Genomic DNA, 57,671 nt, shown 5'->3' on the forward strand with positions numbered 1-57,671 from the left:
ACACATAATCGCAAGGATGATAATGATCCAATCCAGACGCAATAACAAAGTTGATGTTAGAACCAGCAGCTATTGATTCATCTATATATCCCTGGGTTGTTTCAACTGGAAACAAGGTGTCGTTTTCTCCATGAATAACATATAAAGGTATAGTGATAGGTGCAATACTACCATTGCTTTTAGCCGTATTGTATGAAGTAGCCATGGGTATGGCTGCCGAAAACATGTTTGGATAATACTGAGCATAAAACCAACTGCCATTGCCTCCATCGCTATATCCAGTTACAGCAATTTTGTCTGTATCAATCGGTAAATAAGAAGTTGCTAGATCATAAAGAGCCAATACCTGTATTTGATTGTTTGGTTCATACCATAGCTGTGCATTACTGTTTGGGCTAATAATAAAAGCATCAATAATACCATCAAGGCCAGGGCTTATCAAACAATCTGTTGATTTATGTGCATCTGGAATATTATTTTGTGCACCTCCATGCAAATTAAAGAATAATGGTTTTTTATTGGATTGACTTGCTCCATCAGGAACAATAACTCTAAAATTCCAAAAATACCCTTTGGTGGTCGATTCTAAAGTAATATCATTAATACCAGGTTGAAAATCAAAATTTTCAAAATCCTGTCTAACATCATCAGGTGTTCTGGTTGTTTCCATATCTGGTGAATCTATATCACTATTATTACAACTGATAACTAAAAAAAATAAAGAGGCTAATTTAAATACATGTTTCATTGTCTTTAATTTTAACTGTTCAAATACATAACTATTTAAAGTAAAATGATAGGTTTTTCCATACATAAAAACCTATCATTTTAAAAACTACATTAAACAATAACCTTAATTTACATCCCAAAATATTTTGGTTTGTTGAGAGTCTCCCCCAATAGCAGTAGATGCAGCTTCCCAATTGGTTTCATTTAGGTTCTGTTCGTCTATTGGATAAGTGTATCTGTATGGTAAAGGGTTCTTCTTGTCGACGGGAAGTTGAAAAGCAGGCCAATCAAACTTTCTCCAAACGGTAAATCCCTCAAATCCTCTGTTGAACATAGCCAACCAGAATTGAAGCCCTATTTTTTGTCTCCAAGTACCTGGAGCTGTAGTATATGCAACATCAGGGTTAGCCATGTAAGCTGCAAGCCCTGTTACTCCCCAAGAATCAAATGAAGCTGCAATACCATTGTTGTAAAATTGTTCAGCAGTTCCACCAACATTATATCCTCTTTCAGCCGCTTCAGCCAGCATAAAAGATACTTCGGCGTAATCCATTAATGAAGCTGGGTTTGTTGGGTCCATTAACAAATCACCCAAATGAGAAACTGTAGGATAACTAGCTAACGTGCCATAATTTCCTCCTTTATAAACACCCATCCCTAAATTATCATCAAAATAAACTTCCCTTCTGGGGTCATCAAGATTATTCATGATATCAATAATTGTATTAGAAGGAATATGGTCTAAACGACCAGATTGTACTAAATCAATCCACATAGGATTAGTGTTTGGTGTAGATCCTTCATACTGAATAGTTGCATTATCATCATTTGAAGTAAATACTCCTGCACTAACAGCAGACTCTACTGTTGATTGCGCCAAAGATGAATTCACATCCGCAAGACGAATACCTATTCTTAATTTTAAAGAATTAGCAAATTTAATCCAAGCAGCAGAATTACCACCATATATTTGGTCAGATGAACTATAACCCGAACCATTTAAATCTGGTATTGTATTATTGATGCGGGAAATTAAGTCATTATAAATAGTTGCTGCATCATCATATTTAGGCAAAGTAACATCACTAAGAGCTTCACTATAAGGAATATTCCCCCATGTATCTACCATTTGCTGAAATGTATAGATTATTAATACTTCAGCTTGGGCTACTCTTGCCTTTTTCTCACTTTCAGCTAGCATTTCATCAGCTAAAACAACCTCTTTTGATGTTTTTAAATCCAATAACACATCTCGGTACATTTCAGACCAGTGATAATCTGGAATTCCCCTAGTTGTTAAATCAAAATTCGGTTCATCAGTATAGGTAGTGGTTGAATTAGTTTGAGCAAAAAATCTGAATACATTAATATTTACATTTATTGATGTCATTTGATCTATTAAGCTCTTGGTAGCTCCATTGAATAGGAAATCAGCAGCCACTTTTGTCGGGCTTTTAGGATTTCGGTTAAAATCTTCATATTGATCATCAGTTTTACAAGAAACCAATACTAAAATTATAGAAAGAATTGTTGTTATAATTATTTTTTTCATTTTCATCTTTTTTAGAATTGTAACTTAAGACTTGCTCCTACCTCTTTGACTGAAGGATATGAACCCGATTGATATCCTTGAATATTTCCTGCACTTAAACCAGCCTCTGGGTCTGCATAAGGAATATTTTTATGTATAATCCATAAATTTCTACCAATTAGTGATAAAGTAGCATTGGTAAAAGGTGTTTTGTCTAAAATGGTCTTATCAAAACTGTATGCTAAAGACACCTCTCTAAGTTTAACATAACTTGCATCCCATACATGAGCTACACTTGGCAGACCGTAACCAAAACTTCCAGGATTAGTCATGCTTCTTCGTACATCATTTGGTGTACCATCAGCCTGAACACCTTTAAAAAGCCAACCACCACTATTTGCAGCATAATTTCCTGGAGTACCTACTATAGGATCTCTAAGAGGATTTCCTAAATCATTATTGCCTGCTGTAAAATCATACAAACCAGTACCAAAACCGTAATAAGTATCCAAAGAAAATACGTCACCTCCTTTTTGCATATCAATCAAGAAACTCAAGTTAAAGTTTTTGTAGGTGAAACTATTGTAAATACCGGCTTTCCAGTCAGGATTAACATCTCCAATATTTTCGTTACTTGTATCAGTTCTCCTGGGGAGACCTGTTGAGCTAATTACTCTATTATCTTCAAATCTTTCAGATTTATCAGTAACCCCATTGCCGTTTGTATCATAATACAACCAATCACGCCCTCGAATTATTCCATATGGCTGGCCAACTGCTGCATTTATAGAGATTCCTCCTTGTAAACCACCTGCTAATTCTAAGGTTTCAATGCCTGGTGCTAAAGACACAACTTTATTTCTGTTTCTATCCCAGTTTAAAGTCAAATCCCATTGAAAATTATTCATTTTTAAAGGCGTAGCATGAAATTGGACTTCCCAACCTTTATTTTCTATTGTACCGGCATTTAAAAGTACGGACGCATAACCAGTAGAACGTGTTACTGGCACCCTAGTTATTTGATTTTTATTTTGTGTATTGTAATAGGTTACATCAAACCCTAATCGTTTATCAACAAAAGACATCTCCAATCCAACCTCCCAGTTTTCTTGTTCCTCTGGAAGTAAATTAAGGTTTGCCCTACTAGATGGATTTGAAGCATTCCCTTCTCCTCCAAAAGGAGTTGAGATAGCAAAAGTGTTAAATACTTGATATGGAGTAGTGCCGTTGCCAACTGTACCATAATTTCCCCTTACCTTACCAAAACTCAACCAATCTGCATCTATTAATTGTGAGAATATTATACTTCCTGTAGCTGACCAATAATTATAAGTATTCTTTGCTTTTGGTAAACTAGAGTTTCTGTCCCTTCTGTACGTTCCCTCAACAAAATAAGTATTTTGATACCCTAAACTAACACGACCAAACAAACCATCAACCATTTGGATAGCTGCATATTCAGTAGGAGCATTGATGGGGCTTACACTGTTATTAAGAGAGTATAATCCTGCCAAATTCAAACCTCCGTTTGTAAGCGCATAAATATTATTCCATTCTTTTCTGCTTAAGTTAAAACCAAGATTTCCATCAAGATTTAAATCCTCCGTCAAATCTTTATTAAAACTTAAAATCGCATCGTAATTATATTCTGACACACTGTTATTAAACCTTGTATATCTTGGAACGTTTGAACTTCCTACATTGGTTCTTTCCTCCTGTAGTTCAGAATAAGTATCATATGTAAACCTAGCTAGGGCACTTAACCAATCATTTATCTTATAATCCAATACAACATTTCCAAAAAATCTAGAACGTGTATCCGTTTCGTAATTTTCATAGAAAGTCCAGTATGGATTATCAGAATATATAGGAGATAAATTATCATGTGCACTTGCATTCCAGGTAATGTTTTCCCTAGTAGCAAAATAGGCCTCTTTTTGTTCTTTAAAATCTATATTTGTTTGGTGCCACTGTCTGGCTTGTTGCATGACATTATTGGAATCATATCCAGTTCCATATCTTCCTTTACCATCTGTTTTAACAAAGTTAAATGACGTTGATACTTTAAGTTTATCCGTTAAATCAAGGCTTCCATTAAAGTTAATACTATTTCGCTTTATTAAACTATTAGGTAAATTCCCCTCATTATTTAAATTAGTTATCCCTAATCTGAAAGAACTATTATTTCCTCCACCATCAAGTGAAACGGAATTTACAGTATTGGTAGAAGTTTCCCATATATAATTAAAATCATGTGTTCCTGCTACCCAGGGAGTTGCCTGTTGATAACTGTCTAATTGAGGGAATATTGAATTCCATTGATAAACCAATAGATTTGGATCAAATTCCGCACCCCAAGAAGCATCTTCTGTAAAAGGCACAGAAATATCGTTTATACCATCTCCGTTAATATCAAACTGATCATTAAAATAGCCATCACCTGCAGCACCATATCCTGGACCGTAGCCAGCACCATATTTATGTTGGAATTTGGGTAAGGTTTCTTTATCTACCGTGCCAACTGTAATACTTGAATTAATCGTAACACCAATCCCTTTTCTTTTAGCACCCTTTTTTGTTGTAATCATGATAACTCCATTCGCCGCACGAGAGCCATAGAGAGCTGATGCCGCGGCACCTTTTAATACGTTGATCGACTCAATATCATCAGGGTTAATATCTGATGCTGCATTACCGTAATCATAGCCTCCGCGACCAGTTGTTTGGGAACGATTATCAGCTGTTACAGATGTTACAATTTGGTTATTCACGCCATTATCAATAGGAACACCATCGATTACAAATAGTGCTTGATTGTTTCCAGCAACAGAAGAATTCCCTCTTATGACAACTTGGGTTGAGCCTCCTAAAGTTCCAGAAGGCTTAATTTGTAAACCCGCTATTTTACCAGATAAAGAATTAACAAAGTTAGAGCTTTGTACTTTTGATACAGCCTCGCCTTTAACTTCCTGGGTAGCATAACCCAAACTTTTCTTTTCTCTTTTTATTCCAAGAGCAGTAACCACAACTTCCTCTAGCTCAGAGGCATCTTCTTGCATTGTTACATCAATCATACTAGATGGTCCTACAGTAACCTGTTGTGTTTTTAGCCCTAAAAAGGAAAAAACCAAAATGTCTCCAGTTTTAGCACGGATGGAATATTTTCCATCAAAATTAGTTTGGGTTCCTATACTAGTCCCCTCAACAATAATATTAACACCAGGTATTGGTAATCCAGAATTATCTGAAACGACACCTGAAATTGAATTTTCTTGAGCATTTACGTGAATTGTAAACAAACTAATAAGAAAAAGAATCTTGTAAATTTTGTCCATTGATATCAATTTTGAGTTAGTTGTGTAAATCTAAAATGATAAGAGTAAACTTAAGAGACACATGAAGTGAGTCATTTTAAATATGATGTGAGAACCTTTTTAATAGCTGTGTATACCTTATATTTTGATATTATTTATAAAGCAATGATTATCAAGTTATTTCAAAATGTTAATTTTACAGAAAACAATTATAGATCAATCGTTTTTATATGAAGATAAGCACCATTATTGTAGATGATGAACCTCTTGCAAGACAAAGAGTTATTAAGCTTTTGGAAAATGTTGAAGAAATAACCTTAATTGAAGAATGTTCTACAGGAAAAAAGGCCATTCAAGTAATTAATGAATTAACTCCTGCCTTAGTTTTTTTGGATATTAAATTGAAGGATATGACAGGTTTTAAGGTTCTTGAAAACATATCACCCGATATAAAACCTATTGTAATTTTCATAACAGCTTATGATGAGTTTGCCATAAAGGCTTTTGATTATTTTGCCTTGGACTATTTACAAAAACCTTTTAGGGAAGACCGTTTTATGAAATCAGTTAACAAAGCAATTGAGGTTATTAAAGAAAAACACCACCTCTTGTTTGACAACAAAATAAAGAATATTCTTGACTACTTAAATACCCAAGAAGAAAAGAAGAATTTCACTAAAAAAATTCCTATTAAAATAGGAAACAAAATCTTATTTATAGAAGTCCAAGACATCATATACATAACAGCTTCTGGATATTATGCAGAGATTTTTACAGAAAATAAAAAATATCTGTTAAGGGATTCTTTAAATAATTTAATTACACAATTGAATTCAAATAACTTTCTTAGAATTCATCGGTCAACCATTATCAACCTAAATTATATTAATGAGCTAATAAATTCTAACTATGGAGAAATTGACGTTAAGATGAACGACAACAAGCTGTTCAGAATAAGCAAAAGTTATAAAAAAGATTTTACTAATGCTATGGGACTTTAACATGAGAAACATATTTCCAAAAAAATTATTTAATCTCCTATTGTTATTTTGGGTCTTTTACAATCTACTTCACTTATCCAAAAACATAATTTTAAAATACAATGGGCTTGCATTCAATAACACGAACTGGACAAGTTTTCTATTCGATGGTCTTATAATAGAAAATCTTTATAGTATAGCTCTTTTCTTGTTCGTTATGTATACTGGAAAAAAGTTTCTAGATATTTATGATAGTTGGTTTTCAAGATTCGCCTTTCATTTTTTATTATCAATAATAACGATAATTATAATTTTCCTCACTTATGATTTTTATACTTACTATTTTAAAAATTCAACTGGTCCTAGAACGCTAAGATATTATGTGCTAAATATTATAGATTATTCAAACGTTCATTTTTTAATCTATTTCTCCAATGTATTTATCGTAAACACGTATTACCATTTAGATAAAATAAAGAACACAGAAGTCCAAAAAGCTAAGTTAAAGCAGCAACTATCTGATGTTAAAGTAAATATTTTGAAATACCAATTACATCCTCATTTTTTCTTTAATACCCTTAATAGTATATCTCAATTAATAGAAGTGGATAAAACACTAGCTCAAAACACATTAGCAGATTTTAGTGATTTATTAAGAGATATTGTTTATTTAAAGGATACTAATTTTTTGAATCTTGGAAAAGAACTTGACATTTTAAATAGGTACTTGGACATTATGAGTATTAGATTTTCAGATCATTTGGAAATTAAGTTAAACGTACAAGATGATATAGAGGATATTTTAATTCCTAGTTTAATAATACAGCCAATAATAGAAAACTCTTTTAATCATGGCTATTCGGATAAAAACACAAGTTTAAAAATTGAGATATCAATTAAACAGATAAAAGATAATTTAGAAATTAAAATTAAAAATAATGGCGCCCCATTAGCACAAAAGAATGTCATTTACGGAACTGGCTTAAAAAATACCATCGAACGCTTAGAAACATTGTACGAGGATGGCTATAAGTTCTCAATAAAAAACTTACCTAATGAGAACGGAGTGGTTACTAATTTGGTATTTCCTGTTAGATATAATTAAAAAAAACGGTTTGGCTCGATTTCGTTGCGAGTAAAATCCATAGGATTTTCGGAGTAGGAATCGAGCCAAGTTAAAGTTAACTATTTTCGGTTTAGCATCTGGCTAGCATTGGATTATAGCCGTCTTAATAGTAGTAGTAGTTTATTTTAATTAGGTTCAAAGCGTAATAAACTAAACTTCTTCAAAAATATTTACACCATATTCTCCAGGTCTAGATTTCCATTCAAAATGCTCGATCAATCTAATTTTTCCTTCGCTTGAAATAACCAATTCTGAACACGATATTCCGTTATCCAATATTCCATCCGTTTGTAATTGACAATAACTAAACTCAAATATGTTTTCTTTTATTAGACCTACAAGAAACCCATTCTTTATTTTCCCACCAAAATAGTTAGCTTCAACATAATTGTCTTTTTGAGTAAAGTCAAAAATAGTATCTTCATTAACAACTCCATTCTCCGCTGTTTCAATAACGGTCATTTTTATTTTGTTTAGATTTATCATTTTTTGGTATTAATAATTACTGCCAACATTAGTATAATAGCTATAACTTTATCTTTCTAATTAATCCATCGTTGTGCTCTAAAATGTAGAGTATACCATTATTAGCATCAATAGCACAACTATTAGGCATATTAAAGCCAGAAGTTAACAGTGATCCATCGACAATAGTATCTTCTCCAGTTCCCGCAAAAAGTTCTATATTCCCATTAGATAAATTAAATCTGAATATTTTCTTTAGGTTAGGGCTTGGCAAGTAAATATAATTATCAAGATAAGTTATCTGGTTGATTTTAGCATTGGGTATTGTAGCTACCTTTTCCGATTGATTATATGTATCTACTTTAATTAAATTTCCTCCTACAAAGTTTGTTGCATATATATTTTTATTGTCATCAAGTACAATACCTATAGCATCCTGTAAACCATTTTCCGAACTAATTTCTAAAAAGCTTCCATCTGGTTTAAATTTTAGTATTTTACCTCCAGTACCACTAAAACCAGCACCATATAAAGTGACAAATATTTCATTGTTATCATTAACTATAAGTCCAGCAGGACCATCAAGGTCTTGAGCAAAATTGATGATTTCTTTTTTAGGCGTAATTTTTACGATTGAGTTTCCTGTGTAGTTTGACACAAATAAATTTCCATTAGAATCAAACCCCATACCAACAGGTCCAGGCAAACTATCAATATATGTTGAAACCTTCCCCTCTCTTGTTATTTTTAAGATAGACGTTTTATTATATCCCCCAGAGACCAATATATCACCTTCTGGTGTAACTACCATACCATCTCCAAAATTAGGCTCTATTTTGGCCAATGTACTTACACTCTGAGAACGAACCGACATGCTTACGACCAAGAAAATAAAAATAATCACTATTCTTTTCATTTGATTCATTGCTTTAGGATAATCTCCATTTTATGGGAACAATTACTCCGATTTAATAATTTTAAAACTCTGCGTTCTTTCATCAGATGTCTTAATTTTAAGTAGATACATCCCCTTTTTCAAATTACCCAAATCAATTACCTGATTTGTATAATTAAAAGAATCTATTTTCTGGCCTAACAAATTGTAAATACTCATTGAGGAAATATTAGTCTTTTTAAAACTTACATGAAGATATTTATTTGTGGGGTTAGGAAATAAAACAGCATTATCAAAATCAGCTTTAGAAATCCCAAGGGTACTATCACCATACATTTGAATATAGATTTCTGTTTCGCCATCATTTGGAGACATATTATCATCTCCTTGCCAAGCAATTAAATATCCGTTTTGATGATTAGTAGCTATGGCAGGATAATCTCCATCATAATTAGCATCATTATCTGGTCCCATATCACTTAATAAAAATACTGAGCCATTTAAATCACCTAAATTAGAAAGTTTTTGACCATGTATTTCTTCTTCATTTAAAATATTGGCATCGCCTCTATAAGTTACAAAGTACTCATTATTCATTTTATTCCATACAACCTCAGGAGCCCAGGCGTCATAATTGGCATCCACATTGGTTATGCTGCTTATTCTAAAATCATTGGTTCCCGTCTCTGCTCCCGTGGCTAAAATCCTTTGTCCGTAAACCTCATAGGCACCCACAACCATATCGGAGCCATACCAAACAACTAAATACTCGCCATCTGTTTCATTATAGGCAACCCCAAAATTTTGACCAACTAAAAAACCGGTATCGCCATCAGGACCTATGTCGCTAATTCTAAAATTAGCCCCAACCAAGGTATTGGTATCAAAATTAAAAAGCTGTCCAAAAGCTTCTATTTCGCCATCCGTTGCTGTTTCCCCTTGCCATACTATCAAAAACTCATTGTCTGTTGGATTATAACTCAAATTAGGATACCTCGCATCAAAATTGGCATCATTAGCAGGAAGTTGAGCACTTATCTTAAAATCATTACTGCCAATTTCAACCCCAAGGTTTGAAATTTTCTGACCATAAATTTCAAACTTGTTGTTGATGGCATCATCCCCTTCCCAAACCACTAAATACTCATTATTTACCGTGCTATATTCCACTTTGGGAAGAAATGCACCGGTACTGGTATCACCTTCCGTTCCCATATCACTAATTCTCAAATTTGATCCCAATAAGATTCCCGTACTAGCGTCAATGCGTTGTCCAAAAATTTCATTTTCACCATCCACATACGTCTCCCCTCTCCATACTACAAAAAACTCATTATCAGTGGCGTTGTAGGCAACATCAGGATCTTCAGCCCTAAATGCTGTGTCGCCATCCGTTCCTAAAAAACTAATTCTAAAATCGTTTAACCCTACTTCATTTCCATCTCCATCGATAAATTGACCATATATTTCGAACTCATTATCTACAACGCTTCCTCTATTATCATCTGCGGACCATACAACTAAATACTTGTCTTCAGAAATACTATATGCTACCTTTGGTTTAAATGACACAAAAGACGTTGTACCATCTGTTCCCATATCACTAATTCTAAAATCGTTGTTTCCAAATTCTTGGGCATTTGTAAGTATATAGGCTAAGAGCGCTAGTAATGATGTAATGTTTTTCATAGTCAATATTTAGGATTTATTCTTTGTTATTGGTTATTTGTGCTTGAATTTGCTTCATGTAGCTGTCATACCCACCATAATCTGTATGACTTATTATTTTCCCATTTTCAATTTGAAGTATTGTTAAAAATGGGATGGAAATTAATATTCTCTCCGAACTAGGCTCTTTAAACCATGCATTGGGCAATTGACATTCGAATGTTGAATTAATTATTATGAACGATCCCGATTCAAAAACTTTTTCAATCCTAAAATCAACATAGGGAGGTCTTTCATTTTCAAAACCATTCTTGAAGACGCCCCTAAAAAAGTTATAGACCTCTTTTATTCCGTTAAAGTCAAATTTTTGATTAAACACTTCACTTCCAGTCGGATCTTCAAAATGAATGTTTTCAGCATAAAAAGTTTTCATTGTATCAAAGTCCCAATCGCCATAAGCTTCCATGTAGCTTAATGCTATAGTTTTATGAGATTGACTTCCAATATCAGATTGCGAATAAAATAAAAAAGGTGTCAGTATTAATAAAACAAATAAAGTATGCTTTGTTTGAAATTTGTAAGGTAATGACATGATAATTGCTTTTATTAGTAATTATGTACTAATATCAGTCAAGTATTTTTTTTAACTACTATTTAGATTTGGATGCCTTTAATTATGAAGTAAAACACTCATATTTTGATACTTTTTGATCTGTCGCCATACTAACCTTTTTAGAGCTCATTAAATTCAATAAGCTTATCTTTTTGGATCAGATATCTAGGCAATTTTAACTACACAAAAGTAATATCATTACCGATTTTCTTCATTTAAATCATAATTAAAGGGGTTTAAATCATTTTCATTTTTTTTGAATAAGTACTCATTATTTTTAAAAATAATAAATTTTACAGTCGGGATTAGTTACCAAGAACCTTTGTTTTTATCAAATATTTAATATCAATAATGGCATTGAGCATTTTGCTAAAACATAAAACTTTCATATTCAATAGTAAAATGTGATCCTTGAATTTACCTTTTTTTGACCTTGAAATAATCCTACAAACTAAATTTTAATATAAACTGAAAGCTAATACATAAAAATAACGACATGATAATTCCCAAAAATATTCTTTTAACTATTTCTTTAACATTACTTTCATTTGTTTGTTTCCCTCAAGAAAATACCATTACAACATCAAAATATCATTTAAAGATTTCTAGAGACAATCTGAGGTTGGTAGAGGTCAGTGCTAGTTTGGAAGTACAAGAACCATATTTGGAAATGAGGCCGTGGGGATTCCCTACAGAAATTGAAAGAGGCTGGGCCAAATTTGTTTATTTAAAATCTATTACGGATAATAAAGGAGCCCCCATTAATTTTGTTTGGAATAATGAATTAAAAAAATGGAAATTAGATGTCCCTAGAAATAGTATAATCAACCTTAAATATGAAGTAGAATTATCACACGATAATTACAACTGGGATTCCGGAGGTGGAATAGACGCAAGACCAACTGTATGGAAAGATAACACCTTATTCTGGGTTTCGTCTGCTCTGATTATTTATTCTGATAGAGACGCCCCTCTCAAGGCTGAAATAACATTTGATATCCCAAAAGAATGGAAAGTTTCTACTGCATGGGTAAAATTATCCAATAGGAGGTTTGAATCTAAGAACATAGATGAGCTTATCAACAATTTAATAATGATTGGCAACCATGAAGAAAGACTTATCAAACATGATAATATGTCAATTACCATTGCGACACCAGCTAATTTTAAGCATAGAATCGATTTAATTCAACAAAGCTTAGAAAAGGTTTTACCTGCTTACAAAAACATTTTTGGTGAATTGCCAACTGCTAATTATTTAGTGTGTGCCTCTAAAAATACGATACAAGATGGTGAAGCATATACAAATAGCTTTCATCAAATGTTTATTGATAAAGATTTAGAATACAATAAAATAGTTTGGGCTAATACACTTGCCCATGAGATGTTTCACTATTGGAATGGTACAAACTTTATTTTTAGTGAAGATTATGCAGGCAATTATTGGTTTTCTGAGGGTTTTACCAATTATTATTCTAGCTTGTCTTTAGTTAGGACAGAAATTATAAGCAAAGAAGAATACCTCAGATTTTTAGCTTATCAATTTTCCAAACTTGATTTCTCTCAAAAATATGCAAATGAAAAAACCAGTCTAGCCGAGGCTGGCAAGAGCAAGATAAACAATTGGCATTTTATTTATGGCGGTGGCACTACCATTGCCTTCATTTTAGATGTTGAAATCCGAGCTATTACAAAAGGAAAAAAATCATTGGATGATTTTATGAATGTACTATATACCAAATACGGAAAACTTTACAAACCAATTAGTGTTGAAATTCAGATAGAGGAACTAAACTATTTAACAAACTCTAACTTTAAGCCCTTTTACAACCAGTATATTTTAGGAAATACTTCAGCCTTGGATGCTATTGACAGAGCTTGTAATAAAGCAGGGTTAGCCATAAGCCATTTTCAAAGTGAATTTTACTTGACCCCGAAAGAAAACAAAACAAACAGCATCTACCAATCAATTATTGCACCAATAAAATCAATTGATCAGTAATTGTATCCTATACGCAGTAATATGTCTATTGTGGTATCAGCCCCCTACTGAATAAAGTTACAATCTGACAAAATTTTGAATTAATGAATAACAAAATTTATCAAGATGGTAAAAAAACATATTTTAATTTTTATTTTTTTAATTATATCACTTCCCTTATTTACACAGACCTATATTATCAACGTAACCGTGGTTGATGTGGAAAAGCAAAAACTAGTACCTAATCAAACTGTTACCATAACAAATGATTTGATTACCAATATTGGTAAAAACAATAAAGTACCGATACCAAAAAAGGCCGTCGTAATAGATGGAACAGGTAAATATCTTGGCCCTGGTCTAGTTGATGCACACATACACTTCTTTCAAAATGGAGGCTTATACACTCGTCCTGATAATATTGATTTAAGAGCATATAGGAATTACGAACAAGAGATTGAATTAGCTAAAACCGATATGGAAACCAAATTAAGAAGGTATCTTCAAAACGGGATCACAACAATAATTGATGTGGGATCAACATTACATTTACTTAAACAACGTAAAGAATTTTTAGATAAAAATTTTTCTCCCAAAATTTTTATGACAGGACCTTTGTTGACCACTTACGAACCAAAGGTCTATGAAAATTTGGATGAAAATGAACCTTTCACCTTAATAAGAACTATTGAAGATGGTATTGATGCTGTAAAACAGCAATTACCCTATAATCCAGATTTTATAAAAATTTGGTATATCGCAAGTGAAGATGGTCTAGGAATAGAGAAAAGTGCTAGAAAAAACCTGCCGTTAATAAAAGCTATTATAAGTGAGGCTCATAAAAACAATTTGAAAGTTGCAATGCATGCAACACAAAGAATTACGGCTCAGCTAGCTGTGGAACATGGGACTGATTTTTTGGTACACAGTGTAGATGACGAAATTTTAAATGATGATTTTGTACAATTGATGAAGAAAAACAAAACCGTACTATGCCCAACATTATTGGTACATGATGGATATATGAGCACATTTGGTCAAAAAAGGACAATGAGCAATCATGAATTGCAGAAAGCGGATCCATTTCAACTAGGATCACTTTTGGACTTAAAACATCTGCCTGACTCGACCATTGTTAATAGATACAAGAAATACGCAAACTCACCAAAAAAAATTTCAGAGTTAAGAAAAGCTGATTCAATAAGCATGATTAATCTCAAAAAACTATCTGATCAAGGAATTACAATCGTTACGGGAACTGATGCAGGAAACATAGGTACTTTACACGCATCATCATATTTAGGAGAAATACAAGCTATGCAAAAAAGCGGAATGGACAATTGGCAAATTATTCAAGCATCAACATTAAATGGAGCAAAAATATTTGACAAAGAAAATGAACTTGGAACGGTGAGCGTTGGCAAAAAGGCCAATCTTCTTCTTTTAGATGCAAATCCAGTCGAAAATATAGAAAATCTTACCAAAATTAATACTATTATTAACAGAGGAGTCATTTTCAAACCAAACGAATTATTAAAAAATTCACCATCTGATTTAGCTCAACGGCAACTGAATGCTTATAATTTTAGAAATATTGAGGCATTTTTAGAACCTTATGATAAAGATGTAGAAGTCTACATGTACCCAAACAAATTACAATTCAAGGGCATAAAAACTATGAGAAAAACTTATTCAGAAATGTTTAAAAACACACCAAATCTACATTGTAAATTAATTTATAGAATAGTACAAGGAAACACCGTCATAGATAAAGAGCGCATACTATTTAATGATAAAGTAATTGAGACAGTTGCTATATACCAAATTGAAAATTACAAGATCAAAAAAGTATACTTTGTTAAATAATTAAATAATTCAAAATGAAACAATTATCTATTATATTTATAGCTTTATTGATAGTCTCTTGCGACTTTCTAACTTCTAAAAAAAAGGACAAACCCTTTAATGAAGAGCTCTTGAATGTATCAGATAGTATTTCTCAACTAATGAGCAAATATCATTACAATCCTAAGGAGCTTAAAAAGGATGACTATCTTGTATTAGAAAAAAAAGTAAAAAATCTTGCAAAAAGGGTAAAAACAAAAGAAGAATTCATAACCGGGTTCAATGAACTTTGGAAAGATGGCCCCTTTTCACATGTATCACTGAGTTTTTCTGAAAGAAAGGCCAATGAAATGGCTGAATTTGTTGATACACTTAGAGTAGGCAATCAGAGCGTTTCACTACAATGGGTTGATAAAACAGCAATACTTACAGTGAATACCATGATGGGTGTAGATACAAAAGAACGAGTATTTGAGGCTTACCGTGAAATATCAAGTAATGGAGCAAAATCCCTGATTATTGATCTTCGCAATAATAAAGGAGGAACTTTTGCAGGTGTACCTCTTGTTAGCCATGTGCTAACCGACTCTATTGATGTGGGGATATTTGTTTCACGAAAATGGTGGAAAAACAACACAAGGGAACCAAAGCTTAAAGATGTAGAAAATTTGAAGTCGTGGCAAGGATGGTCATTGAAGACTTTCTGGAATGATATACAAGAGAAACCGCTAACTCGTGTGCAATTTACCCCAATGTATCCACACTTTAATGGTCACGTATATGTCTTGACAAGTAACAAATCTGCAAGTGCCGCCGAGTTTGCAATAGACGCCCTTGCCCATGAAGAAAAGGTAACTATAATTGGTCAAACTACTGCTGGAGAAATGTTGTCACAGAAAATGTATGATTTACCATATGGATTTCAATTATCCTTACCAATAGCTGAATATTACTCAACACGGATTGGAAGAATTGAAAGTAAAGGTGTAAAACCAGATATTAGCATTGATCAAAGTGTCGCTATGGACTTAGCCATATCATTGGCTAACGAAGTAAAATTGGATGATGCTATAAAAAAAGCACAGCTAAAAATTGACACAATTGATGAGCTACCGTTGGGAAAAGATGAAATATACTTGTTTGGAAATATGAATGATTGGGGTAAAAAATGGAATATCACCCCTCGCTTTGATCATATAAGCAAAGGGATATATGAAGCAAAGACCACATTAAAAAAAGGAACTTATGAGTTCAAAATAGCTCCAATGAATTGGGATTTTGACTTTGGTGCAAACCCAAATCAAGAAAAAGCATTTCTAGGGGAAAAGATTTCCCTCTCAAAATTAAAGGGAAGCAAGAATCTGACTCTCGAAATTGAAAATGACACAAAGCTAAAATTTAGCCTAGATGTAAGCAATGAAAAGTCCGCAACATTATACATTGTTAAAGATTAATATACCCAGTAAATTTGAAAAAGAGTTCTGAAAATAATTTAAGAAAATGATAAAATAAATAATATCAAATTGTAACAAATATTAATTCTAAAAAACGTAATGAATTCAAAATTCTGAACAAATTTTATGATTAAAGAAGAATACAAATATCATCATATTGGATTACCAACAACTATTTCTCAGAAAAACGAGGAGTATAATGAAGAGTGGAAATTTTATGGATCAGGCTATTTTGAAAGTCAATTTGGGATTGAATGGTTAAGAATTGAAAAAGATTCCCCATTACACCCATTAATTAAAACTGTACCACATATTGCATTTGTTGTTAAAGATATTAATAAATCTATTTTAGGACAAAAAGTAATTTATGGACCGAATAATCCAGCAAAAGGAGTAACAGTTTGTTTTATTCAATTAGATGGAACGCCAATAGAGTTTTTACAATTTGATAGACCAGAAAATAAAATATGGCCAAATGAGCATAAATTGATAAACCCAGTTCATAGAAAAGAGAAAAAGAAAGAACTAATTAATTATAAATATCATCACTTTGGAATCAGTACAAATCTTAAAAAAAGAAATACGTTATATTTAAAAGATTATAAAGTGCATTATACAGATCATCAAGCTAATCCATTCGGAATACAATGGATGAAATATGATTCCGATTGCAAATTACCATCTATTGTCCAAAAATTATCCCACGTTTCTTTTCAAGTCAACAATCTAAAACAGGCTATTAAAGGCAAGAAAGTAATTATTGAGCCTTATAGTCCGTCAAAAGGTGTTTTGGTTGCCTTCATAGAGGAGAATGGTGCACCAATTGAATTTTTTCAAATAAACTAATGTATACTGTAATTAGGATGTATCTTCATGGTTCTCGATTTTAACATATTGACCATATTGGTATTATGATAGACCAGTAGGTCGCTGAGTGTTTTCTGGGTGTTGTCCTTACCCATGTAACGGGATTTTATTGCTTGCGATGGACCTTGTCCTCTTCCAACAACTGTTTATGGCAATCCAATAACCTGCTGTACTCCTGGTCGAGGTATTTGTTCAAGGTCTGTATGGGATACGAGCTGTCCCGCCCCCTGTTTTTGGAGGCATCCCAATCTCTTTGTTGGACATGGCGCTTTAGACTGATCTCGGAACGCTTGCCATTGACAGTAATACAGGCATAAATGGATAGTTCCTGTGGTTTGCTTCGGGACTTTCTTGTGAAGAAAACCACCGAAAAGGTGTTGCTTGTTTGCATTTTTAAGAAGCTTTCGTTAAACATTTACTTGCAAAAACAAAAGTCAAATCATTCTTAAATGTTCCTTAAAACTACAACAATTCCAGTAAATGAGTGTTCACCGATTTGCACATCTTTTATATGATTTCAATTGGTTTTATTTGATATCAAACAAAATGGGTAAAAACAAAAAACACTGATAATCATACGATCAACAGTGTTTTGATGCTTCCTATTTCTAGGTTCGTCGGGGTGGCAGGATTCGAACCTGCGACCTCCTGCTCCCAAAGCAGGCGCGATAACCGGGCTACGCTACACCCCGAATTGGTTATCTATTTATATTTTTTTGCGGAGAGACAGGGACTCGAACCCTGGCGACACTTACGCGTCGACAGATTAGCAATCTGCTCCATTACCACTCTGGCACCTCTCCTTAACTTTTAATATGAACTTATGCAATAAAATTGCGGTTGCAAATGTAATCTATACATTATAAGAACGCAACTATTTTATTCAATTTTTTTTAATATTATTCTGGATATTCAATTCTTAAATGATAAATGTTTGCTAACTTGTGTTTTAGCACTTTTTTTATAGATTGTATTTCCTTAAAAGTAATATTAGCATTTAAAAATTGGCCACCTTCAATTTGTTTGTTTATAATATTCTCAACAAAGGCATCAATTTTAGTAGACGTAGGATCTTTTAAACTTTTAGATGCAGCTTCAACACTATCGCACATCATTAAAATAGCGGTTTCCTTACTAAATGGTTTAGGTCCTGGGTAACTAAAATCTAATTTATCCACACCTTCAAAATCATTTTTCTCTTGCATATAAAAATAATATACGACACTAGTTCCATGGTGGGTTCGAATAAAATCTATAACTCTATCGGGCAAATTATATTTCTTGGCTATTTCAACACCATCAATTACGTGCCCCGTAATTATTCTTGCACTTTCTTTAGATGATAACTCATCATGTGGATTAATGCCTGTAGACTGATTTTCGGTAAAATAGGTTGGATTTTTCATTTTACCAATATCATGATACAAAGCACCTACCCTAACCAACATTGCATTAGCACCTATTTCATTTGCTGAGGCTTCGGCAAGATTTGCTACATTTAATGAATGATGAAATGTACCAGGAGCTTTGTTTGAAAGTTCTTTTAATAATTTTGAATTGGTGTCGGACAATTCTAAAAGCGACACATCTGAAACCAATCCAAAAATCTTTTCGTAAGCATAAATCAATGGTTGTACAAACAAGGTTGCGAGTCCACTTAAAACAAACCATATAAACATTTCCCACTCGATGGTTTCTACACTGCCTTCGTGAATGACAAAAAATGCAAAATAAGCTACTATATATATAAGGGTTATTTGTCCTACCGAAATAAACAAATTGGCACGTTTGTACAATTCGGAAACCGTTAAGATGGTTACGATACCTGCTATGATTTGAAGAAACATATACTCGTAACTATTAGGTACAATAAAACCTAAAAGCAATACCGTAATTACGTGCGCAAATAAACCCAAACGGGCATCAAAAAAGGCTTTAAATATTAACGGTAAAATACAAATAGGCACTACATAAATAAACTTAGAATTGTAGTTTACAACCAAGGTTGTAATAAATATCATTAAAAAGATATTAAAAAAAATAAAAGTGACTTTGGTGTTGTTTTCGAATACTTCTTCTTTTCTATATTTTCTTAAGAACAAAAGCAACATTAATAAAGCTAACGAAACCAATAATGTATAAGCAAATAGTATCCAATTATAGTTAGATTTACTCCATACCTGAGACTCATATTCTGACTGTAAAGACTTTAAAATTTGATACTTATCGCCTTCAATTATTTCTCCTTTTGATATAATTAAGGTTTCCTTTTCAACACGCCCTCTGGCGTAAGCTATTTTGTTTAGTTCTTCTTGCTGCGCTTTTTCCGTAAACGATTTATCAAAGGTTAAATTAGGTTGGATAAGCTCAAAAAATAATGATACAAAATTAGTTTTATAATGAGTTAAATAGTGCTTTTGCAGCACACTATTTATTACAGGCGTAACAGCATCTTGCTTTATTAAATCTGAAAAAAAACCGTCTTGTTTTTTTACACGCTTATCAAGAATGACAATGGATCTATTATCTGCAAAATTGTAACTTTCACTTAAAACACCAAAAGCATAAAACTCCGAAATTACTTCTAGTCCTACTTTATATAAATAATCTAAAGTTCTTTTTGGAATAGAATCAGAAAAAGCACTTTTAAACTTTTGACTATATAACATTTTTACTTTTGCTTCAACAGTATTATCAACAACAAAATACAAAATGGAATTATCAACTATGGCTTGCTTTTCTGAAGCTATTTCAGCATCAGATTTTTTTATGGCAAAATTAAAAGGTGCATATAAATTTTCAGATTGCCAAGGTTTTCCTTTTTCAAAATTGTATTTAAACTTCCCACTTTTTGGAAACAAATACACGATTAAAAAAGTGGTGCAAACAAACAGCAAACCTTTATAAATTAAGGAATGGTTTCTGTAAAGTTTATTTATAAAGTCTTCCATTTAAAAAGCTAAAGAAACCCAAATGTAATAAAATTATAAGCCAATACCATTTTTTATAATGAACGCGTTTAAACTTTTCACAATTGGCTAAAAAATTGTCCTTTTTTATCCATGCGCCTCCTGGTCCATTGACTACGCCGAATCTTCGATTTCACTAAAACAATCCACCGGACTGTTTCTTAACGCTCTGTCCTGTCTTTTCTTCCTTCCATAGCCCTGCTATGCAACTCAAAAAAGCCTTCAACCGAATACAAAATGACTGATTTTCGCTTCAATCAAAAAAGTTTAAATGAGTTCAATAACAGAATCGCTCTAATTTCTACTAAAAAATCATTATTTTCGCATACACATTAAGTTTAATAATTATCTAATGAATAAAGAAGTAGTTATTGTTTCGGCCGTAAGAACACCAATTGGTAGTTTTATGGGTGCGCTTTCAACAATTCCCGCGCCTCAATTGGGAGCAGTTGCAATAAAAGGTGCTTTAAGCAAAATAAACTTAAAACCGGAATTGGTTGATGAAGTGTTGATGGGCAATGTAGTACAGGCAGGAACAGGGCAAGCACCTGCAAGACAAGCTGCTATTTATGCTGGCATACCTAATACCGTTCCTTGTACCACTGTAAATAAAGTTTGTGCATCTGGCATGAAAGCCATTGTACAAGCGGCCCAAAGCATTGCTTTAGGAGATGCCCATATTATTGTTGCTGGTGGTATGGAAAATATGAGTTTGATTCCTCACTATTTATACGCCAGAACTGGTACAAAATTTGGATCTACCTCTTTGATAGATGGCATGCAAAAAGACGGATTGGTAGATGCTTACGACCAAAATGCTATGGGCGTTTGTGCTGATGCTTGTGCTACAGAATATAAATTTTCCCGTGAAGACCAAGATGCTTTTGCGATTCAATCGTACAAACGTGCTGCGGCTGCTTGGGATGCTGGAAAATTCCATAATGAAATAGTACCTGTTGAAGTACCACAAAGACGCGGAGAACCCATTATAGTAAGTAAAGATGAAGAATTCACGAATGTGATTTTAGATAAAATCCCGCAATTACGACCAGCCTTCTCTAAAGATGGCACCGTAACAGCTGCCAATGCTTCTACCATAAACGATGGTGCTGCTGCAGTGGTTTTAATGAGTAAAGAAAAAGCAAACGACCTTGGTTTAAAACCACTTGCCACTATAAGAAGTTATGCCGATGCTGCCCACGAACCAGAATGGTTCACCACAGCGCCTGCAAAAGCATTACCAAAAGCTTTAGATAAAGCAGGAATTAGTATAAAAGATGTCGATTTCTTTGAATTTAATGAAGCCTTTTCTGTTGTTGGATTAGCAAACATGAAAATTCTTGGACTTAATGATGCCAATGTAAATGTTAACGGTGGTGCGGTATCCCTTGGGCATCCACTTGGCTGTTCGGGTGCTAGAATCGTTGTCACATTACTAAATGTTTTACAACAAAACAATGCTAAGATCGGTGCAGCAGCTATTTGTAATGGCGGTGGCGGTGCATCTGCAATTATTATAGAACGCTAATTATTTTTTATTGAATGTTTATAATTTAAATATGGTTTATTACTCTAGTTTTTTTGTTCAGAATATAAAGTTTAATCTGTCGCTGTATTTCAATATATAATTTTCAATAATTAAATAGTTTATAATTATATATGCAATACGGAATTTGTAATTTAAGCATTGTCCCACTTAGAAACGAACCTACTGATACTAGCGAACTTGTTTCGCAAGTTTTATATGGTGATATTTTTAAAATCTTAGAGCAACGTAAAAGCTGGAGTAAAATAAGACTTGATTTTGATAAATATGGCGGTTGGATTGACAACAAGCAGCTATTAGAAATTACCGAAGAACAATACCAACAACTACATAAAGAAACTCTAAAACTTTCTATAGATTTAGTTGAATTTATTGAAGACAATAACCAACAATTACACCCTATTTTATTAGGGTCTTCCCTAAATGGCTTGTCTATTTTAAATCACAAACACGATGGCTCAGTCATAGAAGGTAAAAAAGCCAAAGAAAATCTTATTAAAACCGCTTTTTTATATTTGAATTCACCTTATTTATGGGGTGGAAAAACCCCTTTTGGTATTGATTGTTCTGGGTTTACGCAAATGGTTTATAAACTTAACGGTTATAAATTATTACGCGATGCCTCACAACAGGCAACACAAGGCGACCCCTTAAGTTTTATTGAAGAAAGTGAACCTGGAGACTTAGCGTTTTTTGATAACAACGAAGGCATTATTACCCATGTAGGCATTATTATGAGTGATAATTACATTATTCATGCACACGGAAAGGTTAGAATTGATAGATTAGACCACTCAGGCATTTATAATGTGGATAGTAAGACACATACCCATAAACTTCGGGTTATTAAAAAAGTGATATAAATGCTTGCGTTTTTAAATCTTTTTAATTTATCAGAAAGAGTACCTAACTTTATTTAAAACAGAAAAAGGCTCACATTATATTTTTACATCATTTGACAAGAACTTCTAATAGTTCGTCCTTTCTTCAAACAAAACAAAAAAATTACCTATAAAAAATGCCGCAAATTGCGGCATTTAGTTATTATAAGCAATTTAGAATTAGTTTACACCTTCTGCTTCTAAAGCATCAACTTTAGCTTTCATTTCTTTTTGCTTAGCAGTTTCATCAAGAATACTATAAATATTCATTAATGTTTTTGCTGCGCCTAAGTTTTTAGAATCGATTTCTAAAGCTTTTGTTAAATAGGGCGCTGCATTTTTATATAAATCTTGGCGTTGTGCTCTTAATTCATCGTAACGTAAATCGTCTTTTTTAGAACTTCCTAAACCGTTCATTTCTTTAATCATAGCTTCTTCTTTCGACAAAATTAAAGCTGCTAAATTTATATACGCATTAGTATACTGCGGGTCTAATGCTATCGCTTTTTCATAATAAGCTTTAGCTTCTTCTGGTTGTCCAGACTCGGCTGCAATAACACCCAAATTATATTGTAATTCAGGATTATTCGGATCCATTTGAGTTGCTTTTTCCAATAAAGCTTTAAACTCTTTTGTATTACCTAATTTATAATGGATATTTGCTTCCGATAAAATTAAATTAACATCATCTGGGCTTTCTGCTCTTGCATCCTTCATGGCTGTTAAGGCTTTTTCATCTTCACCTTTGCTAACATAAATTAGCGCTACATTTTTTACAATTTCAGGTTTTTTAGACTCAGTCATTCGCTCTCCTGGATTTTTATGACTCTTCGCCTTAACATAAAGATCGCGCGTATTTTTATCCATGATTTCTTCTTCTCCTGTTTCAACATTTGTTGCAAAATATTGCTTTTCAATACCTGTATAACCTAATTGCTTAAGTTCTTCATATAAGTCTAGAGCCCTATCATATTCTTGAACATTCACAGCTGTTGCTGCTGCGTAATATAGAAATAAGGTGTCTTTTGTACTTAGTCTATAGGCTTTTTCAAAATATTTAGAGGCTATTGAATAATCTTTACCTTCATAAGATTTATTTCCTTTAGTTAATATACCATTAACCATGGTTTGCTTTAATTCTGAAACCTCTGTAGCATATCCTTCTTTTACGTTTTCTAAACTTTTTAAAGCGGCATCAATATCGTCCATAGAGCCCGCACCGTCAGCATATAAAGCCTCAGCGTTTAAATAATAGTATTGCGCTTTAAGTTTGTCGTCCATAGAAGACATTAAAGCCTCTGCTTGTTTTAAAGCTGCCTTAGCTTCAGCATAGTTTTTCCCTTTTATAGCTTTTTCTACAGCTCTCAGTTCTTTTTTTTGTGCAAATGAAAATGCGCAAACCGAAAATGCCAAAGCTATGATAATCTGTTTCTTCATTTTAGTAATATTTATATTAATTTTCCGTATTGTTTTCGTCCAAATCAGTATCTAAGTTAGTATCAATAGTTGTGCCATCGTCTGTAACGGCTGTGTTTTCAATACCTTCTTCAGATCCATCTACTTCATCTTCATCGTGCATTACCTTAGCAACAGCAGCAATGGAATCGTTGTTTTTTAGATTGATTAATTTAACACCTTGGGTAGCTCTACCCATCACTCTTAAATTTTTCACCTCTAACCTTATGGCTATACCTGATTTATTGATAATCATTAAATCATCATTATCAGTAACATTTTTTATAGCAACTAATTTACCTGTTTTTTCTGTAATAGAAATAGTTTTCACACCTTTTCCTCCACGGTTAGTAATTCTATAAACAGGCTCTCCATCTTCAGGATCATCAATGTAAGTACGTTTTCCATAACCATTTTCTGAAACGACCAATACGGATTCTTCTTGCGGATTTTCAATAGTTACCATGCCTATTACTTCGTCATTCTTGTCCGCAAGTGTAATACCTCTTACACCTGATGCACTACGACCCATTGGTCGTGTTTTGGCTTCTTCAAAACGAATGGCTTTACCAGATTTAAGTGCTAACATAACTTGGCTCTCACCTGTAGTTAATCGTGCCTCTAATAAAATATCGTCTTCTTTAATAGTAATGGCATTAATACCATTGGTTCTTGGACGCGAATATTGTTCTAAAGATGTCTTTTTAACCTGACCTTGTTTAGTAGCCATAATCACATAATGACTATTTATATACGCTTCATCTTTAAGATCTTGAGTACAAATAAATGCTTTTACGGTATCGTCTTGCTCAATATTTATTAAATTTTGAATAGCTCGACCTTTAGACGTTTTACTGCCCTCTGGAATTTCATAAACACGCATCCAGAAACATTTTCCTTTTTGGGTGAAGAACAACATGTATTGGTGGTTAGTACCTACAAATAAATGCTCTAAGAAATCTTCATTTCTTGTGGTTGATGCTTTTTGACCAACCCCACCTCTATTTTGTGTTTTGTACTCCGACAATGATGTACGTTTAATATAGCCCGCATGAGAAATAGTAATCACTACTTTTTCATCAGGAATCATATCTTCAATACTTAAATCACCCCCTGCATATTCGATAGTTGAGCGACGCTCGTCACCATATTTTTCTTTTACGACAGCTAATTCATCTTTAATAATCTCCATGCGACGTTCTTTTTTATCTAAGATATCTTTTAAGTCGATGATGAGTTTCATGATGTCTTCGTATTCAGAACGCAATTTATCTTGCTCTAAACCTGTAAGTTGACGCAAACGCATCTCTACAATAGCTTTGGCCTGTATTTCTGAAAGTTCGAAACGTGTTATTAAGTTTTCTCTAGCTTCATCCGCATTTGCAGATGCTCTGATTATGGCAATGACTTCATCAATATTATCTGAAGCAATAATCAATCCTTCTAATATATGAGCACGCTCTTCGGCTTTACGCAATTCATAAGTAGTACGTCTTACAACAACTTCATGTCTGTGCTCAACAAAATAATGGATTAACTCTTTTAAATTTAAAAGCTGTGGACGCCCATTAACAAGTGCAATGTTATTAACACTGAATGACGATTGTAACGCTGTAAATTTGTAGAGTTTATTAAGAACGATGTTTGGTATCGCATCACGCTTTAAAACGTAAACAATACGCATCCCATTTCTATCCGATTCATCTCTAATGGTGGCAATACCTTCTAGTTTTTTCTCATTTACCAAATCAGCAGTTTTTTTAATCATTTCTGCTTTATTAATTTGGTAAGGTATTTCAGTTACAATAATACACTCACGTCCCTGAACTTCTTCAATATTAGCTTTTCCGCGTATTACAATTCTACCTCTACCCGTATGAAATGCTTCTTTAACACCATCGTACCCATAAATAGTACCTCCTGTTGGGAAATCTGGTGCTTTCACATATTTAATTAACTCGTCTATTTCTATATCGTTATTTTCAATATAAGCAATAGTTCCATTAACGACTTCGGTTAAATTATGGGGTGGCATATTGGTTGCCATACCTACCGCAATACCAGAAGCACCATTCACTAAAAGTCCTGGAATACGAGTTGGTAAAACAGTTGGTTCCATTAAGGTATCGTCAAAATTCAATTTGTGGTCAACGGTTTCCTTATCAATATCTGCCAACATGTCTTCCGATATTTTACGCATACGCGCCTCAGTATAACGCATTGCTGCAGGACTATCCCCGTCTATAGAACCAAAGTTTCCCTGTCCATCAATTAACATATATCGTAAACTCCATTCTTGAGCCATACGTACCATGGCATCGTAAACCGATGTATCGCCATGTGGGTGGTATTTACCCAAAACTTCTCCAACTATTCTTGCTGATTTTTTGTGCGCGCCTGTTGCTCTAACTCCTAGTTCGTGCATGCCAAAAAGCACACGCCTATGAACTGGTTTTAATCCGTCTCTAACATCTGGTAAAGCACGTGACACAATGACCGACATTGAGTAATCAATGTAAGCCGTTTTCATCTCATCTTCAATATTAATAGGGATCAATTTTTCTCCTTCTGCCATAAATAATTTAATTAAGTTTTATGAGTTTTTCAAAACATGCTAATATACGTATTTCGATAGTTACTATAAATGGTTACATCCCATTTTTTTCGTGTTTTTTATTAACAATTATATCTGCTTTTTTCGTTAATAAATATGCTACGTAAAATTTTGATTTTGTAAAGATTTTTTCGTCAATTAGCAACTTTCATATGTAAATATCAATTATTTTTTTTAAAGTCATATGGTATCGCTTTGTTTTCAGTGGCGTTTTTTTTGCAAAAAACTTCTTGCTAATAGCGATTTCACACATTTTAAGGTATAGTTTTTGCCGTTGGTAAAATGTTTTAGTATTTTTAATGCAGAAAGGACACTAATTATGGATGATAATTTTTCCCCAAGAGTAAAAGATGTAATTGCTTATAGCAAAGAAGAGGCATTACGGCTAGGTCACGATTTTATTGGGACTGAACACCTAATGCTTGGACTTTTACGTGATGGCGATGGCAAGGCTATAAATATTTTAAATGCGTTGGATGTAGATTTAAACCATCTAAGACGCAAAGTAGAAATATTAAGTCCTGCTAACCCAAATATTTCGGTAGCTTCTAATCAAAAAAAGAACCTACATCTTACTAGACAAGCAGAACGCGCTTTAAAAACAACGTTTTTAGAAGCCAAACTATTTCAAAGCACTTCTATAAATACAGCCCATTTGTTGCTTTGTATTTTAAGAAACGAAAACGACCCCACTACCAAGCTTTTAAATAAGCTTAAAGTTGATTACGACAATGTTAAAGAACAATTCAAATTTATGATAACAAACGATAACGAATATATAGAACCAAAAGCAGAATCATTTCAAGATGATGATTCCCATACAGAAGATGATGCTTCAAAAGATATTTTTAATTCGCCAACAGGCAAAGCAAACAAAAAATCCAAAACACCTGTTTTAGATAATTTTGGTCGCGATTTAACAGTTCTTGCTGAAGAAGGCAAATTAGACCCTGTGGTTGGCAGGGAAAAAGAAATTGAACGCGTTTCTCAAATTTTAAGTAGAAGAAAGAAAAACAATCCGCTTTTAATTGGTGAACCGGGTGTTGGTAAATCGGCCATCGCCGAAGGTTTGGCGCTTCGAATTGTTAAACGAAAAGTTTCAAGAATTCTATTCAACAAACGTGTTGTTACGCTAGATTTGGCAAGTTTAGTTGCAGGAACAAAATACCGCGGACAGTTTGAAGAACGCATGAAAGCGGTTATGAATGAGCTTGAAAAAAACAACGACGTTATTTTGTTTATCGACGAAATCCACACCATTGTTGGAGCTGGTGGCGCAACCGGCAGTTTGGACGCATCGAACATGTTTAAACCGGCCTTGGCACGTGGCGAAATCCAATGTATTGGTGCTACAACTTTAGATGAATACAGACAATATATTGAAAAAGATGGTGCTTTAGAACGTCGTTTTCAAAAGGTCATTGTTGAACCAACTACGGTTGCAGAGACTATTGAAATCCTCAACAATATTAAGGCAAAATATGAAGAGCATCACAATGTTGATTATACACCTGAAGCTATTGAAGCCTGTGTAAAATTAACTAATCGTTATATGACGGAGCGCTTCCTTCCAGACAAAGCTATTGATGCTTTAGACGAAGCCGGATCGCGTGTTCATATTACTAATATTGAGGTGCCGAAACAAATTATTGAGCTTGAGAAGCAACTCGAAATGGTAAAAGAAACAAAGAATTCGGTTGTTAAAAAGCAAAAATATGAGGAAGCTGCTAAACTTAGAGACGATGAAAAACGTCTTGAGAAAGAGTTAGCCATTGCCCAAGAAAAATGGGAAGAAGATACTAAGCAACATCGTGAAATTGTTACCGAAGATAATGTTGCCGATGTCGTTTCAATGATGACAGGAATTCCTGTAAACAGAATTGCTCAAACCGAGATCAATAAATTGGCCGAGTTACCAAAACTTATTAAAGGTAAAGTTATTGGTCAAGACGATGCTGTTGCCAAGGTTGTAAAAGCTATTCAACGTAATCGTGCAGGGCTTAAAGATCCTAACAAGCCCATTGGTTCGTTTATATTTTTAGGTCAAACAGGCGTTGGTAAAACACAGTTAGCAAAAGTATTGTCTCGCGAATTATTTGACAGTGAAGATGCGCTTGTTAGAATAGACATGAGTGAATACATGGAGAAATTTGCGATTTCAAGACTAGTGGGTGCACCTCCAGGATATGTTGGTTACGAAGAAGGCGGACAATTAACAGAGAAAGTAAGACGTAAACCTTATGCTGTAATTCTTTTGGATGAGATTGAAAAAGCGCATCCAGATGTGTTCAATATGTTGCTTCAAGTACTTGATGACGGGTATTTAACCGATAGCTTAGGAAGAAAAATTGACTTTAGAAACACTATTATCATTATGACTTCTAATATCGGAGCTCGTAAACTTAAAGATTTTGGTGTCGGTATTGGTTTTGGAACTGCTTCGCAAAAAGCACAAGAAGATGCCAATGCTAAAAGCGTTATTGAAAATGCCTTAAAAAAATCATTCGCCCCAGAGTTTTTAAATAGAATTGATGATGTGGTGGTGTTTAATCCTTTAGAAAAAGAAGACATCAATAAAATTATTGATATTGAACTTGATAAACTTCTTTTAAGAATTAAGGATTTAGGATATAACTTAAAACTTAGCGACAAAGCAAAAGATTATATTGCTGATAAAGGTTTTGATAAACAATATGGAGCAAGACCATTAAAACGAGCTATTCAAAAATATATCGAAGATGCTTTAGCCGAAGAAATCATCACTTCACACGTTGAAGAAGGCGATAGCATTCATATTGATTTAGATGAAAAAACTCAAGAACTAAAGATCAGTATTGAAAAGGCTGAAAAACCTGCTGAATCTTAAATAAAAACCTGTTCATAAAAAAGAGGCTGTCAAAAAAGTCTAGTTTGATGTCATATTGAGCACTTCGACAAGCTCAGCACAGGCTTTGTCGAAATATTTTAACTTATTGGTAATCAATATCGGTTTCGACAAGCTCAACCTGACAAATTAAATTTAAAGGACTTTTTAGACAGTCTCTTTTTGTGTCTATACTTTCCCTTTAAACTATTAAAAAGATTCAAGGCTTTGCTAAAAGAAAATAGACTATATAAATGGCAACATATTGATTTACTTTTCTGTTTTTTATAATCGTAAGTAACCTATTATTACAAAAAGAAAGGCTACAAATCAGTAATCTCTTTAAAAAGCCATTATCACTGTGTTTGCAGAGAAATTGTAAAAGCTTTATTGGATAACAATGATTAAAAAGCTATTAAATAGGTACAGAATATGAATTTTTAATTTCTCCCATGACAAAAGTGCTATGAGCACTTCCTATATTTTGCAAGCTTCCTAAATGATTTAAAACAAAATTTTGATACGATTTCATATCACTTACCAATATTTTTAGAAAAAAATCATAATCTCCAGAAATATTATAACATTCGGTGACTTCTTCCAATGAAAGAATGTCTTTTACAAATTGATTTCCTATTTCTCTTGTATGTTCCTTTAACCTGATATTACAAAAAACCATTAAACCTCTATTTAACTTTTCAGCATCTAAAACGGCTATGTAGTTTTTAATGTAACCAGCCTTTTCTAATTTTTTCACCCGCTCAAAAACTGGTGTTGTAGACAAATTCACCTTAGCAGCCAACTCTTTGGTAGTTAAGTTTGACTTAGATTGTAACAGTTTCAAGATGCGGACATCAATGTCATCTAATGCAGTTACAGAATTATTTTCTTTAAAGCTCATCATTTTTTAATTTAAAAGATTAAAAATCTTAAATAAGAAACAAAAATAGCTGATACATCTAAATGTACCATATAATTATGTCATTTTATTCTTTAAATATAATTTTGCTTAGTCATTAAAACTAATAAAACATTATGAAACACCTATGAAAGCCGCATTCACACACAAAGATGGTTTTAAAGGGTGTTTCATCTGACCTTTAAAAACAAATAACATAAACAGATGAAAACTACCATTTTAGGCTACCCAAGAATTGGAAGTCAACGCGAACTTAAAAAAGCTAATGAAGCTTTTTGGTCTGGAAGAATTGACAAAGATGAGCTGTTAAAAACAGGTTCTGAACTGAAAAAACAAAATTGGATACAACAACAGAAACTTGGGATTGATTTAATTCCTTCAAACGATTTTTCTTTTTACGACCAAATATTAGATGCATGCCTAACTTTCGGATGCATTCCCAAGCGTTATAAGAATTTTGATAAAAATAATTTTCTGGAATTGTACTTCGCCATGGCTAGAGGGTACCAAAAAGACCATTTAGATGTCACAGCTATGGAAATGACAAAATGGTTTGACACCAACTACCATTATATAGTCCCTGAATTTGAAAAAGACCAAAACTTTGAATTCTTTTCTAAAAAAATTATTGACGAATATAAAGAAGCCTTAGCATTAGGCATTAAAACCAAACCTGTATTAATTGGGCCTGTGACATTTTTGTTATTGGGAAAAGAGAAAGCAGACGGATTTGATAGAATCGACTTGTTGGATAAATTACTTCCTGTTTACTTTGAAATTATAGGAGAATTAACAAATCTAGACGTTGAATACATACAATTTGATGAGCCTTGTTTAGCACTTAATCTTTCAGAAAAAGAACGTGAAGCCATAACAACGACTTACGAAACAATCCATGCTAAGTTTCCAAAATTAAGAATATACCTAGCCAATTATTTTGATTGTTATGGTGAAAATTTAGATACAGCACTCCAACTTCCAGTGGACACACTACATTTAGATTTAGTAAGATGCCCTTCACAGCTAGATGATATCTTAGAATCTAAAAATTACAATCCTAAAACAAAATTAGCATTAGGGCTTGTAGATGGTAGAAATATTTGGAAAAATGATTTTGAAGCCTCTTTAAAAATCATTGAAAAAGCCACTAGCAGCATCCTTCCTGAAAACATATGGATTTCAGCATCTTGTTCGCTATTGCATACACCTTACGATTTAGATTTAGAAACCAATTTGCAATCAGAAATAAAACAATGGCTCGCTTTTTCAAAACAAAAGTTAGAAGAAATAACCACACTTAAAGAACTTTCGACTCCTAATAACGAAGCTTATTTGTCACTTTTTGAAGAAAACAAACTAGCGAACTTGACCCGACAAAGTTCTAAACTTATTCATAACCAAAACGTAAAAGATCGCATATCCAATCTTAAAGAAGCCGATAGCCATAGAGAAAACAACTTTTCAATTAGGCAAGCGAAACAAAAAGAAGCACTAAAATTACCTTTGTACCCAACGACAACTATTGGGTCTTTTCCACAAACCAAAGAAGTTAGAAACTGGCGATTAAAATACAAAAAAGGCCTTCTATCACAAAACGACTATGATTCTTTAATAGCTAAAGAAATTGAAAACTCTATTCGTTTTCAAGAAGAAATAGGCTTAGATGTGCTTGTTCATGGCGAATTTGAACGCAATGATATGGTTGAATATTTTGGGGAAAAACTAAACGGATTTGCCTTTAGTGACTACGGTTGGGTACAAAGCTACGGTAGCCGATGTGTAAAACCACCTATTTTATTCGGCGATGTATCTCGTGAAAAACCCATGACAATCAAATGGTCTACCTACGCACAAAGCTTAACCGATATTCCTGTAAAAGGCATGTTAACAGGTCCTGTAACTATATTACAGTGGTCTTTTGTTAGAAATGATCAGCCCAGAGCAACCACTTGTAACCAAATAGCTTTAGCTATTAGAGATGAAGTTGTTGATCTTGAAAAAAATGGTTTAAAAATTATTCAAATAGATGAACCTGCTATTCGAGAAGGTTTACCTCTAAGAAAAGAAGATTGGCAGCACTATTTAAATTGGGCAGTTAAGGCATTTAGAATTTCAGCAAGTGGTGTAAATGATGAAACACAAATTCATACTCACATGTGCTATTCTGAATTTAATGATATTATTTCAAATATCGCCGATATGGATGCCGACGTTATCACTATTGAAACCTCTCGATCTGAAATGGAATTATTAAATGCCTTTGTAAACTTCAAATATCCTAATGAAATCGGCCCTGGTGTTTATGATATTCATTCTCCTAGAGTACCATCATTAGAAGAAATTGAGACCTTGTTAATGAAAGCTAAAAATGTTTTACCAACGCAACATATTTGGGTAAACCCAGATTGTGGTTTAAAGACCAGAGATTGGCCAGAAACAAAAGAGGCTTTAAAAAACTTAGTTAAAGCAGCAAAAAATATGAGAAAAAGAGAATTGAAATTAATTTAGATTAAACAGAAAGCTTAAATCCTAATTCATTTAATAATTAGGATTTAAGCTTCTATATTTTTCTTAGGAACTCTAAATAATAATATGATGCCAGCTAAAAAGAACAAAAACAAAAACAGAATACCATTTCGCATGCTTCCTGTAATTTGATCTATGGAAGCAAAAATTATCATACCTATTACAATACCTATTTTTTCGGCAACATCATAAAAACTAAAATACGATGTCGTATCATCTGTTTCCGGTAAAAACTTGGAATAGGTTGATCTTGCTAATGCTTGAATTCCTCCCATAACCAAACCTACCAAAGATGCTGCTATATAAAACTGTAAAGGTGTTTCCATAAAATAGGCATAAAAACACAATGACATCCAAATAAAATTAACAGCAATTAAAGTCTTGATATTCCCGAATTTTGCTGAAGCTCTTGATGTTAAAACAGCTCCAATTACCGCGACTAATTGAATAATTAAAATACTGCCTATTAAACCTTTCTTTTTTGCATCATCACCTCCCCAGGCTATTTCTTCTTCTCCAAAATAAACAGCAATTAACATAATGGTTTGAACCGCCATACTGAATACAAAAAAAGCATATAAATAACGTTTCAATCTTAAATTTAGTTTTAATTCTTTCCAGACTAATCGTAGCTCTTTTAAACCATTAAAGACTATATCTCTCGTGACTTTATGTCCTGTAGAGGTTCCTTTTGGTAACCAATAAAATGAATATTGACTAAATAATGCCCACCATAAACCCACTGTAATAAAAGAGATTTTCATAGCTTCAAAAGAAGCTGCATTTTTTGCACTCACTGCTGCTTCAATGATTTCAGCTTCTGTCCCATTTTCTCTTATAGTCTCTGATATACTAATATCAAATCCAAAAAATTGAGGATAGAGCACCATTACTAAATTAACTATCAGTAAAATAACACTGCCTATGTATCCAAGTGAAAATCCTTTCGCACTTACTCTATCTTGCTGTTCTGGAAAGGCAATATCCGGTAAATAGGAATTATAAAACACCAAACTTCCCCAATAACCAATTAATCCCATAAAGTAAAAAAGCAAACTGATATGAATTTTATCGGGTGTTACATCAAACCAATACAGCCCAATACAACCTGCGCTTCCAACATAACAAAAGAATTTTAAAAAGTTCTTTTTATTACCTACATAATCGGCGATACCCGATAGTATTGGCGAAGTAATAGCCACCACCAAAAAAGTAAACGCCGTAACGAAAGTGATTAATGCGGTACTTTTAAACGTCATTCCAAAAGCATGAACCACTTTTATGTCGCTTAAAAATAATGCGGAATAAAATATGGGGAATATAGACGACGCAATGGTTAAAGTATAAACCGAGTTTGCCCAATCGTAAAATGCCCAAGCATTGAGAAGTTTTTTACTTCCCTTTTCTAATACTGCCATAAATAAAAAGCTGCTCTTTTATGAGCAGCTTCAAAGTAAGTAAATATTTTTGAATTTCGTCTTAAGAAACTATTATCTAAATGAAGTCACCCCAAACTTGGCTGCTTCTTCTTTCGCTTTTGGTGCTAGTGCAGTAAGATTAGCAATCCTTGAATCGTTTGAAGGGTGTGTGCTTAATAATTCCGGTGGTGCTTGTCCGTTACTTTGTGCACTCATACGTTTCCAAAGTTCTGCGGCTTCATCAGGATTATAACCCGCTATGGCCATAATATACAATCCTATTTTGTCAGCTTCGGTTTCGTGGGATCTACTAAAAGGCAACATCACGCCTACTTGGGAACCTACACCATAATATTGATTAAAAGCGTTTCTAGATTGCTCATCTTTAATAGCTATATTTCCAGCAATAGCGACACCTTGTTGTACATAAGCAGCACTCATACGTTGTTGCCCGTGATTAGCCAAAGCGTGCGCCACTTCATGCCCAATAATTGCTGCTAAACCCGTTTCACCTTTCGCAATGGGTAAAATACCTGTATAAACAACTATTTTTCCTCCAGGCATACACCAAGCATTTACTGTTTTATCCTCTACTAAATTATATTCCCATTTATAATCGTTTAAATAACCAACATAGCCGTTTGCATTTAACCAACGTTCGGCAGCAACAGCAATTTTTTGCCCTACCCGGGTAACCATAGCTGCATCCGAAGTACCTTTAATGACTTTGTTTTCAGATAAAAATTGGTCATATTGAGCAAAAGCAGTCGGAAATAACTGAGAATTTGGCACCAATGCCATGGTTTTTTTTCCTGTAAAAGGATTCGTTGCACACGATACAGTGAACCCTACTATTCCTAATATTATAAATGCATTTTTCAGTTTCATATTTATTGTTTTAATTATTCAATAAAAGTACAAAAATTGTACCTTAATTTTTTTACACAACTTTATTTTTATTTTCTATAATTAACATTTTATTCGAGATGTTATGTTTCCTAATTAATTTCGACCTATTAAAAAAACACATGAAGAAACTAATCATTTTTTGCACTGCATTCATATTATTTAACTGCAATGGCAACGCCCAAAAAGGAAATAAGAATACGTATAAAGTATCTAAAACCGATGCCGAATGGAAAACTGAATTATCTGAAATGGCATACTATGTTTTACGTAAAGCAGGTACCGAACGTCCGTTCTCAAGTCCATTAAATAAAAATTACAAAAAAGGCACTTATGTTTGTGCTGGATGTAACACGCCTTTATTTAAAAGTGAACATAAATTTGACTCTGGCACGGGTTGGCCCAGTTTTGATAGGGAAATAAAAGGAAACGTTGCTTTTGGAACTGACAATAATTTAGGCTATTCCCGTAATGAAGAACACTGCGCTACCTGTGGTGGGCATTTAGGACATGTTTTTAATGATGGCCCTCAACATACTACAGGAAAAAGACACTGTATCAATGGTGCGGCACTTAAATTTATTCCCGAACAATAAATTGTTTGTCGACAAGGCTTGGTTCTTAATATTTGGAGTTTTAATTTTGGGATTTAATTTAAGAATATGGAAAGCTATTTAGTAAGTGTTATTAAGCAATTTGAATACTATAAAAGTTTGGGTGATAAAACTTTTAGCCAATTGACTTTTGAAGAAATGCAATGGCAAAGTAATGAAGCTTCAAACTCCATTTCGGTTATTGCAAAACATATTGTTGGCAATATGTTAAGCCGTTGGACCAATTTTTTAACTGAAGATGGCGAAAAAAATTGGCGTAACCGTGATTCGGAATTTGAAGACACTTATACTTCAAAAGAGGATTTAATAGCTTCGTGGGAAAGTGGTTGGTTTTGTTTGTTTAATGCTTTAAAATCTTTAAAAAATGAAGATTTGGAGCACATTATTTACATTAGAAATGAAGGACATACCGTTGTAGAAGCTATTAACAGGCAATTAGCACATTACCCCTACCACATTGGGCAAATCGTTTTTTTAGGAAAACTTTTAAAAGATGAACATTGGCAGTCTTTATCTATACCAAAAGGACATTCTTCAAAATATAATCAAGATAAATTCAGTAAAGAAAAAGGCAAACGGCATTTTACAGATGATTTAAGCTAAAAAAATTGGTACCTGACACGAATTGAAGCGTGTCACATTGAAGTACCATTTTTAAGTTAAAAAAAGCCATACAAAATAACGTTTAGTTTGTCAAATTGAGCTTGTCGAAGTCATAAATTTAAAAAAAATCATTGGTAGTATTATCGAAAATGAAAATATATTTTTATTTGAAGATAAAAACGCAGCTTTCGAAATGCGATTAAAAATAATATTTCCAATGTCTTCAACTTTAGTTTATCTTGAGCGTAGACGAGAGGCCCATATAGACGTCTAAATATATTTATTTTTTTGTCATATACTAAAGACTATTTTTTTAAATGCCTTTTATAAGGTCTTATAATCAATCTCGCTTCTCTATCAAACCGTATATAATTATATACCCAATTTATAAAAACTACCATGCGGTTTCTAAAACCTATTAAGAAAAAAAGGTGGACAAACATCCAAACATACCAAGCAAAAACACCTTGGAATTTAAATTTAGGTAAATCGACCACCGCTTTATTGCGCCCAATGGTTGCCATCACTCCTTTGTCTTTATAAACAAAAGGAATCATTGGCTTTTTTTCAATGAGCCTCACCATATTTTCACCCAGTTGTTTCCCTTGTTGAATGGCTGGCTGTGCCATCATGGGCAACCCATTAGGGCATTCATTAGTAACCATACAAGCAATATCTCCAACAGCAAAAATAGTGTCAAACCCTTTTACTTGGTTAAATTCATTCACTAAAAGTCGTTGACCGTTGGTAACAAAACCACCCGCATCCAAGCCTTTTATTGTAGCACCTTTTACGCCTGCCGCCCAAACTAAGGTGGCGGTTTCAAAAGTTAAATCGGTATTGGTTGTTACTGTTTTGCCATCATAATTGGTTACTCTTACGTTTTTCCATATGTTAACCCCGAGTTTTTCTAAAAAATCCTCAGCTTTTTGAGATGCCTTATCACTCATACCTTTTAAAATACAATCACTGGATTGGACGATATGAATTTGCGCCAAACGTGTATCTAAATCGGGATAATCCTTTGGTAAGATGCCTTTTTTAATTTCTGCTAGAGCACCTGCTAGCTCTACTCCTGTTGGTCCGCCACCTACTATTACAAAATTCATTAAAGCATTCCGTTCGTTTAAATCGGAAGTCAATAAAGCTTCTTCAAAGTTTTCTAATATTAAGCTTCTTAAATTTAAAGATTCAGGTATGGTTTTCATAGCCATACTGTTTTTTTTCACTTCTGCATTTCCAAAATAGTTTGTTTCTGCACCTGAAGCAACTACCAAATAGTCAAATTTAAGCACACCAATATCTGTTAACACTTTATTTTCTAGCGTGTTTATTTCTTCAACATTAGCCAATCTGAAATGAAAATTAGGAAAATCCTTTAATATTTTTCTGATAGGATATGCAATGGAATCGGGCTCCAAACCACCCGTAGACACCTGATAAAGAAGTGGTTGAAACGTATGGTAATTATTTTTATCAAGTAAAACCACTTGTACTTCTTGCTTTGACAACTCTTTTGCCAACGAAACGCCTGCAAAACCGCCACCTATAATCACGATGCGAGGAAAACTAGTTCTTGGTATATTCATAAGGTAAATCTTAAAAACAAAGGTAATAAAAGATATAAATTTTATAGACTTCTAAATTCTTTATTAAAAATAGGTTTCGTAAATTCGTAGCCTGAAATAATGATTAAAAGAATCTCATGAGTAAATACGATATTATTGTCCTTGGAAGTGGCCCTGGTGGTTATGTTACAGCTATTAGAGCATCCCAACTAGGTTTTAAAACCGCTGTTATTGAAAAAGAAAACCTTGGGGGTGTATGTTTAAACTGGGGGTGTATCCCAACTAAAGCGTTGTTAAAATCTGCTCAAGTATTTGAGTATCTAAAACATGCTGGTGATTACGGCTTATCTGTTAAAGATTATGATAAAGATTTTAGCGCTGTTGTAAACCGTAGCCGTGGTGTTGCCGATGGTATGAGCAAAGGGGTTCTATTTTTAATGAAGAAGAACAAAATAGACGTTATTAACGGTTTCGGAAAACTTAAACCAGGAAAAAAGGTTGATGTTGATGGAACAGAATATAGTGCAGACCACATTATAATTGCTACTGGCGCTCGTTCTCGCGAATTACCAAGCTTACCGCAAGATGGTAAAAAAGTTATCGGATACAGAGAAGCAATGAGCTTACCAAACCAACCTAAAAAAATGATTGTAGTAGGTTCTGGAGCTATTGGCGTTGAATTCGCCTATTTCTACAACTCTATGGGTACTGAAGTAACTATCGTGGAATTTTTACCAAACGTGGTGCCTGTTGAAGATGAAGACGTATCAAAACAATTAGAAAAATCTTTTAAGAAGAGTGGCATTAATATTATGACTTCTGCCGAAGTTACTAAAGTAGACACATCTGGCAAAGGCGTTAAAGCTACCGTAAAAACCAGCAAAGGCGAAGAAGTTTTAGAAGCCGATATTATTTTATCTGCTGTTGGCATCAAAACAAATATTGAAAACATTGGTTTAGAAGATGTTGGAATTGTTGTTGATAGAGATAAAATTTTAGTAAACAACTTTTACCAAACCAACATTCCTGGATACTACGCTATTGGCGATGTAACACCTGGTCAAGCTTTAGCACACGTTGCTTCGGCTGAAGGTATTTTATGTGTTGAAAAAATTGCTGGACAGCATGTAGAGGCATTAGATTATGGAAACATCCCAGGTTGCACCTATTGTTCTCCAGAAATTGCAAGCGTTGGTTTAACCGAAAAACAAGCTAAAGAAAAAGGATTTGACATTAAAGTTGGAAAATTTCCGTTCTCTGCTTCTGGTAAAGCAAGTGCAGGTGGCAACAAAGAAGGCTTTGTAAAAGTAATTTTTGATGCTAAATATGGTGAATGGTTAGGTTGCCACATGATTGGAGCTGGTGTCACCGATATGATTGCAGAAGCCGTTTTAGGAAGAAAACTAGAAACTACAGGGCATGAAGTATTAAAAGCAGTACATCCGCATCCAACGATGAGTGAAGCGGTTATGGAAGCTGTTGCCGATGCTTATGGAGAAGTGATTCACTTGTAGGCCCCACCTATCCTCCCCGAAGGGGAGGAATTAGCACTCAACATTAAAAAAAATAATATAAAAAAATGCGATTCTATTTTAGAATCGCATTTTTTTATTTATTCATCCGAGTAAGAGTCCCTCCCCTTCGGGGAGGCTAGGTGGGGCTTTTAAAAGCTCTGTATAGCCAATTCATAACTCTGCAAACCAAAACCGAGAATAACACCTTTAGCATTGGGTGATATATACGATTGATGCCTAAATTCTTCTCTCCCAAAGGTGTTAGAAATATGAACTTCAACCACAGGTGTTTCAATCCCCTTAACAGCATCACCAATACCAATAGAGGTATGGGTATAAGCACCCGCATTTAAAATAATCCCATCAAAACTAAAGCCTACTTCGTGTAATTTGTCAATAAGTACGCCTTCAATATTAGATTGAAAATAGTCTATTTGAACCGTTGGGTATTTCCCTTTAATTTCTTCTAAAAACTCGGTAAATGATAAACTTCCATAAATTGCTGGTTCACGTTTACCTAACAAATTTAAGTTGGGACCGTTGATGATGATTAGTTTTTTCATGAGGTAAATATATTAAAAATTGGCATAAAAAAACCGAAGGTGTTAGCTTCGGTTTTTATTATTTATAATTCTTAAAATTAGAATTTATAAGTAACCCCTAAATTGATATTAGATAAATCCGCATTTAAACTAAAATTATTTGCTGCTTCTGCACCGTCAAAATCAGCTTTTGCACTTGCATATGACAATGCTGCTATTGAAGCTCTCAATGCAAAATTATCAGATATAAAATAATTTAAACCAGGAGCAATTGCTACTGCAAAAGAGTTAACTTTGAAATCAGGACCGCCATCTGGCTTATTTGTATCACTAACATAAGCAAAACCAGCACCTAATGTAAAAGAAAATTGATTAGATGGAGTGAAGAAATAAGTAGCTCCAAGACCTCCTCCAACTCTAGAAGTTTTGTCATCATCTTCATCTTTAGTAGAGCCAACTAATAAATTTAATTCTAAAGCAATGTTATCACTTACAAAATAACCAACAGATGGAGAAAAGTCTAAACTATTTCTTTTAAAATCTCCTTGTTTACTACTGTCAAAACCTAAACTCCCACTCACATAAAGGTCTCCGTTATTAAAACCTCCAGTAGCGTCTTCGTCTTGGGCATTTACTTGTGATAATCCTAAAACAGCAATAACAGCACTCAATAATAATTTTTTCATAATAAATTTGGTTTAATTGTTTTAAATTATTCGGCAAACATAATAGCAATCCATTAATTAAACAAGAAAAAATTTATTTATATTATACATTTTTTCTTTCTTAAAAATTACTTAATCGATAAAAAACTCACATTCAACGGATTAATTTAGTTTTTCATATAAAAAAAGGAGCAGTTAATTAGCTGCCCCTTTTTCATAAATATTACTTTTAATTATAATCCAAATTCTACTCCTAATGTTAATACATCAAAAGAACCTCCATCAAGACTAACCCCTCTGTAAGCAAAAACAACATCAAGCGACTCACTAATGGCATATTGAACTCTAGGGGCATAATAAAAACCTCCATCATTACCTTCATCAATCCCTATTGCATAACCTAAATCAGCTCCTAATGTAAACTTATCAGAAATGGCAAAACGAGCAGCTCCAGCAACAGGTAAAAATTGCGCATCATCAACATCTATAGTTCCAAACCCTGTCTCTATACTATCCCCGAAAGAGTGAGAATAACCTGTTGCAACACCTGCTTTAAAGTTTTCTCCCGCATCCCATAAATAGTTGACATCTAGAGTCACATTAAATGTCCAACCATCTCCTGCATCCCCTATAGGTAATCCAAGATTAATGCCGGCATTTAAATCTCCTTGAGCACTCATATTTAATATTGCGAAAATCGCAAAAATTGGCAATAAAAATAATTTTTTCATAATTTAAATAGTTTTAATTGGTTTATACGCAAATTAAATGCTTTTTTTTAGAATTTTTATAATAATTCTTTAGGTTGTTAACAATTTTATTAACATATGCATTTAAATAACTTAAAATAAACTACTTGTAATTATTATATCAAACTAATTAATATGAAAAACACGTATAATAACACATGCTTTTTTACTATAAAAATTATACTGTTTTTATAAATATGAAATGGTAAAAACGCTTTAAAAGATTACCCTTTATATTTTAGACGGTTTTTTGGATACTACTTGAAAAACTACAAAAAAATTTTTTAATCATTCCTTTAAAATATCTATTTGAGTAGTTTCATTAACTTTTAAATTTGACAAAGCTTTTATATAGTTGCTATTATCATCTATTTCAACTACTACTGTATTTGGCGAAATTGAGCCTTCATTATTAGCTTTTATGATTATAGACATTTTATTATTGTTAATTTCTATAGGTATAATTCTTTTTGTTTTATCTGCTTGATATGAGTTCAAAATTACTTTTCCATTCGCAATTATTGTAATTTTGTCACCATCTTGTTTACCTCCATCATAAATAATTAAATTAATTTTTTTCGCTTTGGTAAAAACACTTAACGTTTGATTTTTTCTTAATATATTCATGTTTAAAGAATCCATAATTTTTATAGGATTTATTTTTTCTTTAATACTATCTGAAATTCTATTAGTTTTTTCTATCTTTTTTGATACTTTACTTAGTCTTGCTTCAACCTTTTCAATCGCATTAAAAAAAAGTTCACCACTAATACATTTTGTATTATCATAAAACAATCCTAAAAATTTAGTTTTGACTTGTGTGGTTTTTCCAAAAACAAAATTTTTAATAGTTACATTCATAAAACAAAAATCATTTTGGGATATGGGAGATTTGGTATAAACAATTCCTGTTTCTCTAAAACTTAACTCTTTCTTGTTTTTATCATATTCACCAAAAATATTAGATCTAGTTTCTTGTTCCCCACCTAAATCTGTTAATGAATATCCTTTTACTTCTCCATCTTTTTCCGAAATATTTATCTTGCAAGTGATTGATATTGAATCACTAAGAATTATAGCTCCAAAATATTCATGTTGGTTTTGTGAAAAGCAAACATTGCCAAGACTAAAAGCTAACAAAAAAAGTAAGTGTTTTCTAAACATATTGTAAATATTTTTTTAAATTGCACGGACAAATTTAAACCAATTAAATTATGAAAACTAAATTATTACTTTCTTTATTAGTAGTTTTATTAAGTTACTCTGCTAGTTATGCTTCTTTTCCTGTAAAAAGAACAATTTCAACAACAAACACAGAAATTACAACGAATAACACCGAAGAAGTGTTAACTCCCGTTGCCACAACAGCAGGCAAAGATAAGTGGGTTGGAGTTGCTTTATGGTTCTTTTTAGGATGGCCATTTGCTGCACACAGATGGTATTACAAAAAACCAGTGGGTTGGAATATTTTATTTATTCTTACAATTGGAGGTTTAGGCATATGGGCTATTGTAGATTTAATTAATATATTAACCGATAATTTCGAGTAACATTAAATATATTTATAAAAAGCAGCTATATAGCTGCTTTTTTTTTGCTTATTTTTAACCCAATGAAATGGAAAAACGCACTTAAAGACTATCAATTATATTTAAAAATAGAACGGGGTTTGTCTAAAAATTCTATCGAAAACTACAGCCTTGATGTTGCTAAATTAATTTCTTATTTGGAAAGCCATCATATCAACGATTCCCCTATTTCTATTTCAACAGAAACCGTACAGCAATTTATTTATGAAACAGCAAAAACAGTTAATGCACGTTCCCAATCACGATTAATATCTGGTTTACGCAGTTTTTTTAATTATTTGGTGTTTGAGGATTATATAAATTCAAACCCTTTAGAACTTATTGAATCCCCAAAAATAGGACGCAAATTACCCGACACACTTTCTGAAAAAGAAATTGATAACCTAATTAATGCTATTGATTTAAGCAAACCCGAAGGTGAGCGTAATCGAGCCATGCTAGAAACTTTATATGGCTGTGGATTGCGAGTAAGTGAACTTATTAATCTTAAAATATCAGATTTATTTTTTGAAGAAGGCTTTATTAAAGTAACAGGCAAGGGTGATAAACAACGATTTGTTCCTATAATAGGTATTACCCAAAAGTACATCAATATATATCGAAGTGACATTCGCAATCACATGATTATTAAAAATGGCTTTGAAGATACTTTGTTTTTAAACCGTAGAGGCAAACAACTAACACGAGCCATGGTTTTCACTATTATAAAACAATTGGCTGAAAAAATCGGACTTAAAAAAAGCATTTCCCCACATACGTTTAGACATTCGTTTGCAACACACCTTTTAAAAAACAAAGCCGATTTAAGATCCATCCAACTCATGCTTGGCCATGAAAGCATCACCACTACCGAAATTTATGTACATCTGGATAAAAGTCATTTAACTGAGATTGTAGAACAATTTCATCCTAGGAGGTCGTTAGACAGGTTAGATGGTTAGATGGTTAGATGGTTAGATGGTTAGATGGTTAGATGGTTAGATGGTTAGATGGTTAGATGGTTAGATGGTTAGATGGTTAGATGGTTAGATGGTAAAATAAAAAAAATCCAGCATACATAGCTGGACTTTTTGTTATAATTAGATGTATTAGGATCCCTACTTTCGCAGGAATTGTTACTTAGCAATATTAACCGCTCTAGTTTCTCTAATAACCGTCACTTTAACTTGACCTGGATAGGTCATATCGGTTTGTACTTTTTGAGAAATACTAAATGATAAATCGGCTGCTTTTTGGTCGTCTACTTTTTCGCTTTCAACAATAACACGCAACTCTCTACCCGCTTGAATGGCATAAGCTTTTTTAACTCCAGTAAATCCGAAAGCGATATCTTCCAAGTCTTTTAAACGTTGAATGTAGCTATCTAAAACTTGGCGACGTGCTCCTGGACGTGCTCCGGAAATAGCATCACAAACTTGAATAATTGGTGCTAATAACGATTTCATTTCAATCTCATCATGATGCGCACCAATAGCGTTACATACATCATCCTTCTCACCAAATTTTTCAGCCCATTGCATACCTAAAATAGCGTGTGGTGTCTCCATATCGGTTTCAGCATCCGGCACTTTACCTATATCGTGTAACAAACCGGCACGTTTAGCTAGTTTTGGATTCAATCCTAATTCGGCAGCCATCACCCCACAAAGTTTAGCGACTTCACGCGAGTGTTGTAATAGGTTTTGTCCGTAAGACGAACGGTATTTCATTCTACCCACCATTTTAATAAGTTCAGGATGCAAATTGTGAATTCCTAAATCTATTACGGTTCGTTTACCGACTTCAATTATTTCTTGCTCTATTTGTTTCTTGGTTTTCTCTACAATTTCTTCTATTCTTGCAGGGTGAATTCTACCATCGGTTACTAATTTATGTAATGATAAACGGGCGATTTCACGTCTTACAGAATCGAAGCAAGATAATATAATAGCTTCCGGGGTATCATCAACAATAATCTCTACCCCTGTTGCAGCTTCAATGGCGCGAATATTTCGTCCTTCACGACCAATAATACGTCCTTTAACATCATCCGATTCTATATTAAATACAGAGACACAATTATCAACCGCTTCTTCTGTTCCTATACGTTGAATGGTATTTATAATAATTTTTTTAGCGTCTTGTTCTGCCGTTAATTTGGCTTCTTCCATCGAGCTTTGAATGTACGCCATGGCATCATTCTTAGCCTCTCCTTTTAAAGATTCTACTAATTGCGACTTCGCTTCTTCGGCAGAAAGACTGGAAATAACTTCTAGCTGTTGCACTTGACTTTTGTGCAATCTATCTATTTCCTCTTGTTTTTTATCGAGTACATCCAATCTATGATCATAATCTTTTTCTTTGATTTCAAGATTTTCACTTAACTTTTTAGTCTTAGCCAGTTCGTTAGATATTTGAGATTCTTTATCACGAATACGCTTTTCGGCTTCTGCCATCTTTTTATCCCGCGACAGAATCACTTTTTCGTGTTCTGTTTTAAGTTCTAAAAATTTTTCTTTTGCTTGAAGAATCTTATCTTTTTTAATCGACTCTCCTTCACTATTGGCTTCTTTAAGTATTAAAGCTGCACTTTTTTTTGCTTCCTTAACAAGTTTGGAAGCGTTGTTTTTCTCTAAGGTCTTTGCTATAATAAAACCTATTACTAGTCCTAATATTATGCCCCCAGCAATCAATATAATTGAGTTATCCATTATTGTGTTTAGTTAATTTTTGTATATAAAAAAGCCTACACCAGCTTAAAATTTTGTATAAACTCCTTAAAAACAAGTTTAGGGCTAACAAGCTGATCAAGGATCTGCTAGGTATTGAAATAAATTCAGTACATGCAGCATGCTTTTACAACTTAAACTCACCCTTTTTAAAGAATTAACGTTGAGTTTATCAAAAAAAATAACTAATGTAGGCAGTAACTTTTTAGTTTATTTTAAAGAACGTTTAAGAGACTAAATGAGATTGTAATAAGTTGTTTAACGCATTTAGCTTTTCCTCTGCATGCTCACTTATACTTTCTTTATCTATAGACTTCTGTTCTACTTGGGAAGCAAATTGTAAAGCACACATGGCCAATACATCTTGTTTGTCCCGAACCGAATAACTCTGCTCAAACTGTTTAATCATAGCATCAATGTTTTTAGCCGCTTTCCGTAACCCTTCTTCTTGACTTGCGTCAATTGTTAAAGGGTACACTCTATTAGCTATAGATAGCTTTATTTTAAGCTTTTCTGACATTGATTTTTTTTAGAATTAATCTGAGAGCTGAGCGATACAATGATCAATATCTCTAATTAATGCGTTTATTTTAAGCTTAGTTTCTCTTTTATTGTTGTCACTACCAAGTATTGTATTTGCCATTTTAAGCGCTTCATACTTTTCTTCCCAACTTGCAATATGCAATTTTTGGTTTTGAATTTCTTGCTTTGAAACGTTTAGTTCTTCATTCAATTTCAAGTTAGCAAGCTTCAAAAGCTCTAGTTTGTGTAATACCTTGCTAATCTTGTCTTCTAAAGAATCTACAATATCTTCAATATTACTCATTTACAAATTTCAATACTTATCTCACAAAGTTAACATACCTGCTTATAAATTACAATTGTTTTTTAATAAAATTTTAAAATTTTAGTTAATGCTCATAATCAAGAGCATGGCTCGATTTTTGTTTTATTCTTTTGCACATTAATAACTAATTAATATTTTAGCACCAACTACTTTTATATGCGATTAATCCTTTTCTTTTTTTTAGTTTCCCCAATATTTACCAATGCCCAAAATAATTATCCACAAGATTATTTTAATCCACCATTAGAAATCCCACTTATTTTGGCTGGCAACTTTGGTGAATTACGTTCTAACCATTTCCATTCTGGTCTAGATATAAAAACGCAACAGCGTGAAGGGTTAAAAGTATTGGCATGTGCCGACGGCTTTGTGAGCCGAATTAAAATAGCCCACTTTGGTTACGGTAAAGCCTTATACATCACGCATCCTAATGGCTATACAACGGTTTATGGTCATTTGCAAAAATTTTCCCCAGAAATTGAAGCTTATATTAAAAAACAACAATACGAAAAAGAATCATTTGAAATTGAGCTCTTCCCAAGTGCTGAAACCTTGCCTGTTACTAAAGGCAGTCTGGTTGCATATAGCGGTAATACCGGTGGCTCTGGCGGACCGCATTTACATTTTGAAATCCGCGATAAAGAAGAGCGCCCCATGAACCCTATGCTTTTTGGTATCGACATAAAAGACACTTCGAAGCCTACCGTTAGTGCTGTTTATGCCTATACTTTAGATGAAAATGCGTCTGTTAATAAATCAAACTCTAAACAAAAATTAAGGCTTATACCTTTAAAAAGCGGCGATTATACTACTGAAAGTATTGAAGCTTTTGGAAATATCGGTTTTGGTATTGAAACTAATGACCGACAGGATTTGGCGGCAAACTCAAACGGGGTTTACAATATTCAAACCTTTTTAAATGGCAACCAGAATTTTGAAGTCGATTTTAGTGTATTTTCTTTTGATGAGTCATCGTGCATCAATCAATTTATAGATTATGAGCATTATATTAGTAATAGACAACGTATTCAAAAATTATTCAAAAAAAGCAATCCGTTAAGCATCTTAAAACCCTCACTAAACGAGGGTGTTTTAACGATTGAAGACAGCACCGCTTCGGTTTATAAAATTCGTGTTTCCGATTTTAAAAACAACGCATCGTTTGTCACCATCAACATTAAAGGTAACAAAACAACAATTTCAAATCCCAAAGTAGAAAAAACAACACCTTATTATATTACCGCAAATCAATCTACCAATTTAAAGTCAGGTAATGTATCGGTCGATTTTTACCCAGAAACCTTTTATGAAAATTTCTATATGGATTTTAATGTAAATAACGACACCTTAACTTTACATAAAGATATTGTGCCTACTAGAAAAAACTTCACTATAAGCTACGATATTAGTAATTACAAAGATCCCGATAAGGATAAATTGTTTATTGCTAGATTGGTAGGCTATAAAAAATACCCATTATACTCATTTACAAAAAGAGCCGGTAATATATTATCAACAAGTACAAAAACGTTGGGCACTTATGCGCTTGCAACCGATACAGTAAAACCCACTATATCAGCTTTAAATTTTAAAGACGGACAATGGTTAAGCAATTTTAGATTTTTGAAAGTTAAGATAAACGACACGCTTTCTGGAATTTCTAATTACCGAGCAACCGTAAACGGTAAATGGATTTTAATGGAATATGATTACAAAACAAAAACACTTACTTACGATTTTAATGACGACATCGTTACCGATACTAAGAATGATTTTAAGCTAATTGTAACCGATAATGTTGGAAATAGCGCTACTTTTGAAGCAACATTTTTCAGGAAATAACACTTAACAACTGCCATTTGAAAACAAATTTTTACGTTTTTACCCTATTATTTTTTTCGATTATTCTTGTTGGTTATTCGCAAACTGCTACCATAAAGGGCATTATTTTAAACGAAAACAACACACCCATTGTAAACGTAAACATTAAAACCGATACCAAGGGAACAGTCACCAACCTCAATGGTTTTTATATTTTGGAAATTCCTGCAAACCAAGACGTAACTATTGAATTCTCGCATCTATCATACAAAAAAATAGTAAGTGTTTTTAATTTAAAAAATGGTGAGGATTACGAATTTAATCCGGTTATGAGTACTTCTATAGAACAAATAGCTGCCGTAATTGTTACTAACAAACGCCAACGAGATATTGAAGGTATCATTACCTTAAAACCCGAAACCATTAGAAAAATACCTGGTGCCAATGCTGGGGTTGAAAACTTATTGTTAACACTTCCTGGTGTTAGCAACAATAACGAATTAAGTACACAATATTCGGTGCGTGGTGGTAATTATGATGAAAACTTGGTATATGTAAACGATATTGAAGTGTACCGCCCCTTTTTGGTTCGTTCTGGACAACAAGAAGGCTTAAGCTTTGTGAATACCGACATGGTGCAGAATGTCGATTTTTCAGCAGGTGGCTTTCAAGCAAAATATGGTGATAAATTATCGTCGGTTTTAGATATTACTTATAAAAACCCTTATCAATTTGAAGCGAATGCCGATTTAAGTTTATTGGGTGGCAGTCTTTCTGTTGAAAATATTAGTAAAGATTCTAAATTTTCTGGAATTGTTGGGCTACGGTATCGCGACAACAGTTTACTGGTAAAAGCTAAAGAAACCGAAACCAATTTTAAACCATCATTTGCTGATGCTCAAGCTTATTTTACTTACAAATTCACAAGCAAGTTTCATTTAAGTTTTTTAGGAAACGCTTCTATTAACAAATACAACTACCAGCCACAAACACGTCAAACCAATTTTGGCACCCTTGCCGATCCTATGGCTCTTTTGGTGTTTTACGAAGGCCAGGAAAAAGACCGCTATCAAACGTATTTTGGTGCTTTTAAAGGAACTTACTTTGCAAATGACGATTTAACCTTAAAGCTAATAGCTTCTAGATACCATACGACCGAAGAAGAGCATTTTGATATTTTGGCACAGTACCGTTTAGGGGAAGTGAATACGAATATTGGCGAAGAAAATTTAGGGGAAGTAGAATTTAGTAGAGGTATTGGTGGTCAATTGAATCACGGACGAAACGATCTAGATGCTCTAATTACGAATATAGAGCATAAAGGCGATTTTAAAATTGCTGATAATCGTATTGAATGGGCTTTAAAATATACCAACGAAGATATTCGCGACCGATTGGTTGAATGGGAAATCATAGATTCAGCTGGGTTTTCAATACGGCCACCAAAAACAATACCTGCAAATGAGCAGCCTTATGTGCCGTATAGTGGTCCTTTAGTACCATTTACAAATGTAAGAGCTACCAATTACACACAAATCAATCGAGTTCAAGCCTATGCACAATGGAGCAAGCGAGCAACTATGGGTACCAGTGATGTTTGGTACAATGCCGGGGTTCGTGTGCATAATTGGACTGTAAATGGGGATAATATTTCTTCGTCAAATCAAACCGTATTTAGTCCGAGAGCACAATTCGCTATAAAGCCCTATTGGGAAAAGGACATGCTTTTTAGAATAGCAGCGGGTGTATATTACCAACCACCGTTTTACAGAGAGCTTCGAGATTCAGATGGTGTGGTACAACCTCATGTGAAAGCGCAACAATCGTTTCACGTCGTTTTAGGTAATGATTATAGTTTTAAAATGTGGGAGCGCCCTTTTAAACTTACTTCTGAAGCTTATTACAAAAATCTTTCGGATGTAAACCCCTATACTTTAGAAAATGTACGTATTCGTTATGCTGCTAACAACAATGCCAAAGCATATGCTTACGGATTGGACATGCGTTTGAATGGTGAATTTGTTCCCGGAACCGAATCGTGGTTTAGCTTCGGATACCTAAAAACCGAAGATAACATTGATAACAAAGGCTATATTTCACGCCCTACGGATCAACGTTTAAAATTTGCTGCCCTATTTCAAGATTACGTGCCTAATGTTCCTAATATGAAACTGTATTTGAATTTAGTCTACAACACCGGTTTACCTGGAGGCTCACCAAGTTATGCCGATCCATACGATTATCAAAATAGATTACCATCATACAAACGTGCCGATTTAGGTTTGCAATTTGTATTGGTTGATGATAAAAAGCAATTTGAAAGCGGTTGGAAAAAACCATTTAAAGAGCTCTCTTTTGGGTTTGAAATTTATAACATATTTGATGTACAAAACTCCATTACAAATACTTGGGTGCGCGATGTATATACAAAACGCCAATATGCTATTCCAAACTATTTAACGCCAAGGGTTTTTAATGTGAGAACGACCATGAAGTTTTAACTAATCAACAAACGCCTTCAAAACGCCAATCACATAATCTATTTCTTCCTTAGTATTATATATGCTAAACGAAAACCGAATGGACGGTTTTTGCATATCTTCAGCACTTAGAATTTCAGTCAGCACATGCGAGTTTTGGTTACTTCCACTTTGGCAAGCACTGCCTTTAGAGCAAGCAATTCCTTTTAAATCTAACTGAAATAACAGCATAGCAGCTTTTTTAGGTGGTATTGGCAAACATACATTTACCAATGTATAGGTGCTTTTTTCCATATTACCAGACCTTCCATTGAAAGTGGCGTTGGGAATATCACTTTTAATTTTATTTATGAAATATTGTTTTAAATCTTTTATGAATGCAGTTTCATTATCTAAATTTTCATAAGCACTTTTCAAAGCCATTTCCAAACCTACAATATTATGAACACTTTCGGTACCTGCTCGAAGTCCTCGTTCCTGCTCGCCACCAAAAATCAATGGTTTCAATCCTGAATTTTTCCTAATAAATGCAAAACCAACACCCTTTGGTCCGTGAAACTTATGAGCTGCCACCGCAATAAAATCAACTTGAATATCTTGCAAATCCATTTTATAGTGTCCCACAGACTGTACCGCATCGCTATGAAACAATGTATTATTCGCTTTACATAAGCTCGCCACACGTTTCATATCTAAAATATTACCTATTTCATTATTAATATGCATTAAGCTTACTAGCGTTTTATTTTCAGTTTTCAAAAGCGTTTCCAAATGCAAATAATCAATCTTTCCATTTGGCTTTAAATCAACATAACTAACGGCTATTTTATAGTCTTTAACAAGTTGTTCTATAGTATGCAAAACGGCATGATGCTCGATTTTAGAAGTTATAATATGTGTTACTTTTAAATCCCTAACAGCACTTAATAAAATTAAATTATCGGCTTCAGTTCCTCCAGAAGTAAATATAATCTCGCTTGCCGATACATTTAAATAACTAGCAACGGCTTTTCTTGATTTTTCAATCAATGCCTTGGACGACCTACCAAAACTATGCGACGATGAGGCATTACCGTAATTGGTTTTTAAAACTTCGGTCATGGCAGTAATGACTTCATCTTTAACTTGTGTCGTAGCTGCATTATCAAAATATACCTGTTGCATGTTATTTTTTTAGAGTGTAAAAATAACCAGAATAAAATTATTATTAATATACTACGTTATAATTAACAATTCGTTTATTTTTGCCTTAAAACCCAAATAGAATGCGTAAATTATTTTTTGTTCTTTTTAGTGTGTGCCTTTTAAGTTTTTATACCTGTGACGATGGAGATGTTATTGATGTTGCGTTTGATTTTGACAACACTTTTCAAGCCTGTGGAGAAACTGACTTAGTATTTTATAAAACCAAAAACGATCCGTCAGAATCTTTATCCATGTTAATTAATTCCCTAACACTTGAAACTATTTTAAGTTTTAAAGGCACAGATACTACCATAACTAAATCAGGAACCTTTAATTACAGAACCTACAATAATGCGACATTACCCGCGAATTTATTTTGTAGTGACGTGCCTTCTTCAGAAATAAAAATAGCCCAAGATTATCAAAGTGCTTCTACAGCTATTATAACGGCTTCTTTAACTGAAGATGATAATGATGGTATTCCTGCTGAATTAGAAGATCTTAATGATAATGGTAATTTAACCGATGATGATAGCGATAGTGATGGTATTCCAAACTATTTAGATGAAGACGATGATGGCGATAATGTACTTACCAAAAGTGAAAAGCCAGATCCAAATGGTGATGGCGATTTAAGTGATGCGCAAGACACCGATGGTGATGGTACTCCTGATTATTTGGATGATGATGATGATGGTGATAAGGTTTTAACCCGCGATGAGGAAAATCAATCGGTGGATGAAAACCCTACAAACGATATTAGTTTAAATGGCATTGCTGATTATTTAAACCCTGAAGTAATATCTACAGTGCCTGCAACGGCTTTTAGAGTGCATACTATTTATAAAAGCTATTTAGTCGAACTTAAAATAACAGGGATTAGTTTAGAAATTTTATCGCAAGACGAATTTGATTTTGGTGTTTTAGAAAACAAAGCAATATCTACCTTTAGAGAAGAAACACCAGATTTTAATTAACCAGTAGACACATTTTGGTAAATATAAACTTCGGTGGCTCCTAAACCGTATTTTTGGTAATTGGCATCGTAAAATTTTACGTTATCGTACTTAGCAAACAAATATTCCAATTCAATTTTTAGCACACCTTCGCCTACTCCATGTATAAAAACTATTTTTTGAATGCGTTTTGATATGGCAAAATCCAATTGGCGTCTGGCTGTTTCCAATTGTAGTGTTAGCATATCATGATTGCTCATTCCTTTTGATGATTTTACCAATTGGTTAATATGCAAATCGACTTCCATAGTCGGTTCAAAACGGTCTTTTGCTCTAACTCTGGCCTGCTTTCTTTTGGCAAATTGCTCCTTTTCCTTTAAAGCCGTTGCAGCATTAGCATGTGAAAACAAATCCTTTTTAATATTTACTTTAGAAGTTCTTTTAACCAACTCATTACTTTCAAAATCGAGCAAAAAACCATCATCAGTTTCAATTGAAATAGTGTTTCCTACTATTTTTTTAACAATGCCAGACATGGCTTCGTCTATAACCAAAACTTTGTCACCTACTTCAAAAATCATAAGCTTTAATTTTCATCATTATTCAAATCATCATCATCTTCTTCTTTACTAGGAATGGTTTTCGATATCCTATAAATACCAATCATCAATATTACAATTCCGCCAATTAAAATATACTGGTTTTGCTCTTCTCCTGCTTTGGCATAAATAGCCACAACAGCACCAAGCACTATAAATATATAGTTTAAATATTTCATTATTAACATGTGAATTTATAGCTCTAAAATTACATCAAAAATTAGACTTTATTTAAGAAACTATCTAAGTTTAGTTAAAAATTTCTTGAAGCAGACTATCCTCGAAGGAGAGCCGTCGGAGAATTATTCAGATTAAACATCATTGTTGTCCAATAAAACTTTTTCAATTCTCTACAAACACAGTAATAATGTTATTTTGAAGATATTTCTGATATGATAATTTGCTTTTTGCAATAATGAGCTAGTTAGTGATTATTATTTGATGTCAATAGTCTATATTATTTTTTCTATTTTCTTTTAGCAAAACGGTCTTAAATCTTTAATCGAACACTAAGTATTAATTATAGTAAAAAAGCCTTTTTTTAAAACAACGCCCAAATACACTTTTAATCGCTTAGTGAATAATTAAGTAAAAAAATAACTATATCTTTGTTAATTAAACACTTAACCTATTTTAATAATGCTAAACAAATTCATCATATTCTTCTCATTATCATGCGCTTTGTCTTATGGACAATTGTCTATAAGAAACGATGCTTATATATTTATAACCGATGAAATTGTTTTTGTTGAAGATGATATAAATTTAAATGAATCTGATAGTAAGATTTATTTAAGAGATGAAGCGCAAATTATACAAGGCTCAGGCACAACGGGAAATTCTGGTGTTGGAGAATTAAGTGTTTATCAAGAGGCTAATGTTGGCGCTTATGAATATAATTACTGGTGTTCCCCTATTGGAAGCAAAACCAATAACTTAGTAAATAATCCATTTGGTATTTCGTTATTAAATGATGTTATAGATTTAACAAATTCTACACCTGCAACATACATACATTCTAGTTCTTACAACGGCACTTCTACGCCTTTAAACATTGAACCATTTTGGATTTGGAAATATATAGCAGGAAGTACTTACGCCGATTGGGTACATGTACAAGGCAATACCACAATAAATCCTGGTGAAGGATTTACTATGAAGGGTACTCAGGGCTCTGGTGATGCACAACGTTTCGACTTTAGAGGCAAACCAAATAATGGCACTTTAGCTGTAGATGTTTCAAACAATGCATTTACTTTGGTTGGCAATCCGTACCCATCAGCTATGGATGCTTTAGCTTATATTCACGACCCAGACAATGCAGCGGTTATAACTGGAACTTTATATTATTGGGAGCAAGACCCAAACGTAAACTCTCATTATTTGGCCGATTACCAAGCCGGTTATGCCACTTATATCATTGATGCCAGTGGAACAGTTGAAACGACATTACCTGCAACCTTTAATACTTATAATGGTGATGGTAGTATAAACACTGGTGGTGTAGGCACTGGTTCTAAACTTCCTAAGAGATACATCCCAATTGGGCAAGGCTTTATGGTTGAAGGCACAGCTACCGGTACAGTTAAAGCTAAAAACAGCCATCGTGTTTTTGTAAAAGAAACAAATGTAGATAGTGAATTTTTTAAAACAACCAATTCAAAAACTCAAAAGGCAGCCAGCACAAGCAGTGGCTTCTCAATAGTACCTTCCGATTATAAGCGTTTCAGACTAAATATCGATTTTAATAACACGTACACAAGGCAAATAGCACAAACTTTTCATATTTCGGCTACTGAAGGATTTGATTATGGATTGGAAACTAAGATTAATGCAAGCGACGTTTTAAAGTCTGATGCCCATTGGATAATTGGTGTTGATTCATACACCGCTGGGGCGCTTACTTTTGATGAAAGCCTAAAAATTCCTTTAGCTATTAAGGTTGCTAAAAACATGCCAGTACGAATTAGAATTGCTGATGTTCAAAATTTTGAAAATGCATCAAGCATCTATATTCATGATACTAAAAATGATACCTATGTAGATTTAAACAATCAAGATTTTAATATCAATTTAGAAGCCGGAAATTATTCGAATCGTTTTGAGGTTACTTTTACTAAAAACACGTTAAGTAATGATTTTGAAGAGTTTAAAACACTTAAAGTATATCATAACAATTCCACATTAACTTTAAACAATCCAAAAGCTATAAACATTCATGTATTGGAATTGATAGATGTTACGGGCAAACGTGTTCTTCATAAAAAAATACAATCTACAGAAACCACACAAAATTATTCTACTAAGGGATTAAGCGATGGTGTTTATATTGTAAATATTTTATTGGAAAACGATCAGGCTTTTACCAAAAAAATTATTGTGTCTACTAAAAAGTAATAAAAACCAACAACACTTCTATGATTTTTTTATAAATTTGAAAGAAAACTAAAAATTATAGTATGTCTTCTTTAGATGATTATATGTTGCCTTGCTTAAATAAAAAATTGTTTGGTTTTGAATGCATGGGTTGTGGTTTTCAGCGGTCTTTATCCTTAATAATCCATGGTGAATTTGTATCTGCTTTTTATATGTACCCTGCCATATATACTCTTATTCCTTTAACTTTATTTATAATATTCAACTTTTTTTTTAAGGTAAAGCATTCAAGTAAAATTATAAATGCGCTTGCAATTGCTTCTGTTATTATAATTATTACTAGTTTTATAATTAAGAAAATTAACTAATCAATTTTAATATGGAAACACAAAAACTCAACCCAACCATCGTTTATGTTTTAGCAATTTTAGGTTTATTATGTTGCTGCTTTGGTGGTCTCGGTTTTATTTTAGCTGGAATTGCTTTTTATATAGCATTTAGCAAATTAAATGCAGCTAAAGCTAACCCCGAAAACTATGACCAAGCTAGTGTGAAATCTATGAATACCGCTAAAACAGTAGCTTTAGTCATTCTTATTATTAACATTTTGTACCTAGCTAAAACGATTTATACAATATCTACTGTCGGTTGGGATGTAATAATGGAACAATCACAAAGAGTTTTGGAACAATGGCAAAATAAGTAATCACTTTATATACAATAAAAAGCGACCATATGGTCGCTTTTTTATGTTTAAGCTTTATATAAAACTACTTTTCAAACTGTTTAAGTGTTTTTGTAATGATACTTACGCAATCCAGTAATTGTTCTTTAGTCATGACCAAAGGCGGTGCAAAACGAATAATATTTCCATGAGTTGGTTTTGCCAACAATCCATTATCACGTAATGCCAAACAAATATTCCAGGCAGTATCGCTCTCTTCAGTATCATTAATTACAATAGCATTTAACAAGCCTTTACCTCTCACTAAATTAACTATTTTACTTGTTTCGATATATGTATTCAATTCACTTCTAAATAGATCACCTAGAACTGCGGCATTTTCAGCAAGTTGTTCATCTCTAACAACTTCTAAAGCAGCAATGGCTACTGCAGCAGCTACTGGATTTCCACCAAAAGTACTTCCGTGGTTACCGGGTTTAATCACATCCATAACACTGTTATTTGCCAAAACCGCAGATACAGGATACACACCACCACTTATAGCTTTTCCTAAAACTAAAATATCTGGTTTTACATTTTCGTGATCTACAGCTAGTAATTTTCCT

The 57,671-nt window shown here is 33.3% G+C and carries 47 protein-coding genes, 2 tRNA genes and 1 other RNA gene (2 of these 50 only partly in view); 21 read left to right on the forward strand and 29 right to left on the reverse strand.

Going from position 1 to position 57,671, the window contains the following annotated elements; genetic code table 11:
* From ACGLWY_RS07935 to ACGLWY_RS07945, 3 genes are all read right to left on the reverse strand, one after another.
* Positions 1-748, reverse strand: the 5' portion of a protein-coding gene (locus ACGLWY_RS07935; RefSeq protein ID WP_396619142.1) for a dienelactone hydrolase family protein. It extends 50 nt beyond the left edge of the window; only the first 748 of its 798 coding nucleotides appear in the window; it begins with the start codon at positions 746-748; its stop codon lies off the left edge, out of view.
* A 105-nt stretch (positions 749-853) separates the two neighbouring features.
* Positions 854-2,281, reverse strand: a complete 1,428-nt coding sequence (locus tag ACGLWY_RS07940; protein WP_396619143.1) for a SusD/RagB family nutrient-binding outer membrane lipoprotein — start codon at positions 2,279-2,281, stop codon at positions 854-856.
* 11 nt (positions 2,282-2,292) lie between these two features.
* A complete protein-coding gene (locus ACGLWY_RS07945; RefSeq protein WP_396619144.1) occupies positions 2,293-5,595 on the reverse strand; it encodes a SusC/RagA family TonB-linked outer membrane protein in 3,303 nt (1,100 codons plus the stop codon).
* A 209-nt stretch (positions 5,596-5,804) separates the two neighbouring features.
* Between ACGLWY_RS07945 and ACGLWY_RS07950 the strand changes: the two genes are divergently transcribed.
* A complete protein-coding gene (locus ACGLWY_RS07950; RefSeq protein WP_396619145.1) occupies positions 5,805-6,575 on the forward strand; it encodes a LytR/AlgR family response regulator transcription factor in 771 nt (256 codons plus the stop codon).
* A gap of 361 nt (positions 6,576-6,936) precedes the next feature.
* Entirely contained in the window at positions 6,937-7,659 is a 723-nt protein-coding gene (locus tag ACGLWY_RS07955; protein WP_396619146.1) for a sensor histidine kinase, read from the forward strand.
* A gap of 171 nt (positions 7,660-7,830) precedes the next feature.
* On the opposite strand, the gene ACGLWY_RS07960 is transcribed toward ACGLWY_RS07955, so the two are convergent.
* The 4 genes from ACGLWY_RS07960 to ACGLWY_RS07975 are packed head-to-tail and all read right to left on the reverse strand — an operon-like array spanning position 7,831 to position 11,300.
* The gene (locus tag ACGLWY_RS07960) at positions 7,831-8,166 is read right to left on the reverse strand and encodes a hypothetical protein (protein ID WP_396619147.1); all 336 of its coding nucleotides are present in this window, start codon (positions 8,164-8,166) and stop codon (positions 7,831-7,833) included.
* 40 nt (positions 8,167-8,206) lie between these two features.
* On the reverse strand, positions 8,207-9,061 hold the full coding sequence (locus ACGLWY_RS07965; protein ID WP_396619148.1) for a hypothetical protein: 855 nt from the start codon (positions 9,059-9,061) through the stop codon (positions 8,207-8,209).
* A gap of 42 nt (positions 9,062-9,103) precedes the next feature.
* Positions 9,104-10,729: a T9SS type A sorting domain-containing protein gene (locus ACGLWY_RS07970; protein ID WP_396619149.1), complete on the reverse strand. Its 1,626-nt coding sequence runs from the start codon at positions 10,727-10,729 to the stop codon at positions 9,104-9,106.
* A 16-nt stretch (positions 10,730-10,745) separates the two neighbouring features.
* Positions 10,746-11,300, reverse strand: a complete 555-nt coding sequence (locus tag ACGLWY_RS07975) for a nuclear transport factor 2 family protein (protein WP_396619150.1) — start codon at positions 11,298-11,300, stop codon at positions 10,746-10,748.
* A gap of 517 nt (positions 11,301-11,817) precedes the next feature.
* Between ACGLWY_RS07975 and ACGLWY_RS07980 the strand changes: the two genes are divergently transcribed.
* The 4 genes from ACGLWY_RS07980 (at position 11,818) to ACGLWY_RS07995 (ending at position 17,447) form a co-directional block, all read left to right on the forward strand.
* Positions 11,818-13,323, forward strand: a complete 1,506-nt coding sequence (locus ACGLWY_RS07980; protein ID WP_396619151.1) for a hypothetical protein — start codon at positions 11,818-11,820, stop codon at positions 13,321-13,323.
* 198 nt (positions 13,324-13,521) lie between these two features.
* On the forward strand, positions 13,522-15,168 hold the full coding sequence (locus ACGLWY_RS07985; RefSeq protein ID WP_396619152.1) for an amidohydrolase family protein: 1,647 nt from the start codon (positions 13,522-13,524) through the stop codon (positions 15,166-15,168).
* A 14-nt stretch (positions 15,169-15,182) separates the two neighbouring features.
* The gene (locus tag ACGLWY_RS07990) at positions 15,183-16,601 is read left to right on the forward strand and encodes a S41 family peptidase (protein ID WP_396619153.1); all 1,419 of its coding nucleotides are present in this window, start codon (positions 15,183-15,185) and stop codon (positions 16,599-16,601) included.
* Between the two features lie 126 nt (positions 16,602-16,727).
* Positions 16,728-17,447, forward strand: a complete 720-nt coding sequence (locus ACGLWY_RS07995; RefSeq protein WP_396619154.1) for a hypothetical protein — start codon at positions 16,728-16,730, stop codon at positions 17,445-17,447.
* A gap of 127 nt (positions 17,448-17,574) precedes the next feature.
* Here the strand turns inward: ACGLWY_RS07995 and ACGLWY_RS08000 are convergent, their stop codons facing one another.
* The 4 genes from ACGLWY_RS08000 to ACGLWY_RS08015 form a co-directional block, all read right to left on the reverse strand.
* On the reverse strand, positions 17,575-17,883 hold the full coding sequence (locus ACGLWY_RS08000; RefSeq protein WP_396619155.1) for an Arm DNA-binding domain-containing protein: 309 nt from the start codon (positions 17,881-17,883) through the stop codon (positions 17,575-17,577).
* Between the two features lie 202 nt (positions 17,884-18,085).
* Positions 18,086-18,160: transfer RNA gene (locus ACGLWY_RS08005), tRNA-Pro, on the reverse strand.
* 27 nt (positions 18,161-18,187) lie between these two features.
* A tRNA-Ser gene (locus ACGLWY_RS08010) sits at positions 18,188-18,271 on the reverse strand.
* Between the two features lie 96 nt (positions 18,272-18,367).
* On the reverse strand, positions 18,368-20,419 hold the full coding sequence (locus tag ACGLWY_RS08015) for an HD family phosphohydrolase (protein WP_396619156.1): 2,052 nt from the start codon (positions 20,417-20,419) through the stop codon (positions 18,368-18,370).
* A 370-nt stretch (positions 20,420-20,789) separates the two neighbouring features.
* On the opposite strand from ACGLWY_RS08015, the gene ACGLWY_RS08020 reads away from it, so the two are divergent.
* Both ACGLWY_RS08020 and ACGLWY_RS08025 read left to right on the forward strand, forming a co-directional pair.
* Positions 20,790-21,965 carry an acetyl-CoA C-acyltransferase gene (locus tag ACGLWY_RS08020; RefSeq protein WP_396619157.1) on the forward strand — a complete coding sequence of 392 codons (1,176 nt, stop codon included), beginning with the start codon at positions 20,790-20,792 and terminating at the stop codon, positions 21,963-21,965.
* A gap of 131 nt (positions 21,966-22,096) precedes the next feature.
* Complete coding sequence (locus ACGLWY_RS08025; RefSeq protein ID WP_396619158.1) at positions 22,097-22,846, forward strand: NlpC/P60 family protein; 750 nt, start codon at positions 22,097-22,099, stop codon at positions 22,844-22,846.
* Positions 22,847-23,044: 198 nt separating this feature from the next.
* Here the strand turns inward: ACGLWY_RS08025 and ACGLWY_RS08030 are convergent, their stop codons facing one another.
* Both ACGLWY_RS08030 and gyrA read right to left on the reverse strand, forming a co-directional pair.
* A complete protein-coding gene (locus ACGLWY_RS08030; RefSeq protein ID WP_396619159.1) occupies positions 23,045-24,301 on the reverse strand; it encodes a tetratricopeptide repeat protein in 1,257 nt (418 codons plus the stop codon).
* 16 nt (positions 24,302-24,317) lie between these two features.
* Positions 24,318-26,894: a DNA gyrase subunit A gene (gene gyrA / locus ACGLWY_RS08035; protein ID WP_396619160.1), complete on the reverse strand. Its 2,577-nt coding sequence runs from the start codon at positions 26,892-26,894 to the stop codon at positions 24,318-24,320.
* A 358-nt stretch (positions 26,895-27,252) separates the two neighbouring features.
* Here gyrA and ACGLWY_RS08040 point away from each other — a divergent pair, with 358 nt between their 5' ends.
* The gene (locus ACGLWY_RS08040) at positions 27,253-29,799 is read left to right on the forward strand and encodes an ATP-dependent Clp protease ATP-binding subunit (RefSeq protein WP_396619161.1); all 2,547 of its coding nucleotides are present in this window, start codon (positions 27,253-27,255) and stop codon (positions 29,797-29,799) included.
* A gap of 412 nt (positions 29,800-30,211) precedes the next feature.
* On the opposite strand, the gene ACGLWY_RS08045 is transcribed toward ACGLWY_RS08040, so the two are convergent.
* The gene (locus tag ACGLWY_RS08045; RefSeq protein WP_396619270.1) at positions 30,212-30,697 is read right to left on the reverse strand and encodes an Lrp/AsnC family transcriptional regulator; all 486 of its coding nucleotides are present in this window, start codon (positions 30,695-30,697) and stop codon (positions 30,212-30,214) included.
* A 222-nt stretch (positions 30,698-30,919) separates the two neighbouring features.
* On the opposite strand from ACGLWY_RS08045, the gene metE reads away from it, so the two are divergent.
* Positions 30,920-33,223: a 5-methyltetrahydropteroyltriglutamate--homocysteine S-methyltransferase gene (gene metE, locus ACGLWY_RS08050; RefSeq protein WP_396619162.1), complete on the forward strand. Its 2,304-nt coding sequence runs from the start codon at positions 30,920-30,922 to the stop codon at positions 33,221-33,223.
* A gap of 44 nt (positions 33,224-33,267) precedes the next feature.
* Here metE and ACGLWY_RS08055 read toward each other — a convergent pair whose 3' ends face one another.
* The gene (locus ACGLWY_RS08055; RefSeq protein ID WP_396619163.1) at positions 33,268-34,659 is read right to left on the reverse strand and encodes an MFS transporter; all 1,392 of its coding nucleotides are present in this window, start codon (positions 34,657-34,659) and stop codon (positions 33,268-33,270) included.
* A gap of 72 nt (positions 34,660-34,731) precedes the next feature.
* Positions 34,732-35,547 carry a M48 family metallopeptidase gene (locus tag ACGLWY_RS08060; RefSeq protein WP_396619164.1) on the reverse strand — a complete coding sequence of 272 codons (816 nt, stop codon included), beginning with the start codon at positions 35,545-35,547 and terminating at the stop codon, positions 34,732-34,734.
* Positions 35,548-35,687: 140 nt separating this feature from the next.
* Here ACGLWY_RS08060 and msrB point away from each other — a divergent pair, with 140 nt between their 5' ends.
* Both msrB and ACGLWY_RS08070 read left to right on the forward strand, forming a co-directional pair.
* Positions 35,688-36,161, forward strand: coding sequence for a peptide-methionine (R)-S-oxide reductase MsrB (gene msrB, locus ACGLWY_RS08065; protein ID WP_396619165.1), 474 nt, complete (start codon positions 35,688-35,690; stop codon positions 36,159-36,161).
* Positions 36,162-36,227: 66 nt separating this feature from the next.
* Positions 36,228-36,782: a DUF1572 family protein gene (locus tag ACGLWY_RS08070; RefSeq protein ID WP_396619166.1), complete on the forward strand. Its 555-nt coding sequence runs from the start codon at positions 36,228-36,230 to the stop codon at positions 36,780-36,782.
* 305 nt (positions 36,783-37,087) lie between these two features.
* On the opposite strand, the gene ACGLWY_RS08075 is transcribed toward ACGLWY_RS08070, so the two are convergent.
* Positions 37,088-38,371, reverse strand: a complete 1,284-nt coding sequence (locus ACGLWY_RS08075; protein WP_396619167.1) for an NAD(P)/FAD-dependent oxidoreductase — start codon at positions 38,369-38,371, stop codon at positions 37,088-37,090.
* A 116-nt stretch (positions 38,372-38,487) separates the two neighbouring features.
* Between ACGLWY_RS08075 and lpdA the strand changes: the two genes are divergently transcribed.
* Positions 38,488-39,864: a dihydrolipoyl dehydrogenase gene (gene lpdA / locus ACGLWY_RS08080; protein ID WP_396619168.1), complete on the forward strand. Its 1,377-nt coding sequence runs from the start codon at positions 38,488-38,490 to the stop codon at positions 39,862-39,864.
* A gap of 149 nt (positions 39,865-40,013) precedes the next feature.
* On the opposite strand, the gene aroQ is transcribed toward lpdA, so the two are convergent.
* The 4 genes from aroQ to ACGLWY_RS08100 all read right to left on the reverse strand — a co-directional run bounded on the left by aroQ (position 40,014) and on the right by ACGLWY_RS08100 (position 42,984).
* Entirely contained in the window at positions 40,014-40,427 is a 414-nt protein-coding gene (gene aroQ, locus ACGLWY_RS08085; protein WP_396619169.1) for a type II 3-dehydroquinate dehydratase, read from the reverse strand.
* A 77-nt stretch (positions 40,428-40,504) separates the two neighbouring features.
* On the reverse strand, positions 40,505-41,092 hold the full coding sequence (locus ACGLWY_RS08090) for an outer membrane beta-barrel protein (RefSeq protein ID WP_396619170.1): 588 nt from the start codon (positions 41,090-41,092) through the stop codon (positions 40,505-40,507).
* A gap of 212 nt (positions 41,093-41,304) precedes the next feature.
* Entirely contained in the window at positions 41,305-41,802 is a 498-nt protein-coding gene (locus tag ACGLWY_RS08095; protein ID WP_396619171.1) for an outer membrane beta-barrel protein, read from the reverse strand.
* Between the two features lie 306 nt (positions 41,803-42,108).
* Positions 42,109-42,984: a hypothetical protein gene (locus tag ACGLWY_RS08100; RefSeq protein WP_396619172.1), complete on the reverse strand. Its 876-nt coding sequence runs from the start codon at positions 42,982-42,984 to the stop codon at positions 42,109-42,111.
* A 50-nt stretch (positions 42,985-43,034) separates the two neighbouring features.
* On the opposite strand from ACGLWY_RS08100, the gene ACGLWY_RS08105 reads away from it, so the two are divergent.
* Positions 43,035-43,370, forward strand: a complete 336-nt coding sequence (locus tag ACGLWY_RS08105; RefSeq protein ID WP_396619173.1) for a TM2 domain-containing protein — start codon at positions 43,035-43,037, stop codon at positions 43,368-43,370.
* A gap of 62 nt (positions 43,371-43,432) precedes the next feature.
* Positions 43,433-44,350, forward strand: coding sequence for a site-specific tyrosine recombinase XerD (gene xerD, locus ACGLWY_RS08110; RefSeq protein WP_396619174.1), 918 nt, complete (start codon positions 43,433-43,435; stop codon positions 44,348-44,350).
* Between the two features lie 174 nt (positions 44,351-44,524).
* On the opposite strand, the gene rny is transcribed toward xerD, so the two are convergent.
* From rny to ACGLWY_RS08130, 4 genes are all read right to left on the reverse strand, one after another.
* A complete protein-coding gene (gene rny / locus ACGLWY_RS08115) occupies positions 44,525-46,099 on the reverse strand; it encodes a ribonuclease Y (RefSeq protein WP_396619175.1) in 1,575 nt (524 codons plus the stop codon).
* Positions 46,100-46,158: 59 nt separating this feature from the next.
* A non-coding RNA gene (gene ssrS / locus ACGLWY_RS08120) (6S RNA) lies at positions 46,159-46,286 on the reverse strand.
* A 57-nt stretch (positions 46,287-46,343) separates the two neighbouring features.
* Positions 46,344-46,637 (reverse strand): cell division protein ZapA, encoded by a 294-nt coding sequence (locus ACGLWY_RS08125; protein WP_396619176.1) that lies wholly within the window; start codon positions 46,635-46,637, stop codon positions 46,344-46,346.
* A 15-nt stretch (positions 46,638-46,652) separates the two neighbouring features.
* Complete coding sequence (locus tag ACGLWY_RS08130; protein WP_396619177.1) at positions 46,653-46,943, reverse strand: hypothetical protein; 291 nt, start codon at positions 46,941-46,943, stop codon at positions 46,653-46,655.
* A 177-nt stretch (positions 46,944-47,120) separates the two neighbouring features.
* On the opposite strand from ACGLWY_RS08130, the gene ACGLWY_RS08135 reads away from it, so the two are divergent.
* Together ACGLWY_RS08135 and ACGLWY_RS08140 are read left to right on the forward strand one after the other, a co-directional pair.
* Positions 47,121-48,806 (forward strand): M23 family metallopeptidase, encoded by a 1,686-nt coding sequence (locus ACGLWY_RS08135; protein WP_396619178.1) that lies wholly within the window; start codon positions 47,121-47,123, stop codon positions 48,804-48,806.
* A gap of 17 nt (positions 48,807-48,823) precedes the next feature.
* Positions 48,824-51,286, forward strand: a complete 2,463-nt coding sequence (locus tag ACGLWY_RS08140; protein ID WP_396619179.1) for a carboxypeptidase-like regulatory domain-containing protein — start codon at positions 48,824-48,826, stop codon at positions 51,284-51,286.
* Here ACGLWY_RS08140 and ACGLWY_RS08145 read toward each other — a convergent pair whose 3' ends face one another.
* Entirely contained in the window at positions 51,287-52,429 is a 1,143-nt protein-coding gene (locus ACGLWY_RS08145; RefSeq protein ID WP_396619180.1) for a cysteine desulfurase family protein, read from the reverse strand.
* 101 nt (positions 52,430-52,530) lie between these two features.
* Between ACGLWY_RS08145 and ACGLWY_RS08150 the strand changes: the two genes are divergently transcribed.
* A complete protein-coding gene (locus ACGLWY_RS08150) occupies positions 52,531-53,427 on the forward strand; it encodes a hypothetical protein (RefSeq protein ID WP_396619181.1) in 897 nt (298 codons plus the stop codon).
* Here ACGLWY_RS08150 and ACGLWY_RS08155 read toward each other — a convergent pair.
* Complete coding sequence (locus ACGLWY_RS08155; RefSeq protein WP_396619182.1) at positions 53,424-53,987, reverse strand: Smr/MutS family protein; 564 nt, start codon at positions 53,985-53,987, stop codon at positions 53,424-53,426. The two genes, ACGLWY_RS08150 and ACGLWY_RS08155, sit on opposite strands and share 4 nt — an antisense overlap.
* A 5-nt stretch (positions 53,988-53,992) precedes the next feature.
* A complete protein-coding gene (locus ACGLWY_RS08160) occupies positions 53,993-54,184 on the reverse strand; it encodes a hypothetical protein (protein WP_396619183.1) in 192 nt (63 codons plus the stop codon).
* Positions 54,185-54,644: 460 nt separating this feature from the next.
* Between ACGLWY_RS08160 and ACGLWY_RS08165 the strand changes: the two genes are divergently transcribed.
* The 3 genes from ACGLWY_RS08165 to ACGLWY_RS08175 all read left to right on the forward strand — a co-directional run bounded on the left by ACGLWY_RS08165 (position 54,645) and on the right by ACGLWY_RS08175 (position 57,087).
* A complete protein-coding gene (locus ACGLWY_RS08165) occupies positions 54,645-56,402 on the forward strand; it encodes a T9SS type A sorting domain-containing protein (RefSeq protein WP_396619184.1) in 1,758 nt (585 codons plus the stop codon).
* An 83-nt stretch (positions 56,403-56,485) separates the two neighbouring features.
* On the forward strand, positions 56,486-56,749 hold the full coding sequence (locus ACGLWY_RS08170; protein ID WP_396619271.1) for a DUF2752 domain-containing protein: 264 nt from the start codon (positions 56,486-56,488) through the stop codon (positions 56,747-56,749).
* Between the two features lie 11 nt (positions 56,750-56,760).
* Positions 56,761-57,087, forward strand: a complete 327-nt coding sequence (locus tag ACGLWY_RS08175; protein WP_396619185.1) for a CCC motif membrane protein — start codon at positions 56,761-56,763, stop codon at positions 57,085-57,087.
* Between the two features lie 64 nt (positions 57,088-57,151).
* Here the strand turns inward: ACGLWY_RS08175 and rocD are convergent, their stop codons facing one another.
* Positions 57,152-57,671, reverse strand: the end of a protein-coding gene (rocD, locus tag ACGLWY_RS08180) for an ornithine--oxo-acid transaminase (protein ID WP_396619186.1). It continues 725 nt past the right edge of the window; the window shows 520 of its 1,245 coding nt (coding positions 726-1,245); its start codon lies off the right edge, out of view; it ends in the stop codon at positions 57,152-57,154.

This window comes from Mariniflexile sp. HMF6888 (genome assembly GCF_044335535.1).
Lineage (GTDB): Bacteria > Bacteroidota > Bacteroidia > Flavobacteriales > Flavobacteriaceae > Mariniflexile.

Coding starts and splice junctions, on each gene's coding strand:
- ACGLWY_RS08170 (WP_396619271.1), top strand. CDS start 56,486: ATGTTGCCTTGCTTAAATAAAAAATTGTTTGGTTTTGAATGCATGGGT.
- ACGLWY_RS07965 (WP_396619148.1), bottom strand. CDS start 9,061: ATGAAAAGAATAGTGATTATTTTTATTTTCTTGGTCGTAAGCATGTCG.
- ACGLWY_RS08160 (WP_396619183.1), bottom strand. CDS start 54,184: ATGAAATATTTAAACTATATATTTATAGTGCTTGGTGCTGTTGTGGCT.
- ACGLWY_RS08090 (WP_396619170.1), bottom strand. CDS start 41,092: ATGAAAAAATTATTATTGAGTGCTGTTATTGCTGTTTTAGGATTATCA.
- ACGLWY_RS08125 (WP_396619176.1), bottom strand. CDS start 46,637: ATGTCAGAAAAGCTTAAAATAAAGCTATCTATAGCTAATAGAGTGTAC.
- aroQ (WP_396619169.1), bottom strand. CDS start 40,427: ATGAAAAAACTAATCATCATCAACGGTCCCAACTTAAATTTGTTAGGT.
- ACGLWY_RS08100 (WP_396619172.1), bottom strand. CDS start 42,984: ATGTTTAGAAAACACTTACTTTTTTTGTTAGCTTTTAGTCTTGGCAAT.
- msrB (WP_396619165.1), top strand. CDS start 35,688: ATGAAGAAACTAATCATTTTTTGCACTGCATTCATATTATTTAACTGC.
- ACGLWY_RS08145 (WP_396619180.1), bottom strand. CDS start 52,429: ATGCAACAGGTATATTTTGATAATGCAGCTACGACACAAGTTAAAGAT.
- ACGLWY_RS07945 (WP_396619144.1), bottom strand. CDS start 5,595: ATGGACAAAATTTACAAGATTCTTTTTCTTATTAGTTTGTTTACAATT.
- ACGLWY_RS07990 (WP_396619153.1), top strand. CDS start 15,183: ATGAAACAATTATCTATTATATTTATAGCTTTATTGATAGTCTCTTGC.
- metE (WP_396619162.1), top strand. CDS start 30,920: ATGAAAACTACCATTTTAGGCTACCCAAGAATTGGAAGTCAACGCGAA.
- ACGLWY_RS08165 (WP_396619184.1), top strand. CDS start 54,645: ATGCTAAACAAATTCATCATATTCTTCTCATTATCATGCGCTTTGTCT.
- ACGLWY_RS08175 (WP_396619185.1), top strand. CDS start 56,761: ATGGAAACACAAAAACTCAACCCAACCATCGTTTATGTTTTAGCAATT.
- ACGLWY_RS08075 (WP_396619167.1), bottom strand. CDS start 38,371: ATGAATATACCAAGAACTAGTTTTCCTCGCATCGTGATTATAGGTGGC.
- ACGLWY_RS07960 (WP_396619147.1), bottom strand. CDS start 8,166: ATGATAAATCTAAACAAAATAAAAATGACCGTTATTGAAACAGCGGAG.
- ACGLWY_RS08000 (WP_396619155.1), bottom strand. CDS start 17,883: ATGTTTAACGAAAGCTTCTTAAAAATGCAAACAAGCAACACCTTTTCG.
- ACGLWY_RS08030 (WP_396619159.1), bottom strand. CDS start 24,301: ATGAAGAAACAGATTATCATAGCTTTGGCATTTTCGGTTTGCGCATTT.
- rny (WP_396619175.1), bottom strand. CDS start 46,099: ATGGATAACTCAATTATATTGATTGCTGGGGGCATAATATTAGGACTA.
- ACGLWY_RS07940 (WP_396619143.1), bottom strand. CDS start 2,281: ATGAAAAAAATAATTATAACAACAATTCTTTCTATAATTTTAGTATTG.
- ACGLWY_RS07995 (WP_396619154.1), top strand. CDS start 16,728: ATGATTAAAGAAGAATACAAATATCATCATATTGGATTACCAACAACT.
- ACGLWY_RS08025 (WP_396619158.1), top strand. CDS start 22,097: ATGCAATACGGAATTTGTAATTTAAGCATTGTCCCACTTAGAAACGAA.
- ACGLWY_RS08150 (WP_396619181.1), top strand. CDS start 52,531: ATGCGTAAATTATTTTTTGTTCTTTTTAGTGTGTGCCTTTTAAGTTTT.
- ACGLWY_RS08135 (WP_396619178.1), top strand. CDS start 47,121: ATGCGATTAATCCTTTTCTTTTTTTTAGTTTCCCCAATATTTACCAAT.
- ACGLWY_RS07975 (WP_396619150.1), bottom strand. CDS start 11,300: ATGTCATTACCTTACAAATTTCAAACAAAGCATACTTTATTTGTTTTA.
- ACGLWY_RS08070 (WP_396619166.1), top strand. CDS start 36,228: ATGGAAAGCTATTTAGTAAGTGTTATTAAGCAATTTGAATACTATAAA.
- ACGLWY_RS08015 (WP_396619156.1), bottom strand. CDS start 20,419: ATGGAAGACTTTATAAATAAACTTTACAGAAACCATTCCTTAATTTAT.
- ACGLWY_RS08040 (WP_396619161.1), top strand. CDS start 27,253: ATGGATGATAATTTTTCCCCAAGAGTAAAAGATGTAATTGCTTATAGC.
- ACGLWY_RS07970 (WP_396619149.1), bottom strand. CDS start 10,729: ATGAAAAACATTACATCATTACTAGCGCTCTTAGCCTATATACTTACA.
- ACGLWY_RS08130 (WP_396619177.1), bottom strand. CDS start 46,943: ATGAGTAATATTGAAGATATTGTAGATTCTTTAGAAGACAAGATTAGC.
- ACGLWY_RS08020 (WP_396619157.1), top strand. CDS start 20,790: ATGAATAAAGAAGTAGTTATTGTTTCGGCCGTAAGAACACCAATTGGT.
- gyrA (WP_396619160.1), bottom strand. CDS start 26,894: ATGGCAGAAGGAGAAAAATTGATCCCTATTAATATTGAAGATGAGATG.
- ACGLWY_RS08095 (WP_396619171.1), bottom strand. CDS start 41,802: ATGAAAAAATTATTTTTATTGCCAATTTTTGCGATTTTCGCAATATTA.
- lpdA (WP_396619168.1), top strand. CDS start 38,488: ATGAGTAAATACGATATTATTGTCCTTGGAAGTGGCCCTGGTGGTTAT.
- ACGLWY_RS08045 (WP_396619270.1), bottom strand. CDS start 30,697: ATGAGCTTTAAAGAAAATAATTCTGTAACTGCATTAGATGACATTGAT.
- ACGLWY_RS07950 (WP_396619145.1), top strand. CDS start 5,805: ATGAAGATAAGCACCATTATTGTAGATGATGAACCTCTTGCAAGACAA.
- ACGLWY_RS08155 (WP_396619182.1), bottom strand. CDS start 53,987: ATGATTTTTGAAGTAGGTGACAAAGTTTTGGTTATAGACGAAGCCATG.
- xerD (WP_396619174.1), top strand. CDS start 43,433: ATGAAATGGAAAAACGCACTTAAAGACTATCAATTATATTTAAAAATA.
- ACGLWY_RS08055 (WP_396619163.1), bottom strand. CDS start 34,659: ATGGCAGTATTAGAAAAGGGAAGTAAAAAACTTCTCAATGCTTGGGCA.
- ACGLWY_RS07980 (WP_396619151.1), top strand. CDS start 11,818: ATGATAATTCCCAAAAATATTCTTTTAACTATTTCTTTAACATTACTT.
- ACGLWY_RS08105 (WP_396619173.1), top strand. CDS start 43,035: ATGAAAACTAAATTATTACTTTCTTTATTAGTAGTTTTATTAAGTTAC.
- ACGLWY_RS08060 (WP_396619164.1), bottom strand. CDS start 35,547: ATGAAACTGAAAAATGCATTTATAATATTAGGAATAGTAGGGTTCACT.